This is a genomic window from Paenibacillus plantarum (assembly GCF_013141695.1).
In the GTDB taxonomy this organism is placed as follows: Bacteria; Bacillota; Bacilli; order Paenibacillales; family NBRC-103111; genus Paenibacillus_E; species Paenibacillus_E plantarum.
In genome coordinates this window covers 115,343-173,013 of sequence record NZ_WHNY01000075.1, presented here as the reverse complement: position 1 = coordinate 173,013, position 57,671 = coordinate 115,343, and the positions used below count along the sequence as shown (strand labels likewise).

40 protein-coding genes (2 of these 40 running past the window's edge) are annotated in these 57,671 nt (G+C 45.4%); 6 read left to right on the top strand and 34 right to left on the bottom strand.

All coding sequences use genetic code 11. The annotated features are described in order from the left end of the window. Positions 1 to 87, top strand: the 3' portion of a protein-coding gene (locus GC096_RS28715) for a LysR family transcriptional regulator (protein ID WP_171635102.1). Its footprint begins 801 nt before the window's first position; 87 of the gene's 888 nt are visible here — the last part of the coding sequence; its start codon lies beyond the left edge, outside the window; its stop codon occupies positions 85 to 87. Positions 88 to 382: 295 nt separating this feature from the next. Continuing rightward, on the top strand, positions 383 to 868 hold the full coding sequence (locus GC096_RS28710; protein ID WP_512699184.1) for a phage lytic cycle repressor MrpR family protein: 486 nt from the start codon (positions 383 to 385) through the stop codon (positions 866 to 868). A gap of 78 nt (positions 869 to 946) precedes the next feature. On the opposite strand, the gene GC096_RS28705 is transcribed toward GC096_RS28710, so the two are convergent. The 5 genes from GC096_RS28705 to GC096_RS28685 all read right to left on the bottom strand — a co-directional run bounded on the left by GC096_RS28705 (position 947) and on the right by GC096_RS28685 (position 12,341). Further along, entirely contained in the window at positions 947 to 1,867 is a 921-nt protein-coding gene (locus tag GC096_RS28705; RefSeq protein WP_171635098.1) for an EamA family transporter, read from the bottom strand. Further along, the gene (locus tag GC096_RS28700) at positions 1,864 to 3,033 is read right to left on the bottom strand and encodes an iron-containing alcohol dehydrogenase (RefSeq protein ID WP_171635097.1); all 1,170 of its coding nucleotides are present in this window, start codon (positions 3,031 to 3,033) and stop codon (positions 1,864 to 1,866) included. Before GC096_RS28700 ends, GC096_RS28705 begins: the two co-directional genes overlap by 4 nt. Positions 3,034 to 3,178: 145 nt before the next feature. Beyond that, the gene (locus GC096_RS28695; protein WP_171635095.1) at positions 3,179 to 8,368 is read right to left on the bottom strand and encodes an AAA family ATPase; all 5,190 of its coding nucleotides are present in this window, start codon (positions 8,366 to 8,368) and stop codon (positions 3,179 to 3,181) included. A gap of 28 nt (positions 8,369 to 8,396) precedes the next feature. Continuing rightward, positions 8,397 to 10,052 (bottom strand): hydroxysqualene dehydroxylase, encoded by a 1,656-nt coding sequence (locus GC096_RS28690; RefSeq protein WP_171635093.1) that lies wholly within the window; start codon positions 10,050 to 10,052, stop codon positions 8,397 to 8,399. 144 nt (positions 10,053 to 10,196) lie between these two features. Further along, entirely contained in the window at positions 10,197 to 12,341 is a 2,145-nt protein-coding gene (locus GC096_RS28685) for a methyl-accepting chemotaxis protein (protein ID WP_171635091.1), read from the bottom strand. Positions 12,342 to 12,578: 237 nt separating this feature from the next. Between GC096_RS28685 and GC096_RS28680 the strand changes: the two genes are divergently transcribed. Then, positions 12,579 to 13,766 (top strand): PASTA domain-containing protein, encoded by a 1,188-nt coding sequence (locus GC096_RS28680; protein WP_171635089.1) that lies wholly within the window; start codon positions 12,579 to 12,581, stop codon positions 13,764 to 13,766. A 306-nt stretch (positions 13,767 to 14,072) separates the two neighbouring features. On the opposite strand, the gene cysI is transcribed toward GC096_RS28680, so the two are convergent. From cysI to GC096_RS28625, 11 genes are all read right to left on the bottom strand, one after another. After that, positions 14,073 to 15,794, bottom strand: a complete 1,722-nt coding sequence (gene cysI / locus GC096_RS28675; protein WP_171635088.1) for an assimilatory sulfite reductase (NADPH) hemoprotein subunit — start codon at positions 15,792 to 15,794, stop codon at positions 14,073 to 14,075. 38 nt (positions 15,795 to 15,832) lie between these two features. Next, a complete protein-coding gene (locus GC096_RS28670; RefSeq protein ID WP_171635080.1) occupies positions 15,833 to 17,659 on the bottom strand; it encodes an assimilatory sulfite reductase (NADPH) flavoprotein subunit in 1,827 nt (608 codons plus the stop codon). Between the two features lie 209 nt (positions 17,660 to 17,868). Continuing rightward, entirely contained in the window at positions 17,869 to 18,711 is an 843-nt protein-coding gene (locus GC096_RS28665) for a carbohydrate ABC transporter permease (protein WP_171635079.1), read from the bottom strand. Between the two features lie 52 nt (positions 18,712 to 18,763). Beyond that, positions 18,764 to 19,642 carry a carbohydrate ABC transporter permease gene (locus GC096_RS28660; RefSeq protein WP_171635077.1) on the bottom strand — a complete coding sequence of 293 codons (879 nt, stop codon included), beginning with the start codon at positions 19,640 to 19,642 and terminating at the stop codon, positions 18,764 to 18,766. A gap of 82 nt (positions 19,643 to 19,724) precedes the next feature. Beyond that, positions 19,725 to 21,062: an ABC transporter substrate-binding protein gene (locus GC096_RS28655; protein WP_171635075.1), complete on the bottom strand. Its 1,338-nt coding sequence runs from the start codon at positions 21,060 to 21,062 to the stop codon at positions 19,725 to 19,727. A gap of 126 nt (positions 21,063 to 21,188) precedes the next feature. Next, positions 21,189 to 22,778, bottom strand: coding sequence for a response regulator (locus tag GC096_RS28650; RefSeq protein WP_171635073.1), 1,590 nt, complete (start codon positions 22,776 to 22,778; stop codon positions 21,189 to 21,191). Positions 22,779 to 22,784: 6 nt separating this feature from the next. Further along, complete coding sequence (locus GC096_RS28645) at positions 22,785 to 24,584, bottom strand: cache domain-containing sensor histidine kinase (protein WP_171635072.1); 1,800 nt, start codon at positions 24,582 to 24,584, stop codon at positions 22,785 to 22,787. Between the two features lie 118 nt (positions 24,585 to 24,702). Beyond that, positions 24,703 to 24,873 carry a sporulation histidine kinase inhibitor Sda gene (gene sda, locus GC096_RS28640; protein WP_171635070.1) on the bottom strand — a complete coding sequence of 57 codons (171 nt, stop codon included), beginning with the start codon at positions 24,871 to 24,873 and terminating at the stop codon, positions 24,703 to 24,705. Next, positions 24,866 to 25,033, bottom strand: coding sequence for a hypothetical protein (locus GC096_RS28635; protein WP_157256816.1), 168 nt, complete (start codon positions 25,031 to 25,033; stop codon positions 24,866 to 24,868). Before GC096_RS28635 ends, sda begins: the two co-directional genes overlap by 8 nt. A gap of 676 nt (positions 25,034 to 25,709) precedes the next feature. After that, a complete protein-coding gene (locus tag GC096_RS28630; RefSeq protein ID WP_171635068.1) occupies positions 25,710 to 25,979 on the bottom strand; it encodes a late competence development ComFB family protein in 270 nt (89 codons plus the stop codon). 51 nt (positions 25,980 to 26,030) lie between these two features. Beyond that, entirely contained in the window at positions 26,031 to 28,736 is a 2,706-nt protein-coding gene (locus GC096_RS28625; protein WP_171635066.1) for an alpha-L-rhamnosidase, read from the bottom strand. 227 nt (positions 28,737 to 28,963) lie between these two features. On the opposite strand from GC096_RS28625, the gene GC096_RS28620 reads away from it, so the two are divergent. Next, the gene (locus GC096_RS28620) at positions 28,964 to 29,485 is read left to right on the top strand and encodes a metal-dependent hydrolase (RefSeq protein ID WP_171635064.1); all 522 of its coding nucleotides are present in this window, start codon (positions 28,964 to 28,966) and stop codon (positions 29,483 to 29,485) included. A 54-nt stretch (positions 29,486 to 29,539) separates the two neighbouring features. Here GC096_RS28620 and GC096_RS28615 read toward each other — a convergent pair whose 3' ends face one another. After that, positions 29,540 to 31,291 (bottom strand): sensor histidine kinase, encoded by a 1,752-nt coding sequence (locus tag GC096_RS28615; RefSeq protein ID WP_171635063.1) that lies wholly within the window; start codon positions 31,289 to 31,291, stop codon positions 29,540 to 29,542. A 302-nt stretch (positions 31,292 to 31,593) separates the two neighbouring features. Here GC096_RS28615 and greA point away from each other — a divergent pair, with 302 nt between their 5' ends. Next, the gene (greA, locus tag GC096_RS28610) at positions 31,594 to 32,064 is read left to right on the top strand and encodes a transcription elongation factor GreA (RefSeq protein ID WP_171635061.1); all 471 of its coding nucleotides are present in this window, start codon (positions 31,594 to 31,596) and stop codon (positions 32,062 to 32,064) included. A gap of 56 nt (positions 32,065 to 32,120) precedes the next feature. Here the strand turns inward: greA and murI are convergent, their stop codons facing one another. The 15 genes from murI to GC096_RS28535 all read right to left on the bottom strand — a co-directional run bounded on the left by murI (position 32,121) and on the right by GC096_RS28535 (position 53,048). Then, positions 32,121 to 32,894 (bottom strand): glutamate racemase, encoded by a 774-nt coding sequence (gene murI / locus GC096_RS28605; RefSeq protein ID WP_171635059.1) that lies wholly within the window; start codon positions 32,892 to 32,894, stop codon positions 32,121 to 32,123. Positions 32,895 to 32,934: 40 nt separating this feature from the next. Further along, positions 32,935 to 33,705 (bottom strand): Cof-type HAD-IIB family hydrolase, encoded by a 771-nt coding sequence (locus tag GC096_RS28600; protein ID WP_171635058.1) that lies wholly within the window; start codon positions 33,703 to 33,705, stop codon positions 32,935 to 32,937. Positions 33,706 to 33,921: 216 nt separating this feature from the next. Beyond that, on the bottom strand, positions 33,922 to 34,452 hold the full coding sequence (locus GC096_RS28595) for an ATP-dependent Clp protease proteolytic subunit (protein ID WP_171635056.1): 531 nt from the start codon (positions 34,450 to 34,452) through the stop codon (positions 33,922 to 33,924). Positions 34,453 to 34,602: 150 nt separating this feature from the next. Then, a complete protein-coding gene (locus tag GC096_RS28590) occupies positions 34,603 to 38,280 on the bottom strand; it encodes a 3-keto-alpha-glucoside-1,2-lyase-like domain-containing protein (protein ID WP_171635054.1) in 3,678 nt (1,225 codons plus the stop codon). 92 nt (positions 38,281 to 38,372) lie between these two features. Further along, positions 38,373 to 40,319, bottom strand: coding sequence for an alginate lyase family protein (locus tag GC096_RS28585; RefSeq protein ID WP_171635053.1), 1,947 nt, complete (start codon positions 40,317 to 40,319; stop codon positions 38,373 to 38,375). Between the two features lie 20 nt (positions 40,320 to 40,339). Further along, entirely contained in the window at positions 40,340 to 41,239 is a 900-nt protein-coding gene (locus tag GC096_RS28580; protein ID WP_171635051.1) for a carbohydrate ABC transporter permease, read from the bottom strand. A 14-nt stretch (positions 41,240 to 41,253) separates the two neighbouring features. Then, a complete protein-coding gene (locus GC096_RS28575) occupies positions 41,254 to 42,156 on the bottom strand; it encodes a carbohydrate ABC transporter permease (protein WP_171635049.1) in 903 nt (300 codons plus the stop codon). Between the two features lie 86 nt (positions 42,157 to 42,242). Continuing rightward, positions 42,243 to 43,664, bottom strand: coding sequence for an ABC transporter substrate-binding protein (locus GC096_RS28570; RefSeq protein WP_171635048.1), 1,422 nt, complete (start codon positions 43,662 to 43,664; stop codon positions 42,243 to 42,245). Between the two features lie 112 nt (positions 43,665 to 43,776). Further along, positions 43,777 to 45,384 (bottom strand): response regulator, encoded by a 1,608-nt coding sequence (locus GC096_RS28565; protein ID WP_171635046.1) that lies wholly within the window; start codon positions 45,382 to 45,384, stop codon positions 43,777 to 43,779. A 1-nt stretch (position 45,385) separates the two neighbouring features. Beyond that, positions 45,386 to 47,137, bottom strand: coding sequence for a sensor histidine kinase (locus GC096_RS28560; RefSeq protein ID WP_171635044.1), 1,752 nt, complete (start codon positions 47,135 to 47,137; stop codon positions 45,386 to 45,388). Positions 47,138 to 47,729: 592 nt separating this feature from the next. Further along, the gene (locus tag GC096_RS28555; protein ID WP_171635043.1) at positions 47,730 to 48,374 is read right to left on the bottom strand and encodes a transcriptional regulator; all 645 of its coding nucleotides are present in this window, start codon (positions 48,372 to 48,374) and stop codon (positions 47,730 to 47,732) included. Positions 48,375 to 48,560: 186 nt separating this feature from the next. Next, positions 48,561 to 48,875, bottom strand: coding sequence for an MGMT family protein (locus GC096_RS28550; protein WP_171635041.1), 315 nt, complete (start codon positions 48,873 to 48,875; stop codon positions 48,561 to 48,563). After that, positions 48,872 to 49,960, bottom strand: a complete 1,089-nt coding sequence (locus GC096_RS28545) for a lactonase family protein (protein WP_312886364.1) — start codon at positions 49,958 to 49,960, stop codon at positions 48,872 to 48,874. The genes GC096_RS28550 and GC096_RS28545 overlap by 4 nt, the downstream gene beginning before the upstream one ends. 548 nt (positions 49,961 to 50,508) lie before the next feature. Next, a complete protein-coding gene (gene pruA, locus GC096_RS28540) occupies positions 50,509 to 52,080 on the bottom strand; it encodes an L-glutamate gamma-semialdehyde dehydrogenase (protein WP_171635039.1) in 1,572 nt (523 codons plus the stop codon). A 53-nt stretch (positions 52,081 to 52,133) separates the two neighbouring features. Beyond that, positions 52,134 to 53,048 carry a proline dehydrogenase family protein gene (locus GC096_RS28535; protein WP_171635037.1) on the bottom strand — a complete coding sequence of 305 codons (915 nt, stop codon included), beginning with the start codon at positions 53,046 to 53,048 and terminating at the stop codon, positions 52,134 to 52,136. 232 nt (positions 53,049 to 53,280) lie between these two features. Here GC096_RS28535 and GC096_RS28530 point away from each other — a divergent pair, with 232 nt between their 5' ends. Further along, positions 53,281 to 55,008: a sigma-54 interaction domain-containing protein gene (locus tag GC096_RS28530; RefSeq protein WP_171635035.1), complete on the top strand. Its 1,728-nt coding sequence runs from the start codon at positions 53,281 to 53,283 to the stop codon at positions 55,006 to 55,008. 63 nt (positions 55,009 to 55,071) lie between these two features. Here GC096_RS28530 and GC096_RS28525 read toward each other — a convergent pair whose 3' ends face one another. Next, positions 55,072 to 56,859, bottom strand: a complete 1,788-nt coding sequence (locus GC096_RS28525; RefSeq protein WP_171635034.1) for a thiamine pyrophosphate-binding protein — start codon at positions 56,857 to 56,859, stop codon at positions 55,072 to 55,074. A 14-nt stretch (positions 56,860 to 56,873) separates the two neighbouring features. After that, positions 56,874 to 57,671 carry the 3' portion of an NAD-dependent epimerase/dehydratase family protein gene (locus tag GC096_RS28520; protein WP_171635032.1) on the bottom strand. It continues 141 nt past the right edge of the window, so 798 of the gene's 939 nt are visible here — the last part of the coding sequence; the start codon falls outside the window, past its right edge; the stop codon is at positions 56,874 to 56,876.

Below are 57,671 nucleotides of genomic sequence, written 5' to 3'. Positions count from 1 at the left end.
CGAACCTTGCGCCTCAAGAGCCGACATCTTTCATTGCCTTGTAAAGAATTTACGAAGGAACTCAAAACCATTATTGCGGCAATGTGATATCCGTGGTCACAAATGTCACCCCACCGCTCTAATCCTTTCCCAATCAACGAAATCCCCCCTTTTCTCTAGCTCGAAATAATGTGTACGCGATGAATTTGTCGAATTTAGACTAACATTATTTAGGGCTTTTCCCTCATTGTTCCACCCTTCACTTTCAGCTATAGTTACCTCATAACAAAGTTTTAGGCATATTCAATTCGCACATCTCATATCATGTATAGTTGCTTATTTCTGAAAACCAAATGTAATTTGCAGAAAATTAAGTTGAAACTTGAAGGGATGTTGATTTCGTATTCTTACACTAGAGAAAATCCAATTTATCGAGACACAATGTATCAATCCGCAAGATGCTGTTATTATTCGCCTGCTCATCGAGGGTGTTGCCCCCCACGAAATTGTTTATTTGAAAAGTAATTCCTTAGATGAAAAAAAGCAAATACTTACTGTGTCTGATGCTATGGGCGGCAAAAGGTACATACCCGTTTCCAAAACCTGTGTCGAGCGATTTCAATCCGCTTTGAAGCAAACCAAATATGTGACTAACTTGGGTAACCCGCTTCAACCTAAGAAATTTACAGATTTAAGAAATAGTCCTTTTCTAATCAAAATGAGTATGACCGACTATATCGCAAATCGAGCGATGATTACCGAATTGGATTCTGTTATTCTACGAACGATTTACATGCGCCTTCGTCGATTAGCTGAGTTTTTCTCACTTCCTGAGCTTACTCATTTAACAACAGTTAAGCTTGAAGTGAAACAACTCGCGATTGTATAGCTTCCACGATAAAGGCCTATTGGCCTTTTTTTTGCGCAAAAAAAGTGGATCTCCTATTTACTCGGAGATCCACTTGTATCAATCGGTTTGAAGACGATGGGCACGTCGTCTTCGTTTCATTAACTCTGGCAGTGCTATGCCTAACATCGTTACAATTACACCTAACCATTGCAGTCCACTTACTGATTCGTGGAGAACGAGGAAGGACATAATGACAGCCGTCGGCAGCTCCGCTGCACTCATGATCGTGGCCATACCGCCGCCAATACGTGGTACACCAATAGCAAAGAACAACGGAGGTATAACAACACCGAACAAGGCCAGCAGCAAAGCCCAAGGTAAGAGTGATTCATGCAAGGATCCATTCCACAAGAAATGAGGTGGGAAGATCAGCATGATAATGATAAAGGAGCCCGTTTGCATCACAGCACCTCGCGTGATTGGCGCAATTTGCTTAGCTACCCTACCGCTCATGCCAATAAACAGTGCGTACGTCAAGGCAGATAGTAATCCTAATCCCACTCCAAGCCACGAGGGAGCTTCTACCATGCCTTTTAGATAACCACTTGCCATAATAATACCGATAAATAAGAAAATAAGTGCGATGAGTTTATCTCTGCCTGGACGTTTACGATCCAGAATAGCTTCTAAGACGATACCAATCCATGTAAATTGAAATAATAAAAGAATGGCAAATGATGCTGAAACATATTGCAAGGCAGCATAATAAAATATCCCGGTTAAGCCTGAGCTTGTTCCTACTAACATAAGCAGGAGAGCATTACGAGGTGAAACGCGAAACGTTTGGGCTTCTGCTGATCCTTGTTTAGCTGATTTGGCGGTTACGAAAGCCATGATCCACATCATGATGAGTCCGAAAAAGATTTGCGAGCCAACCACTTCACCCACATGAAAACCAGACTCATAGGCCTTCTTCACGAATGTTGACAACAATCCAAAGCTGCATGCGCCAGCTAATACATATACGTAGTATTTCATGCTAACGACCTGATTAAGATATCTCTGACAGAGTCCCTCGTCATGACTTTATATTGACCAATAGTAGATTTCATAAATGATTTGTGCACTAATTCTTCGATACGCTGATCATCAATGCCATAATAGCCAAGCTGATTCGGCGCTCCGAGAGAATCCCAGAATTGACGCAAAGCGTGAATTCCTTCTAAAGCCACTTCGTGATCCGTTTTTCCTGTCTCGTCGATCCCGAAAACCGATACGGCCAACTTCTTCATCCGCGAAGGATCATCTTCTGCACAATGACTCATCCAATTCGGGAATACAATAGCGAGTCCGCCTCCGTGAGGGATATCGTAAACCGCTGATAAACCATGCTCAATTTGATGAGACGCCCAATCGCCTCCATCTGTCCCACAAGAGAGCAAACCATTGAAGGCGGTAGTTCCAGCGTACATAATCGTCGCACGATGCTCGATATCTTCCAGGTTCGCTAATAGCTTCGGCGCAGCCTCCATAACAGTCAGCAAGACGGCTTCCATGAAGCGATCCATCATCGGGGTATGTTCCGTGCGGTGAAAATATTGTTCAAGCACATGCGACATCATATCTACAATCCCATAGACCGTCTGATCTAACGGAACGGATGTGGTATAGGCAGGGTCCAAAACCGAAAAAGTCGGATAAGCTAACGGACTGCTCCAGCCGCGCTTCTCATTGCGATCCCAATTCGTAATGACAGAAATGTTATTCATCTCCGAGCCTGTCGCGGCTAGCGTTAACACAGTCCCCAGCGGCAGTGCCTCCTGCGGTTCGACTTTCTTTGTAATGATGTCCCAAACATCCCCGTCGTAATAAACGCCTATCGAAATGGCTTTGGCACAATCAATAACACTCCCCCCACCAACAGCAAGGATGAGATCGATTTGATTTACTCGGCATAGCTCAATACCTTTCTTCACTGTAGTCAACCTAGGGTTAGGTTCTACACCCGACATCTCGACTACAATGGCTTGCCTATCTAGCAGCTGCTTCATCACAGCATCGTATACACCATTATTCCGGATGCTGCCTCCACCATAAACTAGCAGGACGCGTTTCCCGGTATTTCCTAGCTCTTGTTGCAATTGCTTGATCTGACCTTCGCCAAACCATAAACGTGTAGGATTAAACTGAATAAATGATTGCATATGTGTGTAAACTCCTTCGATGACTAATATCTACAGAAGTATATCACAAGTCGAATTCAATAGCATTGGAAACACCTTTGGTATAGACACTCCTTCCTATGAAAAAAACCGCACACCTCTTAGTAAGATGTACGGTTCGGAGCACTTATATGCGATGTAATGGAAGTGAAAACGAAATGCTGCAGCCCTGACCTAGCCGGCTTTCCGCCCAAATTTGCCCACCATGATATTGCACGATTTCCTTGGCTATGGCGAGCCCTAAGCCGCTTCCGCCCGAGTTGCTTCTTGATTTGGATACTTTATAGAACCGTTCGAAAATATGAGGTAAATCCTCTTCACTAATCCCCACACCAGTGTCGGACACCCGAATTACAAGTTCACGTGGATGGTCCTTTATCTGAGCTTGAACCTGAATGGAACAGCCCCTGGTTGAAAATTTAATCGCATTGTAAATAATATTGGCATACACCTGCTCAATTCGATCCACATCCACCGTCAGCATGTCCTGCCCATTCATCTGCGCCATGTTTAACGTGTAGGCAATTCCAGCATTTTGTGCATCCAATTCATATTTGGCGAAAAGCTGACGAATCATCGTCACACAAGACGTTGAGGCAAGTTGGAAATGAAACTGCTTCGTTTCAAGTCGGCTCAGTTGATACAAATCCGTAATTAAACGCTGAATACCAACGATGCGCATATGGACTACGCTCAAATATTTCTTCTGTTCTTCTGGGTCCTGAATAACATCATCCAGAATCGCTTCAACATAACCTTGGATCGACGTGAGTGGTGTCCCTAGATCGTGGGAGATGTTCGATAAAAGATCGCGCCGCGACGTCTCCATCAAGATTAACTCATTGGTACGTTCCTTTACCTTGGACTCCAAATCATTGTATAATCTAGCATTTTCAATGGATATCGCAGCTTGAGCTGATAGTAACTTGATCACATCCAAGCGATCTGATGTAAAGGCGTTCCGAATTAAATTATTTTCCAAATAAAAAACGCCGATTAGATTACCTTGATGGAGAATCGGTTCGCAGAAGATGGATTTACTTTCCGCTTGTCTTATGTAAGGATCGTTTGAGAAAAGTGTTGATTTCTCCGCATCATCTAACACGATCCCCTCTTTCATGCGCGCAACATACTGGATCACGGATTGCGGAACATTATCGCGTGTTTCGATCAAAACAGAGCTCACCATACAGGAATCCTTCCCTGCGCTCGCAAGCATCTCTGCTTCGACATACAAACTATCCTTATCTTTCAGAACAAGGATACTTCGCTCTGCACCGGAAGAATACGTAACAATCTCCATCAATCGTTTGATCAGCTGCTCTAGATTCACTTCACTTGAGAGGGAACGTGACGTATTCATAATTGTTTTGAAATCAATGGCTTGCAGGGAATAATCACTGATTTTGGTTGTTGCCCAATCAGGAGACTCGGCTCGACTTGTGAAGTAAGCTGGATATCTCAGCCTTAGATCATCCGCCTTCGCTTTTGCCCCCCAGTTGACATAACCAAAATAAGCATCAACGAAATACGTTTTAGCGAATTTTTCGCGGCCAATTTGCTTATAGTATTTCCCCGCTATCTCGCAAGCCATGGCTTCATGTTGAATAAATCCTTGCTCACGCGCTTGTCGAATAGCCAATTCATATCCCTGCTCTGCTAATTGCCCAAACCCCCTCACTCGATGCCATTCTGCATGCATGAGGAATGTTAAGTGCGAATAGTTCTCAGGACAATTAGCAGCCCACTTATCCATCTTTCTGAGCATTTTCTTAACTCGCCTAGCAAGCCATTTCTGTTCATCACTTGGGAGCTCAGGAAATGCCGCCGCAATGGAGAGGACATAATAGAAGTAATTTTCAGGTATATGAAATAAACCAAAAGAGGCAGCTTGATGTAACTCTGTCGATTTCCCTGTCTTTACCGCATCTTCAAAATAACCGAACAAATAGTACAGCATCATTTTTTTTACCGAGTATACATGGATAATAACCTGATTCGGGTGAAATTTAAGCTTACTAACAAATTGTTCTTCCTCTTCCTGATGATTGCCGAAAAGGATCGGATTCACAGACATCCCTTCCAAATTTAAGGTCAACATTCGCAGCATCTCAAGCATAAGCAGGGTATCATGATGATTCGTCTGTTCCAAAATGCGATAATTTTTGGCCAAATCTTCTTTCACTTCTGCGAGTACAGCTCCTTGAAAATCCTTCATAAGCATCTGATAGGTTAGCGCATACCCGGCAAACACAAGGTCGCCATCTTCGATGCCGCATCGAAATGACTCTTTCAAGTGCTCCAAGCAGATTCGTAACGATTTCACCCAAGGGCTAATGAACAAACCCAAAGAAAAGTAACTTTTACTACGATATTGATGAGATTGAAACCTTGCGTTCATTCGCTCACCAAGTTGCCCATATTGATAGCCCCGCTGGTAATCTCCAAATCCGGACCCAAGGATCAAGCCATACGCGCCATACACATAGGCCATAGAAGGTGTGTTCCCATACTTCAAAGCAAGCTTCGTCATAATCAACATAAAAGGCACGAATAGATTTGTATTTACGAAATAGGCAGATACCGCTACACTCATCATTAAATCAATCAATTTCATCCGAAACGTATCTTCCATAATCGGTAAATCATACAGCTCCAGCGTACTTCTTCGCCCTATCAACCCTCTCACATTAATATATGTCATGACGATATACATATTGGAAGGTGCAACAGACAATCGGATACCATGCTCTGCTAAAGCCTTTAAGCCAACCTTGATACTCTGATGATGTTTGCCAATATTCGTATGCAAGACAACTTGCAGATTATATACTTCAAGCTTCTGCTCGTTGGATAATGGCCCTTGCAGCAATTGCTCATATAGAGTCTCTGCCTCGTCCGCTTGACCACTCAAGTAGAGGCATTCCGACTTCTCCAAGCGAATCGCAAAACCTAATTCTTTCTGCTCAAATCCCTCAATCTGATCCATCACTTCTAGTGCTTTATTAAAATATTGGATAGCCGAACGGTACGCATTCGAGGATTTCGCTTTGCGTCCTGCGTTATAGTTAAATTCGAGTAATTGGATTAATTCACGATCCATTTCGAGCAGTGCTGAACCTAAATTCATATGATTAACAATTTCAAGCAGACGCTTCTCAATCTCATCATTCGCCAGTTCCTTCAGCAGCATTCGAGCGATGCTCAGATGCATTCCAGGCAGCTTCAATTCCTCAATGGAGCCATATACAGCTTCTTGAATGGAATCATGGACAAACATAAACCGAATATCTCTCGCAGCCGCTTCCCCTTGTGCATCGTTGTAGAATTTATAATCCGTTCCTACAGGGATAATCAAACCATTCTGTATCGTCAGTTCCAGCTCTTGCAAAGCGTCGACGAAGGATTTCCCCATGCTGATACCCAATGCTTCCAAGTCAAAAGATACGCCCAAACAAGCAGCTAAGCGCAAGATATTTTGCGTATTCGGTGGCATGCGATCTAATTTCTCAGCCAGAAGAAACATCAGATTGTCTGTAATTCGCAGTTTTTGAATCTCGTTCATATCCCAGATCCAACGATTTTCCTTATAATTAAACGAAAGCAAATCCTGCTCATGCAAAGCCGTCAGAAACTGCTTGACGAAAAATGGATTGCCACCGGTCTTCTGCAAAATAAGCACAGCCAGCTCCGTAACGTGCTTCTCGTCCGAAATCAAGGACTCCGCTACCAAGGTTTGAACATCCGCAAGCTTCAAAGCCTTTAACACGATTCGATCCAACACAAGGTGCTGCGGCAGCTTATCGAGTAGTTGAACATGCATAGAAGACAACCAATTCGTATCATATTCACCACGATATGAACCAATAAACAAGAAATATTTCATTTGTGTATTGTTCAAAAGCAGATCCAAAAATTGTAAGGACGCCGTATCTGCCCACTGCAGATCATCTAAAAATAGAACGATCGGACGATCCTTCCCCGAGAAAATCAACAAAAATTGTTGCAGCAAATAATGAAGGCGATTCTGTGTTTCTTTTTGTGGAAGCTGCTTCGCATTCGGCTGTTCGCCTATCAGTAAAGCTAACTCAGGCACAAGATCAATAATGACTTTGCCACTTGTTCCTAAGACACTAAGCAGCCGATCACGGTACTCTTCGATTTGCCCATTCTTACCTGTCAGCAGTTGTCTTACTAACTCTCTCATCGCTTGCGAGAGCGCGTGATAGGATACGTGCTGCTTATTCGGCTCAAATCGCCCTGAAAGAAACCACCCACGATCCTTCATAATCATTTTCATCGTCTCAGCAATTAGGAAGGTCTTACCAAATCCAGACTCCCCTGTTACCCACACAGCTTCCAATGAGCCATGAATGGCTTGTTCATACACATGCAGAAGTTTATCGATCTCTTTATCTCGCCCATATAAGCCTTGTGGAATCTGAAATCGATCCGTCATATCGTACATCCCTACTGTAAATTCCCCAATATCCTCTCCAGCGTTGATTTTCGCTAAGCAATATTCGAGATCCTGTAGGATGCCATACGCACTTTGATAGCGATCCTCGGCATTCTTGGAAAGCAGCTTCAAGATCATATCCGAAATTGGTTTAGGAATTCCGCTCTCTATTTGATCAGGCGGTGGAGGGGAAACAGCTAAATGCCCATGAATTAATTCCACCGGATCTTCCGTTTGAAAGGGTAATTTCCCCGTCAACATTTCATAGAACGTAACGCCTAACGAATAGTAATCCGTCCGATAATCGATGATCCGATTCATTCGCCCGGTTTGTTCTGGGGACATATATTGAAGCGTTCCCTCTAGCATTAAAGGATCCAGCATCTCTTGCCGCTCTCTAGTAAAAGATGAGATGCTGAAATCACCCAGTTTCATGATTTGCTTGTCCCAATTCACAAAAATATTGCTTGGATTGATATCTTTATGTATGACATACCTTTTGTGAATATCCCCAACCATCCTGACGATTTGAATGGCAGCTATTAAGAAATCCTGAATGGACTTTCTGAACACTGGGAATAAATTGGCTAATGCTTCGCCATCAAAGTCTTCTAAAATCAAAGCGAAATTATTCTGGAATTTTGGAAGGGATAAAGGTTTAAGCACGCAGGGAATATCCAGCATCTTCCCAATCTCATACTCGCGCTTAAGTCTGGCAATATCCGAGGAAATCGGAAAATCAGAACGAAGTGTCTTAATCATTACTTTCTCCATTGACTGCTTATGAACCGCACGATGTAGGACAGTCCGTTCATCCTGATGGACGGGTCTGATGAACTCAAAATCCGGAAAAATCAACCCTAATACCCCCTCACAAAATTACCTGTCAGAACTTAAAATTAAGGACTTTGCCATTCCACGGAAGTCCCTTGTCAAAACGTTTCTTGTCCCTCTGTCGAAAAACTTTTAACACATCGATATTACCCATCTCGAATTTATACATGTCCCATATTTCACAAGGTTTCTCTGTCGATTCATCTTGTTTCAGCAAGGCATTAACCGCTCGTCTCGCCGCTTCATTAGCCCCTTCCATCGTCGCTAGATTCGTGTTTGTACGCACGTAATCAGACGCTAAGAAGAGATTCGGAATGCCCGTGTACGCTTCAGGCCGATCTCCCCAAGTACCGACACGATTAATAAACAGAAGAGCTGCATTCGTGCAAAATTGTGCCACTTCATCATATTGAATGTCACTATCCAAAAACCAGGAATGAAGAATCTCGTCCCTCAAAATAACCGCACCATCTACATTCAGACTTTGTTTCATCTGAGCCCAGACTTCTTCCTTAATTTCTTCCGGTGTACAATGGGTTGCCGGTTTACCGTATAGAATGCCTGGCGCATCCCAATCCGAAATATCAATGGAAAGCACTCCTTTGACACTGCCATCACCATACTCACTTAGATTCACATCTGGCCAAAATTGTTTCTGAGAAACGGAAGTCAATGACCAAGGTGCATCCAAGAAAATCACATGCCCATGCGTTACAGGAACGTCTTCTTTCAAATAATATTGAATGCCGTTCATCCAAGCGACTGATTCCACGAGCCTCTGAACCCCTCGGAGAGACGGATCCGCGTCGAGCATAGCCTCTGTAATGAGAGGTCCCATCACCTCAACAGGGAACGCAGCAATATAGTAATCCGCTTCAATATGGATCGTTTCCCCGTTCTCCGTAATCTCCGCACTGCGGATAACTCCGTCAACACAATGGATACGCTCAACTTTGGCATTTAAATGATAGTCCACGCCTCGCCCCTGAAGGAACGTCAACCATGGGTATATCCATTTGTCATTCGTTGGCCCATTCAAGAGACGCACGAAGCTCGTCCCAGGCGTAGACAGATTAAGCGTCATCTGAGCGGCTACAGGCCCTACTGTTTGCGTACTGGCGACTTTGGATTGACAGGCAACCAACGTTTTGGTGAAACCTGCAAATATATTCTGGAATGCAGGAGATTGCTTCTCCGCCTCTATGAAATCCCACCAATCAATCGTTTCATATTCCTCGCGTATACGCTCTTCACAGCTCGTCATAGCTTGCCAAAGCTTCCGACCATATTGTTCTAAATCTTCTTTTGTAAGGCCCAGCTTATGATTGATCAATTCCTTCGCTAAAGCTATATTATTTTTGTTGACTACGATTTTGGCAGGGAGAGGCTGCAGTGGCGCTGTATTGGTAGCGATATCTAATCGCGTTACTTCCATTAAGTTATCGTAAACGGTTTTATTTTCGTAAGGAATTCGTTTCAACGTATCTATGACATGTCGATAAAAGCGAGGGAATAAACGAAAGCCGTGTTCACCCGGCAAATCCCTTCGTCCACCTTTTCCACTACCAACATAAGGCATACTTCTTGCTTTTCCGCCTGGAATACTCTTAAACTCGTATACAGACACATCATATCCTCGTACGATCAGCTCATGAGCAGCACTCAATCCAGCAACACCGCCACCCAAAATTGCGACCTTTTTCAACATATTCCCTCCTCATTTTGGTTTAATTTGTAAAAACATGATTGCTCTATCATATCATTTAGATCCGCTTCCGCATAGAATAATCCTAGTAAAATAAAACCTTTCATCACTGTGGTAGTCAGCAATGAAAGGTTTATGACATACGTATTAATCAAGTTGAAAATGGGTTAATGTTTGAAGAAGCTCCTCGGAGATGTGATTCAATGTTGTTGAGGAGCGCTCGACTTCCATGGTCGAGGCTGCTTGTTTTTGTAGTGACAAGGTAACATCTTGTGTATATGAAGTTGCTTTCCGTGAAATCTGAACACTATCCTCCATCGAGGCGGATACTTGCTGTGTACTCGCGGATATTTGCTCAGAAGCCGCTGAAACCTCCTGAATTTGCTCCGCTACTTGATCAACAGCTTGCAAGATGGATTCAAATACGATGCCTACCTTTGCGATCAGCAAGCTCCCCTTCTCTACTTCAGCAATCTCCAATTGCGCTTTCTCTACGACGGATTTGGAGCTGTTCTTCACCTTCGCAATCAACTGAACAATGTTCTTGGCAGATTCACTCGATTGATCAGCTAACTTCCTTACCTCTGTAGCAACCACCTGAAACCCCCTACCATGATCGCCCGCTCTTGCCGCTTCAATGGAAGCATTCAATGCTAGCAGTCGAGTTTGCTCAGAAATATCTGTGATCACGTCAAACATTCGATCAATCTGCGTAGATAATTCAACAAGCTCTGAGATCGTTGCTGCCGTTTCAGATACTTTCATTTTGATTGAAGACATTTGGTGTACGGCTTGGCTCATGTCTTCAAATCCTTGTCTTGCTTCGATCGCTGCTTCGTTGGCAGCTTCAGCGACGAATGAGGATGTTTCTGCAATGCGCTGAACCCCTGTAGCCACCTCGTTCATGGCATATGAGGTTTCCTCTGAACCTTTCATCAAGACTTCCGAACCTTGCGCCATATTCGTCATGATGAACTGAATAGCCCTCGAATCAGCGGAGGTTTCCTTCACGTTCGATTGAAGCTGCTTCGACGAGTCGAAAGCTCGCTGAACCACAAGTCGACTCTGGCGAATCACACCTGTGAAGCTATCTGCGATGTGATTAAAGGCGTTTACTACGCTACTAAATTCATCCCTAGAGTGAGATTGGGCACGGACCGTCATATCTCCATTTACGAGAAGCTGTGAAGCTCGAGCAAGCTCGTCAATCCCCTTTTTCACAGCTATATAAAAAGCCATAAATAAATACGCAGCTAGCAGCAGTATACCCAGCACAATAAGTGCGTCGATCACTAAACTATTCGTGTAAGCATCCACACGCTGTTGTAGTAAGTCCGATAACAAACTAATCTGGTGCGTATACAGAGCAATCGCTGCCTCTTTGGATGAACGTGATGTAGCCGCGAATTCATTCGCTGTAATTTGAATAACACCCGTGTTGACTAGCTTCTCATTCAATACTTCGATTGTCGCAAGCGCAGACGATACGCTCTTTTCATGCAACGCAAGACTCGTGGAGGCAGTCCCAGCATTTAGCTTATGCAGTTGTTCCCCAAACGATTGAATCTCTGTTAAAATAGACTGTCCTTCACCACTTAGATGGATTAATTCCTCTTGTTCCTCCGGGTTTTTGATCGACCGACGAGCAGCAACTTCAATCCCTTTTCGCTCAATTTTCTCAAGATTATTCCAAAATGCAGGAAAAAGATGTACAGTAAAGTCTATGAGGGCACTCGTGCCTTCTTCAGGATCCAAATCCAGCTTCGCCTTCTGCTCTACGATATGTATGAGTTGAATCACTTGTTGTTCCATTTGCTCATGTTGAAGTTCATAGTACTTCTGACTTAACCCATCTACACTCGAAGCAATCGATTGCCACTGCTCCAAGATACCTGAAACAAATTTCTCTTCCAGCAACGGTGTCTTGGCATGCTCCACTTCCGCTTTCAACCACGACATGGTACGATCAATGTGTACTTGCACTTGTTTCAAATCTGCCTTATCAGGTGGTTGGACACCGTCCGTCGAAGGTAAACTTTGTCCGAATTGATCCAATCGGATCAACAATTCACCCAATTCACGTTGAACAGATATCCCTGACATTTCGAGTTTAGCTCCACGCATATTTTGCGTTGTCCCAGCTAATAATTGTTCGGCTAACAGCGTAATCGGAATTACGAATACACAACCTATAAGGAAAAATTTATGCGGGTACCTAAGTTTATTCAATAGGTAAATCGCAGGCTTAAACAACGTTGAAGTCAAGTTTTTATCCATACGGTTATCATTCATCCTGATCCACGCCTCCATTTGCGTCAACAATCCTGACACAAAACTTAATTTATGGACCCATCTTACAACGAATCCTATCAAAATACAGGCAATTCGAACTATTTTGATAAAATTCCACAAATTTTTCACTTAATTATGTGATTTTTTATAACGAGTACTCCTAAATTCCTATCTGCCTTCGAATCCTTTATAATAAAGAGTAAACCAATCATACACGCCAGAGAGGATGGTTATTCCATGCCCGATCGAATAGGTACACGATACGTGCCAAGTACACAAATCGTCTCTTTCCCTCATGGAACTCTCCATTATGGTGATGATGTATTTCTGACTCGCAAAGTATTACTGTATCGTAAAGCGCTTCGTCACAATCAACTTGGTGTCGATTACATAAGCTCACTTCAGGATAAAGCCGCGTTTATTCACGATGGATTTCATCACATGTTGGATACATCTATCGCTCAGGATGCCGTCACCATTATTTTACAAGCAAAAAGTGGTTCGCTGTTTGCCCATACCATGTTCAAACGCAAATGGACCTATGCCGCTGTTGTCGCTATTATTAGCGACTTAGGAGTTTCCTTGCTAGATGCTATGGAAGAAAAGATTACAGGCTTTTCTGTACGTCCAGATAATTTATGGTTAACCGATCAGAATAAACTTTCCGTCATCAACTATTGGGAAGAAGATGAACCTCAAGAGCAGGGAGCCGTTGGGCTTTGCCGATTAATGATTCAGCTGCTTACGGGGAGCGAAACCATCTCCGATACATTCGAGGTTATGCATACGAGTCTGGAGCGCGCTTCGATTCCAAGTGCGACGACCGAGCAAAAATTAGCTTTGATTCGCCTCATCAAATTTATTTGTCATGGGCAGTCCTCGTTATCGTCGCTCGTTTTCGGATTGCGGAGTTTACCTCCTTCTGTCCCGAGCAACAAAAGTATTCAGCATGATGAGCCGATCCCTGAGGAATCGACTGAAGTACTGCCAACTGTTCAATATGAGAGCCACACGCGTTCTAATCGTTCCGCTAAATTAATTGCGCTAGGCTCGGTTTCAGCTCTCGTGATAGGGATAATCTCCGTGTGGTATCTTTGGCCAGAGCCAAAGGTAGTAGAAACTGTCGTGATCCTATCTCCGACACCAACAAGTACACCAATTGCTACCGCCAGTCCCAGCGCCACTGCCACTGCTAAACTAACGAGCTTGAAAGAAGAGGGTGAGAGCACCGTCGTACCTAATCTTATAGGCCAGACACAAGCGGATGCGGAACAATTGGCACTAGCAGCTGGACTCCATTACAACTTCTTAATCGAAACAAGCACGCTTGCTAAAGGTACAGTCACGAAACAAGATCCAAAAGCTGGAACGAATGGCTTGGTCGGGGATAATGTGACGTTTTGGGTGAGCAAGGGGGCACAGTGAGGAGATAAGTGAGGGAATGAGTTACTGAGAGCGGGGATAGGGAAACTTCCAATCTCCAGGCTTAGCTGGAAAATATACAGCTAATTTCATGTAAATCAGCCGTATTCTACATTTAGATGGAAAAACTCCAGCTAATTTTGGTATTTCTGTTAGTATCGCAGAAAATGACCGAAAATAGCTGGAGTTTTTCCAGTTATTTTCCTTTTCGAAGAAAAATCGAAGGAATTAGATGGAGATTTTCCATCTGTATCGCATTTTAAAAAAAAGCAGCTCAAGTCGCGAACGACTCGAACTGCTCTTTCCATTTTATGCGTGGAAATCTTGACCCGAACGAACTTCCTTCACGTAGCCAGCGCGGATGACGAAGTCACCGAAGTGTTCATCATTTTGACGCTCTTTGGCATAATGAGGAATGATCGTTTGCAAGGAATCCAGAATCTCGGATTCACCGATGTTTTCTTTGTACAATTTATTCAAGCGGTTTCCTGCGAATCCGCCACCAAGGTACATGTTGTACTTGCCTGCAGCCTTACCGATGAACGCAAGTTCAGCCAGCATAGGTCGTGCGCAACCATTAGGGCAACCTGTCATCCGAATCGTAATTTCTTGCTCACGAAGACCTACACCTTCAAGAATGGACTCTACTTTCGTAATCAAAGAAGGTAGGTAACGCTCCGATTCCGCCATCGCGAGTCCGCAAGTCGGGAACGCAACACACGCCATCGAGTTTCTACGCAATGCGGAGTAGTGTAGACCATCCGTAATGCCGTGATCTTTGATCAACTCTTCGATTTTCTTCTTTTTCTGAGCACTCACGTTGCCGATGATCAAGTTCTGATTCGACGTAAGTCGGAAATCACCACTATGGATCTTAGCAATTTCACGAAGACCTGTCATCAGACGGTAGTCTCCATCATCCATCACGCGGCCGTTCTGAATGAACATTGTGAAATGCCATTTGCCATTGCTACCCTTCACCCAACCATAACGATCTCCGTTGGATTCGAAATGGAAGGCGCGAGCTGGCTCAAGGTTCCAACCTAGACGCGTTTGTAATTCATTCACGAACCACTCAATACCACGATCGTCGATTGTGTATTTGAAACGAGCATGTTTACGAACGGAACGATCACCGTAATCGCGTTGGATCATGACGGTTTTCTCAGCTAGATCAACAGCCTGCTCCGGCTTAATGAAGCCGATCACTTGACCAACTTGCGGATACGTTTTGACATCACCATGAGACATCCCCATACCGCCACCGACGGATACGTTAAAGCCCACCAAACGACCATCTTCAATAACCGCGATGTAACCAAGATCCTGCGAATATACATCTACATCGTTGGATGGTGGGACTGCGATACCGATCTTGAACTTACGAGGCAAATACACATGTCCGTAAATTGGTTCTTGCTCTTCATCGTCGCGGCTATCGACGATTTTCTCGCCGTCTAACCAAATCTCATGATACGCTCTCGTACGTGGGTCCAAGTGGTTCGAGATGCGATTCGCCCACTCATATACCTCGCCGTGAATTTCGGATTGGTAAGGGTTAGGGTTACACATCACGTTACGATTCACGTCACCACAAGCAGCAAGCGTACTTAGCATGGATGCATTAACTTCTTGAATCGTTTTCTTCATGTTCCATTTGATTACACCATGCAGCTGAAAGGATTGACGCGTTGTAAGACGAATGGTGCCATTCGCATACTTCTGAGCTACACGATCCATCATCAACCATTGGTCAGCCGTTACGATACCGCCAGCCGCACGTACACGCAGCATGAACTGGTAGGCAGGTTCAAGCTTCTGCTTCGCACGTTCGTTACGCAAGTCACGATCGTCTTGCATGTAGCTGCCGTGGAATTTCATCAAACGGTTGTCATCCTCGGGGATGGAACCGGTGATGCGATTTTCAAGCGTTTCTTCTAGACTTCCGCGCAAATAATTACTGCGGATTTTAATTTGTTCAACATCACTATGCGGCGCACTATTCTTCGATAGTAAATTATTTTCTGACATCTTGAGCTTTCTCCTCTCGCGATCGCGGGGATCCCGTTTTAATAAACATCCCGTTGATAACGTTTTTGCTGTTGCATATTAGCCAAATATTGCACGGCCTCTTCGTTATTTAATCCGCCCTCTTGCTCAAGAATCGTGAGCAGCGCAGCATTCACATCATGTGCCATCTTCTTCTCGTCACCGCAAATATAGACAACAGCGCCTTCTTGCAGCCATTGATACAGCTCGCGGCTTTTCTCTAACATACGGTTCTGTACATATACTTTTTGATCCGTATCACGGGAGAAAGCTACGTCTAGTTTCGTTAGAACGCCGTCTTTCAACCAACGCTGCCATTCAACTTGGTACAAGAAGTCTGTAGCGAAGTGTTGATCTCCATAGAATAACCACGTTTTACCATCTGCACCCGTCTCTTCTCTCTCTGCAAGGAAAGAACGGAATGGCGCTACGCCGGTACCAGGTCCAATCATAATAATTGGCGTTTCCGGGTTCTCAGGAAGCTTGAAATTCGGGTTGTTCTGAATGTAAACCGGCAACGCTGCACCTGACTGTGCACGCTCTGCCAAGTGAACGGAACAAACACCGTAACGATTACGTCCATTTGCTTCATAGCGAACCGCACGTACAGTGATGTGCACTTCATCTGGTGAAGCTTTGGATGAACTAGCAATGGAATACAAGCGAGCAGGCAGTTTACGAAGCACGGCTACGAATTGACTAGCAGACACACCTTGTAAGGAGAAGTCTTGCACTAAATCTAATAAATCGCGGCCAGCGATGTACGATTTCAACTCAGCTTCATTGCCAGCAGCAACAAGCGCTTGAAGCTTCTCGTTTGAAGAAAGCTTTGCAACTTGCTCTAACAAAGGCTTCGTCAACGTAGTGATTTCGTAGTAACGAGTAAGCGCTTCTTGCAAAGGTCGTTCTTCCCCATTTTTGTTTACTGCAACTGGCGTACTTGCATTCCAGTCCATGGCTTGAATCAATTCAGTAACTAGACGCGGATGATTCTCTGGGAATACACCCAAGCTGTCACCTGGTTCATATTGCAGATTGGAACCCTCTAAGGAGATTTCCACATGGCGCGTTTCACGATCGGAGCCGCGGCCATTTAAGTTCAAGTTCTCAAGTACTTCCGCTTGGAACGGGTTCGTTCTGGAGTATTCCGACTCCGTGGAAGCCGCACTTCCAGCCGCAGCAGTTGAACCACCAACAACAACACTAGCCGATGAAGCGCTTAGAGCACCCAACACGCCTGTAACCCAAGCCGCAGCCGGCTCATCAAAGTCAACATCACAATCAACACGCTCAGTTAATGATTTGGCACCAAGCTCTTGCAAACGCTTGTCAAAATCTTTACCTGTTTGACAGAAGAACTCATACGACGTATCACCCAAGGAAAGAACGGAATAACGAAGTTCTTCTAATTGAGGTGCTCTTTTGCTATGAAGGAATTCGTAGAATGAGATCGCATTATCCGGTGGATCGCCTTCGCCATGCGTACTAACGATCATGAGAAGGTTTTGAACCTTTTTCAAATTGTTCGGTTTGAAGTCGCTCATAGAGGAAAGCGTAACTTGGAACGACTGCTCTTCTAGCTTCTTCGCTAGCTTTTTAGCTAATCCATGAGAATTACCTGTTTGGGATCCGAATAAGACAGTTACTTCCTTGGAAATGACAGGTTGACTAGCTACAGCCGTTGGTACGGTAGTCGCAGGTGCTGCCACAGAATTTGTCGAACCTTGTTGAGCTGTTAGATAGCCACTCAGCCAAATACGTTGAGTATCCGTTAACGTTGGTAGGACGCGGTTGAGCAATTCAACTTGCTCTTGGTTAAAAGGACTGTTTAAGACTTGAAGTTCCAACAAAATCCACCTCATCAGCATGTATTGATAAGCTTTGCTATTTTTCGCACTATTTTTACTCTCCATTGAAAACTAACATAGTGCGCTCCATAGGTCAATTAGAATCATCTTATGAGACTTATAAGGGTTATTGATATATGGTTAAATGAGCACTTTTCATGCAAAAAATGACCCCAATTTGGGGTCATTTCAACTTTTCAGCCAATAATTTAACCTTTCACAGCGGACCCTACGGTCATCGCCTTCTCAACTTGTTCACTGAAGAGGATATAAACCAAGACGGTTGGCAAGCTGGCAATCGTCATCGCTGCCCCCATTGCACCCCAGTTCGTTGTAAATTGGCCTTGGAAGAACAGTAATCCGAGAGGTAAGGTTTTCAGTGATTCTTTGGTAATTAAAATAAGTGCCATCGTGAATTCATTCCAAGAGGATAAGAAGACGAAAATGACCATCGTCGCCATTGCCGGCTTGATAATAGGCAAAATAATGGTGTAAAACGTCCGATAGATGCTCGCCCCATCCATGCAGGCAGATTCTTCAAGCTCAACCGGAATTGAACGAAAGAAGCCGTAAAACACCATACTGGAGAACGAAATATTAAAGGCAATATAAGGAACAATGAGTGCACCATACGTGTTAGCTAAATGGAAATCACGAACAAGAATAGCCAAAGGGATCATGATAACTTGTACCGGAATGAACATCCCGATGACTACATAGATTCTTGCTACTTCCTTGAAACGCCACTGCATGCGAGCTACTGCATAGGAAAACGTTACAGAGAGCACAATCGTTCCTACAACCGTACAGGCAGCCACGAGCAAGCTGTTGCTGAAGTACTGCGGTACATTAAATTTGGACCACGCGTCCACATAATTTTCGAAGCGAAAATGCGTTGGAATTCCGAAAGGATTCGTTACGAAAATTTCATTGTTATTTTTCAGCGAATAGAAAATCATCCACAATAACGGATACACCGACAACCCCGCATACACCCATAAAAGGATGCCAAGGAGCGGATTTTTTTTGCGAAATCTCATGATACCATTCATTTGTCATCCTCCTTAAAGTTTTCGTAAGAAAACTGGCATCGTAAGCATTAGCTTAGTAGGTAATACGCTCACGTGCAATAAGCTTGTTAATCGCTAACGTTACGATCAAACATTCAATAACAAGGAACGCTGCAGCCGCACTGCCATAGCCAAATTCGCCAACACGGAAAGCAGAACGGTACATCAAGTACGTCAACGTGTAGGTGGAGTTACCTGGCCCGCCGCCTGTCATGATAAACATGTTAGCAAAAGCGTTCAACCCACCTGTAATCGCGAGGACTAGGCAAAATTTGTACGTCTCAGCCAGCATCGGAATCGTAATTTTCATATGTGCTTTGAATTTGGAAGCGCCATCGATACGAGCAGCCTCTAAGTACTGTTCTGGCACGGACTTCACTGCCGCAAGAAGCAGCGCAAACTGGTACCCCATGTACTGCCAAGCATTTACAAAAGCAATTGCAAAGATCGCTGTTTTGCTATTCGTAAGCCAGTCTTGACGGTACGAGATTCCTAATGCTTCGAATACTTTGTTAATCAAACCATACTCACTGTTATACATCGCCAACCAGAGCTGACAGACGACAGTAATGGAAAGTACGACCGGAATGAAGTAGGAAATGCGTAGAAGTTTACTCCCTTTGAAGCCCTCTGCTACGGCAAAAGCAAGCACAGAACCGATCCCAATCTGCACAACGGCTAGGATGCCTGCAAACACGAGTCCATTATAGAGGGACGTGTAGAAAATACTATCTTGAAACAAACGTGTGTAGTTATCCAGAAAAATAAACGTGCCTTCGCTCAAGCCATCCCATTCGAAGGTACTGCGGTAAAAGGTTTGTAAAATCGGATAAAACACGATCACTGTATACAAAAGGAGAGCCGGCAGCGTGAACAGCATAATGGCTGCTTTATTTCCCATGAATTTGCGCATGTCATCACTTCCCTTGTAGAGTAAAAGACTCACTCTGGGGTGGAGCGTTCCAGGGTGAGTCTCCCATGTCATAGCATCACATTTATTTCGCTGTTACTGCTGCTTTATTCAAATCTTTGACGAATTGATCGGACGTGTAGTTACCTGTCATTAGGTTTTGTGTTGCATCTTCAAGCGCTGCCTTGAATTTCGGATTGGACAAGCCCCATGAGAAAGCGGTTGTGCTTGTGATTTTCGGAATATCCTTGGAAAGTTGATCCATCATTGGAGGGAACTGCTTCACAATCGGCTTATCCACCTTGGTAGCTACGATCGGGTTGCTGCGGTTCGTGAACTTGTATTCGGCATATTTCAAGGAAATGAACGATGCCACTTTCGCTGCTAGCTCTTTATCTTTCGTGTTTGCAGATACAGCATATCCACCTGGACCACCGCTGCCGCTGAATGCTGTTTTACCTTTTTCATAGGCGGCTGCATCAGCTGCAGGCAAGTACATGTAGCCGGCATTGTCGCCAAGTGCCTTGGTTGCTGCTTCAATTTCCCATTGACCGTTAATGAACATTGCTGCTTTACCTTCATGGTAAAGTGCCGCTGCCTGGTCATAGTTCAAGTTGGTTGCGCCTTTTGGCAGCATGCCCGCTTTCACAAGCTCGATAATTTTGTCAGCAGCTGATTTGTAAGCCGCGTCGTCTGCTTTCGCCGTACCTTTATCCAATTTGTTAATACCGCCTGGTTCCGCACGTGTAACGAACATGTCATACAGCGCTACGCAAGGCCATTTCTCTTTGGCAAAAATGGAAAGCGGTGTCACACCTTTCGCATTGAATGCTTTAACAGCCGTCATCATTTCATCGTAGGTTGTAGGAACTTTCACGCCGTTTTGTTGGAACAAATCTTTGTTGTAGTACAACAGGGCTACTTCGTTCCCTGCATACGGGAATGCATATGTGTGACCATCATCTGTCACCAATGTGTTCATTGCGCTCGGCTGCATTTTCTCCTTGAAGCCAAACTTCGTTACATACTCATCCAATATCAGAATGTTATTTGATTTTTTGAACGTGTCGATAATGTCTAGACCTGCTTGGAAAATGTCAGGAAGGTTCCCCGTCGCTGCATATGTCTTTAACTTCTGTCCATCATCTTGTGCTTGGATATCCAACTCAAGCTCTACGTTAGGCATTTCCTTTTTCAATTCAGCTACCGCATAGTCATAAGGTGTTTTCGTATCTTCATCTGCATATTGGGCATAAATTCTAAGTTTGACTGGTTTCGCTTCTGCCTTAGCCGGTGCTGGTGTTGCTGCAGCTGTTGCCGCCGGGGCCGCGCTGGTTGTTTCCTTCGGTGTTTCTGTGGAACCGCAAGCTGCTAGGCTAGTCGCCGCGAGTAAGCTTACGAGAGTAACTGCCATCTTTTTCATGTGTAGACCTCCCAATAATTCTTGTGCGTTTCTCCTCTTTACATCCTCAGTATAGAGGCAAAAACCCACAGTGATAATGGAATAACTGAGGGCTTCTGGTAAAATCCGCACATTCGTGTGCAGTCGTTATATGCGATTATTCTCATACTCACTTGGCGAATAGCCGAAGAATTTCTTGAAGCTTTTGCTAAAATAACTAGGGTCATTAACCCCAATCTGCTCCGCAATATCTGCCAAACGAATGTTGCCTTTGCCTAGTAATTCCTTCGCTTTATGCATACGTACATGGGTCACATAATCCGTTACCGTCATGCCGATTTCCTTCTTAAATATCGCCCGCAAGTAGCTTGGGTTAATGAACACCTGCTGGGCAATCTGATCCAATTGGAGCTCCGAATCCATATATTGACCCTCGATATACTCTTTGGCTGATTGGGCAATTTTCGAGGATCTCGTCTTCTTGTGCTTGTTCGTATATTGAATCGCCTTAGCGAAAAGCTCCTTGATCCAAGTCGATGTGCTCTCTATGGAACCCAACCGCTTGATTTCACTATAGGGGTAAAAGGCTTCGCCAAAGCAGTCCTCGATGGGATGCCCCATCTCTGTGATATAAGACAGACAAACGGAAATTAGCCCCATGGAAATCACATAGGTATACTCCAAAGATAATCGTTGCTCACGAATAGACTGGAAAACTTCTTCCAGTTTATCTTCTACCTTCTCCGAATTATGCATGCGCAAGAGTACGAGCAGCTCCTCGTTGATCTCCGTCGGGTAGAGCGCCTGCTTGCCAGAATCAAGCACACTAGAGCCATAGGCGATTACACGGTCGTTTCCTAATACGAACTTGTTCTGAAGGGCTTCCAGCGCCTCCAAATAGGAGGTGCGAATGCCTATGTAGCCAGACTGACTGCGACCGACGCCAATGGTGATCGTGAATTTCAGGTATTTTTTGATCAAAAAAATAAGCTTCTCATATCCCTCTAACGCAGGAACCTCGAGATCGTTCCCCCCTTGGTGCTCGACCAGACAAATAATCCGTCCTTCTGGCCCGTTGAAAATAAGGTGATGTCCAGTCTCCTCCATCGCTTCGTTCAAAATGTTCGTCACGGCATATTTCCACAGTAAGCGTTCGCTCACTTGATTCCATTTGACATCCATATGGTCAATTTCAATACACGCAACAACGAACAAGGAAGAGGCGAAAGACTCCCCGAGTTGCTGGAGCTTCTGCGTCGTTTCCTCAGGAGAATGGTGATAGTCACTGCTAAGCAAATGGTTCAAGTAACTTTCTTTCATCATTTGCTGATTCTCTTTGAGCGTGGATCTTTCTTCCCGTGCTTTTTCGTGTTCTTTCTGCAGCTTAAGCAACGTTAGGATGAGTTCATCCTTGGAAAAGGGCTTGAGGATATAATCCTCCACGCCCAGCTTTAACGCTTTGCGCGCATAGTCAAATTCATTATGTCCTGTGATGAGGACCACACTCGTTGCTGGATAGTGCTCTTTCAATTGCTCCGTAAGGGTCAAACCATCCATGAAAGGCATTGTTATATCGACAAGCGCTATATCAGGCTGATGTAATTGAACTTGCTCGAGGGCTTCAATTCCGTTCTTCGCTTCGGCACAAAGTTCAAAGCCATAAGCCTCCCAATCTAATGCTGAACGCAAATATTCTCGGAAAATCGATTCATCATCGACGATTACTATTTTCTGCATGCGCATCTACTCCTCATCCCACCTAAAAGGCAACCATAGCGTAACTTCCGTGCCTTGTCCTAGTTCACTTGTAATTTGTAAGCCATATTCATCTCCATAGTACAATTGGATACGGTCGTTCACATTCTTGAAGCCATATCCGACAGCCTCCTGAGGAGATTCCGTCTTTTTCACAATGGCCTTGAGCCGCTCCGAATCCATGCCCACGCCATCATCCGCGACGATGATTTTTATTTTGGAATCGACAATTTCGCCTGTTACCTTGAGAAGTCCAAGACTTCCTTTCGTTTTGAGCCCATGATATATGGCATTTTCGATAAGCGGCTGTATAGTCAGTTTCGGAATTTGACCGCTTAACACATCGTTATGAATATCAAATTCATAGGTAAACACATCGGAATAGCGAATTCGCTGGATAGATAAATAATCTTTTACATTGCGAATTTCTTCTTCAATCGTGATGGTTTCGCGGCCTTTACTAAGCGCAGCGCGATAGAAATCGGCCAATGCTTTCGTTGTCCGCTGCACATCGCGGGTTCGTCCCATTTCTGACAGCGTATAGATGACATCCAACGTATTATAGAGGAAGTGCGGCTTAATTTGCGCTTGAATCAGGGCAAGCTCGTATTCCCGCTTCTTCTTTTGCTCCCAATTAATGTTGGTCAAAAGTTCTTGAATCCGCCGAATCATCGCATTAAAGCCAGAAGACAGCATCCCGATTTCATCTTCTGAATTTACTTGGAATTCGATGTCTAAGCTGCCTTCCTTGACCTTCTTCATGTATTTCGTGAGCCCCATAATGGGCTTAGCGATCAATTGGGAGAGCATGCCTGCGCCAAGAAGGGCAAAAAAGAGGCAGACAATACCCAGCAATACGATGAGTAACGTTATTTTGCGCGTATCTGCCGTCAATGAAGCAAGAGGTGCCATCGAAATCAATTTCCAACCAAAGCTAGGGACATCGGAGCTCACGACTAGAGTTTTCTCATATTCGAAAGAAGTCGGTTCGGTAACATGCTTGCTAGAGGTGATCCAGCCCTTCATCTCGGGATTGGCCACTTCTTGGAGCACATCCTCTGGATGCTGCGAAGAGGTAACAACACCTTCATCATCCACGATAAAATAACTGCCATCTTGGATAGAACCGATTTTCTGATAAATCGCGGATAAGGAGCTTTCTTTGATATTGAGTACAAGCAGGCCTAATTTCTGTCCGGTGTATATATTTACGATCCGCTTCCCTAACGTCATCACGGTTTCTTGCGAACCGTTGGTTAAATAATCTCTGCGCTGCATCGGGAACCAAATGTTATTGCCGCTCGACGAATCAATTTGCTTTAACAAGGGACTCGTGGCAATCCACTCGCGATTCCGTTCCATTAATACATGTGAGCCATAGATCCGATTATTCGTATCAATGAATGCAGCTGATTGCACATCGGGGAAAACGAGCAAGGCAAAGCTCAGCTGATTCGTGATCTGCGTGTACATTTGGAGGCTAGTTTCTGGTGCTGCTAAGGATTGTGGGTCTTCTACGATCACTTTATTGAGATTAATCGTTAACATATTCGCACAGCTTTCCACGTTCGTTAACATGCCTGTGATGCGGGTAATGATGAGGGAGGAGTTGTCCGACACGTTTTTGATCGTTTTTTTGACGATAGCGTTCGTGTACACTTGGTTCGAAACGAAACCCAGCACAAATAAGGGCACGAAGATCAGTGGAAAATAAATGAGAATAATTTTATATCGAATGCGTTGATTTCGAAACCAATTCGTGGGTATCAATTTCTGAAGTATGTACATGAATGCCCTCCCTTTAGCGCAAACAAAAAATCCCCTACCATGCAACGTCAGGAGTTTCCTGTCGGTTACATTGTAAAGGATTCACACTTTTTTTTAAACTCTCTATATGGAGTACACATTAGCTGGTGCTTTCCAAACTATTTTCTCGGAATAAACTAATTTGTCTAGCTTGAATTTCTAAAAGTAAAAACAAGAGAAATTCCTTACTCAGCTTCATCCGGCTTGCATTTATATAGGCATCAACAAGTGTGTCATTGGAGATGGCTTTCAAGTTTTCGCGATCATTCATTGTGCAACAACCATTTCGGGTTTTCTTCTAACATCGACATCATTTTTTTCATCGATTGTTGGATTTGTTCATCGGAGGGCAAGCATATATTGCCATAAGATTGTTGTACAACATCCGTTAACACCGAATCAAAAATGCCATTAAACTGCTCTGATTTCACATGAACCCCTCCTGATTTTCATTTATTTGGAAATTCCTACTTCTATCTTAGCTTGAAGTGCGTGAAAAAACAGCGCATTTATTTTTGCATCTCTTACATCTTTTTTTTCTATATTATGTAATTTTGTTTGCATTCAGGGAGACGTGACAAATGGGTTAGTAGCGCGGGTTTGCGCAAGATAGTACGTAAGAACTATGTAGGGATAGTGCGCAAGTCGCGCGTGAGAAAGTGCAGGAGTAATGCATTGGTAAATGCGTGTGAGATAGTCGAAATAATCGACTTACAGCACTCCAATATGCCTTGCAGCGTCGCCATATGATTTCCCGACATGCTCGAGTTCGGGTTCCTCCACTGGCACCATTTAGTCCGAAATTGCCGATTTAATCTCACTGTCCGCATCATAAAATCTTATTTAGTCCTAATACGCCCACCTAAATCGACCAAAACAACCCTCCCAGAAGGAATACGGGTAAATAGTTCGGCATAATCGGACTATCGGGCTTTTTTTCACAAGCAATCTTCGTTTTAATTTGGAAATATCGGACTAAATCAACTTTAGGCGAAAAGCACACGTGTTCAGATGGGGTATAGGGACAGTTCGCTGCGCATCCGCCCACAATCAAAAACGCCGCCACCTCCGTCTGAACGGAGATAGCGGCGTATACCTATCTTGCATTTACTCACGATGATGTTGATGATGCTCAACAATGCTCGATGCTTCCATTAATTCTCGCATGACATCTGAACGCAATTGTTGATTCGTAAATTCACCTTTTACAAATAGATGTCCCTTCTCACTGGAAGTATAACGTGGCGGAAGCTTGTTCAGCGCGATTGCCAATATATCTTCTTGACACGTTCCACAATCACACTTCAATTCATAGTTCTTCCGGAATTCTTCGAACAACTGCTTAACCACGGTTTCCATTGCGTTGATGACAGCCATCTGTAACTCTCCCTCTAAGAACCTTCGTTAAGTCTATTATACTCGATAAACTTAGAATGACAAAGATAAGGAGTTTGTACGCTGTACTTGAAATTGATAGATTCCTGAGCCAAGCTCAATCCTTACATCGCCTTCAACTTCCCGAACACTTTGAATGCCTGGAACTGTATCTATTTTTTGACCATGACATGTCAATTCCGAAAGAGTCGATTTAGTTAAAATGACCTCTCCGCTAGTGTTTGGCGGGAGCTGGAACGTATACCTGATAACACCGTCCTCTTCGATAGTCCATTCACTTCGAACCTCCCCGTAATTCGTGATGAGAGATGCTTTGGCATACGATAGGCCAGAATCTGGCCGAGGTCGGAAGCTCATGCGTTTGTAACCTGGCTGCGAGTCATCAGAATCCAAGCCTGCTACTCTGCGATATAACCAGTCGCCAATGGATCCATAAGCATAATGATTATAGGAATTCATATTATCGCTCCAGAAACTACCATCTGGTTTGATGCCATCCCAGTGCTCCCAAATCGTGGTAGCCCCTTGATGAATCGGGTACAGCCAAGACGGATAGTCCTCTTGCATAACAAGCTTGACGGCCACATCATGATAGCCATTTTCCGAGAGCACATGACATAAATACGGTGTGCCGACAAAGCCCGTCGTCAGATGATATTTTTGCTCTTTGACATACTCGACAAGGGTCGCTGCTAAGCGTTCCCGAACGCTTCCCTTCACAAGACCGAACATTAGCGGAAGCACATGAGCAGTTTGCGTATGTGCTGCTAGTCTTCCGCTTGGTGTCACAAACTCCGCAGTGAAAGCATCCACAATGCGCTCATAGAGCGCTGTGAATTCAGCGACATCCGCTTCGCGTCCCAGAACTTCCGCTGTTTTGACAAAAAGCGAAGTCGAATACGCATAGAAGCAAGTTGCGATTAGATCTTTGGGTGTTGCCCCGACATAACTGCCCTCTTTGGCGTCGAGTCCAAGCCAATCACCGAAGTGGAAGCCGGTTTGCCACAAGTATTCATTCTCACCCTGCTGGCGGATATAAGTAATCCAACCTTTCATACTGTCATACTGCTCTTCTAGCACACGCTGGTCCCCATATACCTGATAGAGCGTCCACGGGCAGATCACCGCCGCATCTCCCCAAGCTGAAGAAGAATGCTCGTTTTCTCTCAGGACTTGCGGAATCACGAATGGCACGCCTCCATCCTCACGCTGATCTGCTTTCAAATCACGCAGCCACTTACTGAAGAAGAGGGCCACATCATAGTTGAAGGCTGCTGTGCGAATAAACACCTGCGCATCCCCTGTCCAGCCCAGCCTCTCATCACGCTGCGGACAATCCGTCGGCACATCAAGGAAATTCCCCCGTTGACCCCACACAATATTTCGCTGCAGTTGATTGAGAAGTTCGTGAGAACATTCAAATGTCCCCTTCGCTACCATGTCGGTGTGAATAACCAGCCCCGTAAAACTGGCAGCATCGAATGCAACGTCCTGTGGCCATCCCATAACTTTGACATAACGGAAGCCTTGGAAAGAGAAATGCGGCGCATACGACTCTTCGCCCTGTCCACTGCACACGTAGGTAACCAATTGCTTCGCCGATCTCAGATTGCCAATATAGAAATTGCCTTGTGCATCAAGCACTTCTGCGTGCAGCAGTTCGATGCGTGTACCCGCGGGCAGCGTAAATCGCATCTCTATTTTCCCTACCATATTTTGACCATAATCAAGCACAGTCTCCCCTAACGGGGTCTCAATGACAGCGATTGGCTTCAGCTGTTCCGTCACGCGAGAGGGTTCATTCTCTTGCATAACCAAAGTTTCCTTACCATAGCCGAGTTCAATACTTGGAGCCCAATCTTGGTCATTATAACTCGGCAGACTCCAACCCGTAAGCTCCAAACCAGCATCGAAGGTTTCACCGTGATAAAGCTCTGACATACGGACGGGTCCAAGTGACGTTCGCCAAGAGGAATCGCTGACCACGATCTCTTCTGTTCCATCCTCATAAACTATATGCATCTGCATGAGCAGCGCCCTTACGCTTCCAAAAACATTCCGCTGATGCGTCCAGGCCAAATTTCCTTTGAACCAACCGTTCGCCAATACCGCGCCAACGGTGTGCTCCGTCCCTGACATCAGACTGTTCGTGACATCGTAACTCTGAACCTGCAAACGATGGTTATAGCTGGTCCAGCCTGGCGTCAACTCCCAATCACCAACCCGCGAACCATTGAGTTCTAGTTCATACACCCCATGACTTGTCGCATAAATCGTCGCCTTGCGAATCTCTCCACTTACACGGAAGGTTTTCCGAAGGTAGTAGGCTTCTTCTGCATCGGCGTCAATATGTGTAGGATCTGGCGTAATCCATTCCGCTTGCCAATCCGTTGCTTGAAGCTGTCCCATCTCCCAGAAAGCGATTTCACTCCATGGCGAAGCCAAACCGGATTGATTCCATATCTTCACGCGATAGAAATATCGAGTCCGCGGCTGCAGCTCAAGTCCTGCATAGGCAACAAGCACAGATTGCTCTGAAGCGATACGATCCGTATCCCATACCAAGCTCGCTGGTTCGAAATCATCTGGATGCGTACTTACCTGAATCTGATAGGCTGATTGCACAGTAGCGTTAGTGTCAGCTTCGAGCTGCCAAGTAAAGCGTGGCCCAGCAGTATCCAATCCGATTGGATTAACTTGATATTCACAAAACAAAGCTGAAATACGAATGGAACTCATGTGTTTTTCCTCCTAGATACACGGGCAGCGTGTTAGATGTACTTCCTTATTTATTGCACCTTTACGACTTATTGTAGAGCATCCCTCATCTTGTTTATAAGGTGTATCCAGACATTTATATAGGTGAAACACGACAATATCTATTTTGTATTGCGATACCCTTAATTTCCATGTATAAATCGAATAGTATAAAGTTATATGAACTCATGAATAGGAAGGCGCTTATTATGCTACAAAAAACACACAGTGTCGCTGGAATGATTGCAGCCGAAATTGTACTCATTCAAGGCGACATCAGTTTCTTCACATGGGATGCTGCAGGTTCTTTATTACTCGGTTGTTTGGCGGGCACCTTAGCCGATGTAGATAAACCAGGTTCCACCATGGCCAAGGTTCTCTTCCCTTTATCTGCCTTGCTTCATGTTTTGAAAATCAAACATCGAACATTGACGCATTCTCTACTTTTCATGGCGCTGCTCGCGATGATATGCTTACCTCTGCCGCCATTATATTTCTGGGTATTCATCCTTTCGTATGCTTCACATCCCTTAATCGACCTACTTAATGATCGTGGTGTCCAGCTTTTCTGGCCAATAACGTTCAGAATCCGACTGCTCCCCAAATGGATTGCAATCGACACCGGCTCCGCGAGTGAAACGGTATTCCGTTGGGTTTTACTCGTTGTCTGTCTAGTACTTCCATTTTGGAACTATGTATTGCCTTATCTGCCTTATTCATTTACAAAATGAGACCAAAAAAAATCGCTGATTTGGCTGACCAAATCGCGATTTTTCTCATTTCTGCTATTGCATGGGAATCGATAGTTGAAAACAAATAAAGCCTTCTTCCACTTTAACTTCAATCGTTCCCCGATAATACTCAACACGTTCCTTAACCACTGGCAAGCCGAGCCCTTGATGTCCACCTTCTAACTTGGTGCTATAGCCGATCGCGAACAAATCCGTGTCGTCTTCCAGATGAAACGATGGATTCACCCGATTCTTCACAGAAATCTTCACATCGTTCAATTCCTTCCACCCTTTCACAGACACCTCTCGCTCTTCTGCTGGGAATTTATTCGCTTCATCAAAGGCATTATCAATGAGATTCCCGATAATTTTCACGAGATCGACCGATTTCACACCAAGAGATAACCCATCCAGACCTGTAAATTCATAGCTAAAAGAGACTTTGGTTCGCATCGCTAGCGTTATTTTCGATTGAATCAATGCAGCGATAGCTGGCTGCCCAATTCGAATAATATCATTGACTTCATTAATTTCCTCAATCAATTCCTCCATGTAACGCAGTTGATCCTCTTTTTTTCCATTGGCCAATAAGGCGTATAGGGTTTGTACATGATTCAGGAAATCATGTCGTTGACTGCGAATCGTCGCAAACATGAGGTCTACATTTTGAATATACATTTCTTGTGTGGACTGAACGGCTGTTTCACGCGACTTCGTATTGAATCGGAATACGAGGAATACAAGAATACAACTGAACAAGGTAAACAAAACAATGATCAGAGCAACACGAATAAGTTGGTCATTCAACGTCTTCTGTATGGACTGGTAGTCCGAAACAATGGTGATCACATAAGGTATTTCTCGCTGAACATCTGTTATTCTCTCTTTAATTGGCACATACACAAATGTCTTCAGAATCGGTTTTCCCTCATAGCTTTCAACCACACTTACTGGCTTTTCGTCCTGGATAGCACGTTTGAAATTCGTGAAATCATTCACATGAATGATATTCTGTGTACCAAATAGCAGAGGACGGTCATACATGGAAACATACATAATGCCATTCGGTCTCGTATATTCCTTCGGCTTCGTACCGAATGTGATCCCGTTTAATCCGGAAATTTCTATAATATCCGGATTGGATGTCAGTGTTTTTTTGACAATCGTATCCGCACCAATAATATCCTTGAACTTCTTAATCTTATCAGCATTCACAAACACACAAATGATATAATTCGTTTCCCCATCGTAATAATAGCCAAATTTACTAACATCGCTCGTGCCTGAAGCAGGTACTTCATAAATCCCCGCCCAGAAATTAGGGAGCTTTTGTCCCTCTGGAATCGTTACATTGTGGTTTTTCAGCAGCTGGTCAAAAGCGGTAAACCAATATCCAAATGAACTTGTGCTTGTAAGTGTTAGTTCTTTGGGGTCGGACGATTTACCAACCATGATATCATCGCCAATGCCAGTTCGCTTCATGAGTGAAAACCCGTCCACATCAGCCTTTTCAGCAAGGGGAACAAGTTCTTCGTTCGTTACCTTGTCGATATCGGGATTCAGCTTCGTTTTGGCAAAGATAGCGGCAGTTCGCAATTGTTCCCCGATCATATCTTCCACGAAGAAGGCTCCCGCTTCCGACTGCTCAATCGACGTTCGAATTTGATTCGCTGTCGTTGCCATTTGTTCTGACATTTCCTGCTTTAATATGGATTTCGCATACCAATAATAGGAGCTATTGTTCGTAATTAATAACAAAATAACAATAATAAAAGTGATATAAATAACTCTTCTGTTTATTCTCATGAAGTTGTCACACTTTCTCAATTTGTATGCTATACATTACAATTCTGCGCAAAAAAATTGTGATGCAATTTCGACAATTAGCGCAGAAATCACTGCCACATTATGTTAGTATAGTAGCTGAAGAATTCGTTGTCTATCAATTAATAGGTATTCACACCTTATTTGGGTATATTATAAAATTGCGGGAGGAATAAATCGTCCTAATTGAGATCATCACAAATAATTCCTTATGCCGATTGCTTTACTTGTCTCATAGACTTTAGTAGTATAGCTAATATCGAATGAAACGAGGTGCTTTACTTTTGTCCAATGATGAAATCATTTTGACCCCTGAGGGTTTACGCAGTTTAGAGCTTGAACTTGAAGATCTGAAAACAGTGAAGCGTAAGGAATTAGCAGAACGTATCAAATTGGCTATCTCCTACGGTGACCTCAAGGAAAATAGCGAATATCATTCTGCCAAGAACGACCAGTCATTCATGGAAACACGTGTCCTTACGATTGAACGGATGCTCAAAAAAGCAAAAGTCGTGAAGAATACTGGCACTTCCAAAGTACAAGTCGGTTCTACTGTTGTATTGAATGACGTGGAATTCGCCGAAAAAATCGAGTACAAGATTGTTGGTTCGCAAGAAGCCAATGTCAACGAAAATAAAATTTCGTATGAAAGTCCGCTTGGCATCTCCCTCATGAATAAGTCGGTAGGCGATGTCATTAGTGTGAATGCACCCATGGGCATTATAAGCTACGAGCTTCTAGAGATTCGCATATAGCTCCTAATAAGAAAAGCAGTTCGTAACTAGAAATTCTAGTTATGAACTGCTTCTTTTTATTTACACGTTTGAAGGAAGGCAAGCGCCTTTTCCATCTTCTGTAAGTAGGCGTCATCTAAGCTGGAACACATCCATTTCACATGCCCATTCCCCGCACCCTGCAGTTGGTCGCTGTCCTGCAACACTTGCATTAAGTGATTCACAGTCCCTCTACTTCCATCTACAATTTGAATGTGGTTCGGTAAGATTTGACTCAAAACCTCACGATAAAAAGGATAATGTGTACACCCGAGTACAACCGTTCCAAACGTACTTAGATCAAATGGAGCTAATTTGGTCTTAAAATAATCTACGATCTGCGGACCATCCATCATGAGATTTTCACAAAATTGGACCAACTCCGGTAGCGGTACGGAATCTACCATTCCCATATCATCGATGCGGGATACGAGCTCTCTGTATTTCGCCTCTTGAAGAGTAAGCTTTGTGGCGAATACGAGCACTCTTTTGCCTGATGAACGATTCATCTCTACGGCTGGCTTCACAGCTGGCTCCATCCCAATGATAGGGATCTGATGGATTCTCCGCAACTCTGCAATTGCGATACTTGTTGCTGTATTACAGGCGATGACAAGCGCCTTAATTTCTTCTTGAATAATGGTATCAACGGATTGCTTGACGAAGGTTAGAACCTCATCTTTCGATTTCATACCATAGGGAACATGCGCGGTATCAGCAAAATAAACAAAATCTTCCTGAGGCATTCGCTTCATGGCTTCGTTCAGAACTGTGATTCCACCTAAACCTGAATCAAAAAAAGCAATTTTCATCCTATTCACCCTATTTATTAGCGTTCTGTCTTACAATGTCTTAAAGTAGTCCTGCTGTGACAAGACCGTTCCGTACGCCTTCTTCATCCACATGTGTAGTCACATGATCAGCGTATGGCAATAAATCCTTGTGCGAATTGCCCATTGCGATGCCGAATCCGACATAGGAAAGCATCTCCATATCATTCAAACCGTCACCGAATGCTACCGCATCTTCCGGTTTCAAGCCGACCAACTCTAGCATCGCCGCTATGCCTTGGGCCTTGGAACCACCAGCAGGCAACACATCCATCGCATGTTCGTGCCAACGAATGAGCTTAAACTCTGAAAGCAGGCCCTCGTACAAATGCTCATCCTTGGCTTCACAGTGCAGGAAAATTTGATAAATATCGTTCGATTTCCAGAAATGCGGATCATAACTTGGTAAATCAACTTTTAACGAGGATACAGAGCTATGTACAAATGGATGATCCTGCGCATCCGTTGCAAATGCATGCTGTCCCTCGAATACGAGCGAATGCTGATGCGTAGCAGCCAGCTCAACTAGAGCTTCGATCGCGCTCTTAGCGATTACGCGGTGGTAGAGAGGCTCACCTTTGTAGACGGCATATCCGCCATTCAAGCATACATAAGAATCAATGCCAAGCAACTCTGCTAGTGGCTTAATGAAATATGGTGCTCGTCCAGTTGCAATAACAGGTTCGATCCCGCTCTTTTTCAGATCGTGAATCGCCTTAACGGTGCTTTCTGGCACCTGCTTGTCCTCATTAATTAACGTGCCATCAATATCAAAAAATACAATTTTGTACACAGTAGGTTCTCCTTTGCATTCGAAGCAGTTGTTGCCGCCCCATGTCTCTTTCTCTCAATTAAACACCAAATGCCCAGAAAAAACAAACACAATAAACGGCTTCTCCGTCCATTTAGGACGGGAGCGTTTATCTAGAAATACAGCCAATTTGCTATGAGAAACATGAAAATACTAGATTTGAAAAAGAGAATCCCTTGGGCTTCTCTCCTACTTTGCCTAAACGATCGTATCAATGATGCCATAGGTTAACGCCTCTTCTGGACTCATGTACCAATTCCGTTGATGCTCCTTCACACGAGCCAACTCCTCAGCTTGCAGATTCGTTTTGGACAAAATACATTCATCATAGATGTTCTGCAGCCTCTGCGTTTCATCCACACGATTCTTCAAATGCTCCAAATGACCATCAATATGTGTGGAAACGGAGTGGTACATGAAGGTACTCAGTCGTCCTGCGTGCCTTTTGTGCCCGCTAACTGCGATCAGCAAACTCATGCTTGCCGCTAGTCCGTACACATACGTGTGAACGGGTGTTTTACTGTTCTCGATCACATTAATAAGACCAAAGCCATCGTATACACTGCCGCCGTTACTATTAATGATCAGGTCGATCGGCAGGCGTTTATAATCCTTTTCCTTCTTATCTTTGTCGTCATCCCATTGATTAATTTTGATAATTTGTTCAACAATTAGTTTTACTGAGGTCTTATTGATGCCATCGAATAGATAAAGGGTTCTGTCACTCATAACATGCCTCCTGTCCGTATGGCCTTGTATTACAGTAGTCTATTCTCGGTTTGGAAACTTTGTAACTCTTTCCGTGCTGTTTTCAGATTTTTGGGCGAAAAAAGAGCCCCTCCACCTCCATACGGAGTGAAGCGACTCTCCTAGCTACCCTTAGTACATACTCACATTATCAAAGTTGCTGCTCGCCCGATGCGAGTATAGACCTATTTGTCCCGCGGTGAAACTCGTATCCGTCGTCGTTAGCTGTTTCGTTCCGTTCACCCAGAACTCTAGCGTGCTGCCATTCGCCACAGCTTTGAAGTCGTACCAGGTTCCCAAGGTGAACGTGAATGGCACCGTGACGAGGTCGGTAGGCGTACCGCCGACGACTTTAAGGATCTTCAAACTATTCGTAGACTTATAGTACATAAATGTATAATAATTATTCGCATCCACGCGACGTGCGACGAGACCGACACCCGCTAGATTGCCGGCATCGAAGCTGTCAGCTTTGACTTTTGCCGCAACCGCATAGTTCTGCCAAGTGCTCAAGCCCGAATATGCGCTGACGTTAGCCGTTGTATTATTCGACTGGTTATACACCTTCGTTCCGTCTGTAACAACGCTCCATATGCCACCTGTCGTTGCCCAGCTCGAGGCCGAACTCGACTCAAAATCATCGCCGAAAATAGGTGCCACGTTCACACTATCAAATTTGGCATTTGCCCGATGTGCGTACATTCCAATTTTTCCTGATGTAAGCGTCGTGTCCGTGCCCGTTAACTGCTTCGTCCCATTCACCCACAGCTCCAATGTGGATCCGTTCGCAACAGCTTTGAAGTCATACCAAGTGCCTGTGTTGAATGTAAAAGGTGTCGTAATCACATCCGAAGCAACACCGGCGGAGATCTTGGTGATTTTCAACATATTCGTCAGCTTATAGTACATGAATGCGTAATAATTACTACTATCCACATACCGTGCCACGACGCCAACCCCAGCGTAATTCCCCGCATCGAATGCGTCCACTTTAAGCTTCGTAGAGACAGTATAATGCTGCCATGTACTGTCACCGATAAAAGCAGTAGCTCCGCCAATCGTCGTATTCGACTGGTTATATACCTTCGTTCCATCTGTGATAACGCTCCACGTCCCACTTGTCGTCGACCACCCTGCCGCTGATCCAGACTCGAAATCATCACTCAGAAGCGCGATCGAAGTGGTGCTCGTCGTGCCCGGATTACCATCCGTTTGGAAACTAATCGTAACCGTATCCGACGAACCACCTGCTTCACTGAACGTTAGGGTCTTGGAGTAACTCGAATTTGGTGCCAAACCTACCGTATTAATCGTAAAATAGATCTCCCGCTCCCCACGCAAATTCCCTGAGGATTGTGTAAGCGCAAGCCAATCGCCTTGACCACTAACGGTCCAATTCGTGCTCAAACCGCCGCCTTTATTGACGATCTTCAATTTGTGCTTTTGCGAGCTGTTAATTACGTTTTTCGTCCCGACGTTGATACTGGCTGGCACGTCAATTTTGGCTGCTGGGATACTTCCCAATGCGCCAAGCTGATTCGTTTCTTGAAACTTCGTTATCGTTCCCTTCTTGGCTGTTAATTTCAATTGCAGCCATTGAGCCGAAACACCTGAAGGTGGCGTAAAGGTAATCGCTTGCTCCACTTTGTTGCCATACGGAACCGAGACATTAAATGTACCCGTTTGGAAACTCGTGTAAGTGCCATTCACGGGATTCAAATATCCCGCTTCCCAATTCACATCCACGCTCGTTCCGTCTTGCTGTTCATCGTTATAGACAATAAGGGTCCGATTCGCAGCCGTACCGCCTGTAAATACGATAGGTGCAACTCCGATCAAATTATTCTTATCGCCATCCTTGTCAAAAGCAGCAACAGGTGAATACGTATTGCGAGTGTACTCATACGAGTCCGACTTGATAAAAGCAGGTTTCGCTGGATCATACGCGTTAAACACAGGCCGACTAATCGCTACCGGCTTCAATCCAGGTGCCGTCATATCCGACCACGTTGGATACAACGTATCCTCTGTCACCTCATAGGCATAGATCCAATTCGCATAATAGCGAATATCCGCAAAACCCGCATACCGCATCGCTCTCGTCATCCGATCAGCCGCACGGTGCCATACGGCTTGTGAAACGATATTATCGTTCAAAATATCTTTAGCCAATGTTGCGTTATAACTCCCATTCGCATTGAGGGTCGGCCATCCACCCGAAGGAGTGTACGCTTCCCCTTCGCCTTTTGGCTTCGTACTATTATTCGTGTACAGCCCATACATCGTGCTATTGTTCAACCAGCCGATTTGATAGCCGCCCGTATAGTGATGATTCTCTTGATCTGTTGTTGTAAAATCATCCTGAATAATCGGCTTCGAGGTATCAATCGATAGAATCGCTGCTTCAATGGTTGGATGCAAAATGGTCGTATTATTGCTCGTTGAACTCCAATTTTCATTTCCACCGCTCCAGATCACAATACTTGCATGATTCTTCCTCGCATTGACCCATTGTTTAACCCATTTCGTAATGTGATCCATCGCATCCGTCGTATAACTATGCACACTGTGATACTGCCAGTAAGGCGTCTCATCAATGAGAAGTAGGCCGATTTCATCCGCATAGTCGTAGACTTGCTTAATCCCACCGTGAATGTGCGTCCGAGCAACGTTGTAGGTGGTCTTCCATTCATCCATGGTTAGTTTGACCTCAGCAATGCTCGCATTCGCATACGATTGCGATGAGCTATATGCTGCGCCATGCCCGCTACCCGTTGCCCAGTTGAACTGCAGCGCGTCTCCGCGGAGGTTCGTTTTGATGCCATTCAGTTGATAGTAATTCGTATAAACATCAAACTGTCTAAATCCAAACCGCGTTGCCAAGCTGTCGATCGTGACTGCGCCTTGAGTAAGACTCGAATTCAAATTATAAAGCTTCGGATCGTGCGTCCACCAATACTTCGCATTCGTCCAGGCAACAGATGACCACGTCACCGTTTGTGAACTATTGGCTGCCACAGTCACCGTCTGGTCTGAGAACGTCTTCTCAGTTCCTCCACCAACAAGTTGCGCACTATTCTTCACTGTGACAGTCTGACTGATCGCTGTTGCATTCGTCACCGTCGTTTTCACCGTAATTTCATCGTCGGTAGGTGAGGTGTTATTTTTCAAATCGGTGATCACGAAGGTATCTGAAATAAATACTTTGGGATAAGCCACCAAGGCTACATCATCATTAATGCCTCGCCCTTGCCCCCAACTCTGATTATCCACACCAATGGGATATAGCGATTTTCCACTCGCATCCTTGGCATCGGCTGGCAGCGCATAGTAACCCCACACGCGTACTTCTAACGTATTCGTCCCTCCAACAATAGCCAGAGGTGTGATATCCAGCTTATATGGCAACCTCGTCATCAAGTATCCGTCCGTTTCTGTTGCTAATTGCGTGCCGTTAACGAATACTTTGGAGAGCGGACCGATATTCTCGAGGTCAAGGAAGATCTCCTTCCCTGTCATGGATGAAGGCACCGTGAAATTTCGTTTATATACGCCATAATTCAGTGTATTCCAAGATGTTGGGTACCCAAAACCAGCAGATGTATCCCAATAGGAAGGAACCGTAATATCGTAGCGGGTCGTTCCGCCATTCGGGTAAAAGTCCCACACCCCATTCAATGAAACCTGCTCCCGACTCGTTTCCGCATGTGCGTTGTTTGACAGGGCAAAACATGTACTTATCAGTAACGAAGTGAATAAGAACAAGACGATTCTAAGATTCATTTTGCCTATACCCCACGGTATTCGCATTTAACGTCCTCCTTCTAATGAGTGCTCGATCAGCAATAGTAAACGCTTACATAACCTAGTTCTATTAATCCCCTCCTCTCATTGGCAGTTCCTTATTTCTCATTAGCTTTGATAGTCACAGCTTGCTCACCCACCGTTATTGCCACCTGACATTCACCGGATTGGGTTAACAGCATCTGAATCTCCACATGACCATCTACCTCATTCACCTTCAAAAACTCCAACTGCCACGCCTCACTTTCATTCGCCTCACCATCAGGCAAACATAACGTAGTGATAAACGCTCTTTGTGTAAAAGATTGACGGTACGCCAGCACGGGGATCGCTTGCTTCGTCCCATACTGATCAGATCTCCAGCCTTCTTTAGTCGTCAGAGACGCGCTAACACAAGCACTTCCGGCCCAGTACATCCGACAACTCGATGTCTTGCCACGCTCCTCCTCGTATGAAATCTCAGCTTCTATAACCTCATCACCCCGACGATTGCAAACCGTCACCCTAGCAGAATCGGATAAATGGAACAACTGCTGCATATCATGCATGCCTACGCCATCCAACCCATCCACAATAAGGAGGAACGGGAGCTCTTTCCCCATCAACAGCCATCTCCGATGAACGACTGGATCGCTTAATCGCGCGTAGCCTTGATGCGAGGCATCAATGAAATCATAAGACTCGCATGACACCCAGCGATGAACCGCAACTGTCGCTTCCGGCTCTCCCCATTGCTGCGTCGAGACGTACGGCTTCTGATCCTGATCATCGACCGTGATCGTATTGTGCGATGAAGTCCCTTTGAAATACCTCCGCCATTCGCCCTCTTGGTACGTGTATCGGCCTGAATCGCCAAAAATCAAACGCCCTCTATGCATCCATTCAACATGCAATGCATCCGCATGACCATGTGCCCCGCCTAACGGTGCTGCGTCAAAGAACACATACTGCTGCGCATCTTGCATCACATAATAACCCGAATCAGGGAAGGCAATCGTTGACGGAATTCCTTTCTCCTTAGATCCCATCCGCTCCAGCCAATAGGCAAACTTCTCGCGCCCTAACAGCCAGAGCAATTCCTCACTGATCTCGCCTTGCAGACAGATCGCTTCATTCTCGCAAATCGCGCCAATGAAGCCGATTTTCGCTCGCACATCCTCTCCGCTATCCGAGTCAGATAGCGCAACAGCCTTGCCATCTGGCCGAATCGTAGCTACGCTAAAGGCCACCATCGATTTCAGCTTTTCCAAATAGCTGTTGGGAAAAGGGCGGCCTGTCTGCTTCGCCAGTAGAAACGGCGTTCCAAACATATCTAAGCTGGCTGTATGATAATGCGGTGTCAGCTCATTTTGAATGCCATCTGCACGAATCTGATCGTGCAGGCAAAGCGTAAGCCGCTCTTGCGCAAGCTGGCGCCAATACGGCGCCTCCACATGATCGGCGAGGAACGTACCAACCATGAACAACCCTTGCATGTGCATGGTTGCATGATTGATCGAGGTTTCCCCGAGATACCTCGATAGAAACGTAGCCTGCTCAACAAGGCTGTCACGCCACCTCTTTTCAAAATCATCATCCAGCAACGCACTATGGCTCATCAACATGTAGCCCCAAACCCAGGATTGCACACGCAATCCCACTTCGAGTAACCGCCACGGACCAGGTCGCTGGAAGTACACCATTTGCTCGTAAGTTAGCGAGGTTGGCTTTGGATTCTGCTCAATCCAACTCGAGATATGCCGCTTATATGCTTCCACATACCGTTCATCACCTGTTAACAAATAAGCAATCCCCAAGTCGCGCAGATGCCAATGTCGATTGAGAATCCATGTATACTCCAAGTCTTCTGTAGGATTGTACAGCCAATCAGGCTGAATACCGTGATCGATCCATACCTCGGCCGCCATCGTATAAGGAAGCTTAAACTTACCCTCACAGGCATGTTCAGCTTTCTCCACAATTTGTTCCACACGTAGAGAGAAATACACTTTAAACGTCCCAGCCGCTTCACGGAGCTCCGCATTGGTCACATAAAATTGCATCATGTTCTCCTTTTCCTCTTGTACTATCCTTTGACCGAACCTGCTGTGACGCTGATAAACGATTTATTCGCAAGGATATACACGACGAGTATTGGCAAAATGGACATACACGCGCCAGCGAGCATAATGTGCGTCTCAGCAGCTGCCGAGGTGCCGTATCGTAAACTTGCTAAACCTACGGTCAGTGTTTGAAGTGCTGGCTTCGTCATCGTGAACACTAACGGTAGAATGTATTCATTCCACGCATTCCGGAACACGAACAGTCCTGCAACGCCAAGCCCAGGTGCAAGCAACGGCAGGATAATCCGCCAGTAAATGCCATACACACTGCAGCCGTCAATCTTCGCCGCCTCATCTAGATCTCGCGGGATGCCTTTGAAGAAACCAATCAACGTAAAGAACGTAGCTGCATGACCACTGATCAGAATGATCACAACGCCCCATAAAGACTTGTGCAGGTTCAAATGCACCATCAACTCGAATTGCGGGCGCAGTACAACAGCGCCTATCGAAATGAACATCGTGGACGCGAGCAGCGCCACGTAGACTTTTTTACCCGTAAACTCCTGTCGATCCACCGCATAAGCAGCTAATGAAGCGACAAGTAAACTTCCTATTGTAGTTGCGATGCTGACGAACAAGCTATTCATCGTAAAATGAGCGAAATTCGCTCCCTTCCAAGCCTTCACGTAATTGGAGAACTGCCAGATAGATGGCCAGAACGTGGCCCCTGTGGTTACTTCTGCATTCGTTTTGAAAGAACCAAGGACAGCCATGATGACCGGAAATAAAGTGAACACCACGATCAGAAGCAGGAATACCCAGAGAATGAGCTTACCCGCCAGCTTCGCTATGAATAGTGAGACATAGGAGGGCAGCGATGATGTTTTGCTATTCGTTATACGAGATGGAACCGTCTGCATATATGCCTCTCCTCCTATTCGTTAATCTGATTCAAGCGTTTGGATAGATAAAAGTAACCTAACGTCACGACCCCTACTATCAAAGCGGAAACGAATCCAACTGCACTGCCGTATCCGATTTGCTGCTGAACAGCACCGCCTGCCGACGAAACCGGGAAGAAGAGCTTATACACATAGAGATACATGACCTCGGTTTTGCCAATCGGCCCGCCTTCGGTCAATACCATGATACTCTCATAGCCTTTCAAGGCTGCTGTTATGGCGAGTAGAACGATCATTTGCAGCACGGGTCCTAACATTGGGACCGTGATGTAAATAAATTTCTTCCAACCATTTGCCCCGTCAATAGCGGCACTTTCGTAGACGTCCTGCGGTATATTTTGCAATCCGGCGAGAAACAGCAGCATATAGTTCCCGATGGCACCCCAAACGGCGATGATGATCATCGTGAGCATGGCAAACTTCGTTCCCAGCCAATCAATGTTCGAATGGATAATGCCGTATTTCACTAAATATTGATTGAGAATCCCATTATACGAATTGAAAATAACGTAGAAGACGACAGACATAACAGCTGTACTAATGACCGTTGGTAGAAAATAAATCGCACGAAACAGATGACGTCCACGCAGTGCCCCATTCAGAATCACGGCGAGCACTAAGGCGATGGGTAAAGTTAGAATGATTTTGCCCCCAGCATAGACCAAGGTATTGATAACGGATTGCCAATACGTGTCATCTTCATAGAGTCGTCTGAAATTATCTAAGCCATTAAAAGTCTTCTCACCATAGCCAGGATAGCTGTAAAACATATAGTGCATGGCCCACCCTAACGGGTAAATACTAAGCACCAAGGTTAGAAAAAGACTCGGAAATGTGAGGATATAAGGGGCAAGCGCATGCTTTCGCTTCATCATTGCAAAGCTCCTTTCAGCTTGAGAAAAAAAGCTATCCGCTTTCAAACACTCGGATTCAGCGGATAGCCTCCTCTCCTAGCGTGATCTTATTTCACTAAACTGCCTTGCAGATTTTTCGCATCAAAGTCAGGCATTGGTTGATTCTTCGTCGTGCCCGCTGTTCTAGCTTTATCCAATGCAGCGTTATAGCGCGTCGACAAATCTGTCGTTATTTTATTCACATCGCCGCCCTCTAAGATGTATCTCAACGCTTCATCACCCAAATTCTTACCCTCTGGTGTTACTGCTGGGACAACTGGGAACAGAGCGTCGTATTTGTTAGGCAGGAATAAGTCCATATTGGCGAAACCTGGTTTCTTCGCAACGGCCAGAACGTCTGGAACAGCGGAGATCCCTACGCTATCTTCTTGGTATGTTTTCAACACTTCCGGACCGTACATCGTTTCGATGAATTTCCACGCTTTCGCTTTATTCGCCGATTTCGCACTCATGGCGAGCCATACCGTCGCATTGGAGAAAGGCGAAGCGCCATTAATGGTGCCATCGACCGTTGGAATTGGCGCTGCACTCCATTTGATTTTCGCAGGGAATTGGTTCTTGAATACACCTGGTTCACTCGCATGGTTGATGTACATACCGATTTTACCTTCAGCAAACTGTGCACGGAGCGGATCGATATCCAGTAGCTCGAAACCTGGAATCATGCTGCCATCTTGCTTCATTTTGCGCAGAGCCTCGAGCATTGGGATTTGACTGGAGAAATCGAACTTACCCGTCTTGAAGTTAAAGCCATCTAGGATCCCTGTGCTCAGCGCGACAACTGGTGAAGCGGAACGGCCAAAACCGCCGTTGTTTTTGAAGTTGCCTGCGAAGCCATAAGCACCAATATCCTTGCCTGCAACGGTCAGTTTCTTAGCTGTTTCAACCAGTTCATTAATGGTTTTCGGCGGTGCTGCAATGCCAGCCTTTTGGAAGAGATCTACGTTATAAATAAGGCGCCACGTGATACCGTAATTCGGTAAGGAGTAGATTTTATTGTCCACACGATTTCCGTCGTCGATGATGAGGTTTTTAAAACGATTTTTGAATTCAGGGGTCATGTAGGTATCTAATGGTTCTAGGTAGCCTTTCTTGATGAACGGAGCGAAATTTGAGCCTGATGTTTTGATAATGTCTGGTGCTTGATTACTAGCGAATGCAACATCCAAGGACTGTTCATAGTTGTCAGCCATGATCGTAACTTCCACTTCGATATTGTCCTTATTCTCGGCGTTATACTTCGCGATTTCCGCTTTGATATGATCCGATGCCCCACGGTCGTTCGTCCAGTACGTTAGCTTTGTTTTGGGGCCGGCGGTTGCTGCTGGCGCTGCGGAACTTGCCGCTGCTGTTGCTGCAGCTGTCGCTGCAGGGCTTGCAGAGGTATCCGCTGAATTGCTGCTCCCGCAAGCAGATAAGGTGACTAGCAGAGCTGCGGATGCAGCGAGATGAAACGGTTTAGTACGCATAAATGGTTGGCCTCCCTTTTCTTTTCCCATGTGTTTACTTCTAAAGTGTAAGCGAATTCACTCTAGCTGTGAGGAGGGTAAAACCACTTTCCGATAGGAAAATATGATGGTATTAAGACGGTTTATAGCCTTGTTTGAACTCCGTCGGTGTCATCCCGACATGCTTTTTGAACACGTCTGTAAAGTAGGAACGATCTTCGTAACCGAGATGAATCGCCACTTCTTGCACCTGTTTATCGTCAAGGAGCATCTCTTTCGCCTTCTCGATACGCAGTCCGGTCATATAGTTGATGAGCGTCGTCCCTGTCACCTTTTTGAACAGATTCGCAAAATAACTGCCGCTCAAATACACATGCTTCGCTAAATCAGTGACCGTTACGTTCTTGTCCAAATTCTCCCGCATATAGTGAATGGCTTGGGCGATGACCGAGTCTGCTTCCAGCTCACGTTGCTTCTGCATAGCATCGCAACCCGCCGAAACCAATTGACCAAGCAGTTCATTTAACTCCCGAAGCGTCAAGCGCTCCCCCTTTTTCAGAAGATCCAGCTTCATTGTCAGCTCGTCCATCCCACTTGGTTCCGTAATTTTCTCAGCAAAAATGCGATACATAAGCAGCCCTAGCTCATAGCACACATTCATCACATCGCTAGGTTGTAAACCCGAATAGCCATGGACAATGCTCTGCAGAAGAGGCAGTGCTCTCTCTTGATTGCCCATACGCAAGTAATTGAACAGCTCTTTCTCTTGCTCAGCACTATGTCTAGAAACGGTAGCGGCGTGATGCTGAATGTCTTCGTAGTAGAAAACACTATTCCCGCCCGTGTAGAAATTGTGGGACAAGGCTTCCGTTGCCTGCTGATAGGACTGCGGCAGTTCGTGAATCGTTCTCGCCTCAAGCCCGACACCTATGGAAATCGAATAGCGGGAGTAGTTCAGCATATGCTCGCGACACTGCTCAGCCAGTGTAACGATGTCCATCTGAGTTGGCACATTCAGCACACATATGAAGCCGCTCAATTGCTCCCGGAATACAATGGATTTCGTCGCAGAAGCGAGTGTTTCTTCGAGGATGTTTTTGACCGCAAAACGGGCCAATTCAACGTCATGAATGCCATGCGTATCTACTTGCTTCGCAAAGCCATCGATTTCAATACACATAATGATGAGCCGCTCCCGATTCAGATCGAGCTTCAAATAGTCCCAACGTTCCTTCAGCCTGACTTCATTGGCGTTGTAACGCAACAACAGATGCAAATATTCTTGACGCAGCAGCGGCATGCTTTCTTTAATTTGACGTTCCATTTCGCTTTGTTTGGCAAAATGAACCCGATCCAGCTCAATTTGTTCTTTCGCTTTCTGCACTACGGCTTCTATCGCCGTTTTCAGGAACGGCTTTGCAATAAAATCGAACGCACCCAGACGCAGCGCTTGTTGCGCATATTCAAAATCAGTGTAGCCGCTGAGCATGATCACTTTGCAATTGGGCATCACCGCCGTGATCGCTTTGGTCATCTCCAAGCCATCCATACGCGGCATCCGAATATCGGTTAGCACGATGTCTGGCCTCAGCTCCAACACCATTTGCAAACCGTCTTCTCCATTGCCTGCTGTCCCTACTACCTGCACACCATGTGTGTCGAATTGGATCAAATCGGCAATCCCGCGAACGACACTTTTAATATCATCAATGACACAAAGTGTGATATCAGCTTTATTCATACTAGACTTCCCCCTTAATCGGAATCGTTATAAATACCCTTGTCGCTTCAAATGACTCACTTGAAAGAACCATTGTTGCCTCGCCGCCATAATACAGCTGCAATCGGTTATAGACATTGCGGAGCGCGTAGCCTTTTTTCTCTATCCCGGGATAATTCAGGCTCAGTTGCAGTTTGTCTGCATCCATGCCGGAACCGTTATCTTCAACAACGATTTGGAGATGGTTATTATGGGATGTAAGTTCTATACGAATTTTTCCACCGGATTCCATATGTTCAAACCCGTGAAGCAAACTATTCTCAACCAAGGGTTGCAGCATGATTTTCATAATCGGAAGTGTCCGAATTTCGTCATCGCTGACCACAATGTCGAAGTCAAAAAGCTCTTCGTAACACAACTGCTGAATCGTCAAATATTGCTGAACATGCAGGAGTTCTTTCTCGACTGTCGTCCATTCTTCGCCATGATTAAGGCCCAATTGAAAGAGCTGAGATAAGGCGATAACCATCGACTTCGAGTTGTCTAACTCACCGGTTTCCATTTTCCAAATAATCGTATTGAGCGTGTTATATAAAAAATGCGGGGAAATCTGCGCTTGCAACGCCTTCGCTTCGGACTTTCGTTTCTCTCGTTCAGCGTCCTTCACTTCGTCGATGAGTTCATTGATTTCCAGCAGCATGCTGTTGAATTTGTGTCCTACCTGACTGACCTCGTCTTGATAATGGCTCTGGAAACGAACGGTCAGATCATTACGCCCTACCTTACTCATTAGCATTTGAAGATGATACAACGGCTTCAACAAGATAGCCGAAAGCACGTTGGATACAAGAACCGCCATGATAATGCAAACGAGCATAATAATGCCGGTCGCCCATTGAATCCAGCTCAAATCCTTGAGCAGATCTGATCTCGATTGTACGCTGAGCAGCAGCCAGTCCGGATTGAATTGCAAAGTCGCGTAATTAATTAGATCATATTGCTCTGTGATACCTACCTCGAAATGCCCCCTCAAGCTCGTCCCAATATGTTTCTCCAGGAAAGCTTTGTCATAGCTCTTGGGCAGGTTCGGCTGATTCATGAGCACACTTGCACCGTTCCGATTCACAAGAAATAAATTCTGATCTTCCTGCTCTGTGTGCCGGTCGGACAGCATGCTTTGGATCGCCTTCTCATTCAGATTCACAACGAAATACATGTTCGGGCTATCACTAATGGATTTCATAACTAACGAAATAACGCGATCTTTTCCTTGAAAAAGAAGATCTTCATGCCCTTCGACCCAGAAGGGCTCTTTGGTCAATTGCGCCTTCTCGTACAGCGGCGAATCGTAGAACGAGTAGCCTTGATTCCGATAGTAGCTGGCGGAATAAAACTCCCCAATCGGCGTCGCGATAAAAATCGACTCGATCGACGGCTCCGCCAGCTTCGCTTGCGTGAACGCCGAGTTCATCGCCGTCATGTGCCCGTAGTAGCCGTCCTTCTTGCCTGCGGCGGAATCCTTCGACATTTGGACAAACGGCTGGGAAATCATAATATTCAGCACCGAAACGAGAATCTGCTTCGCTTTCTCATCCAGCACACGTGCCGATGTGTTCAGATTATCCTGACTCAACTGAAATGTGTTCCGCTCGATGACGCGCGCGCTAATATAGTAAGACAAGCCCCCCGTCGCCGCGATCGAGATGGCAATCAGCAGGACGAACGACACCCACATTCGCTTCTTTAGCGTAAGTTTGTACAGCATGGTCTTCATCAACGTCCACCCCCATGCACACATTGTATCGCAAACGCTTACACGGGGCATCCTGAATTTTCCTTGGGTGTTGATGCGGGGAGTAACTGCGAGGGATCTAGGATGCGCTAATTTTAGATTTCGCGACATTTTCTGAGTTGAGGGGAACCAGAGTGCGCTATTTCTACATTATCGTCTGAATTTGACCACGTTCAATTAGAATAGAGCATCTACGTTCCCCTTGGCATCGCAATTCGCGGCTAATGCATCAAATAGAGCATCTACGTTCCCTTCATCCTTCTGTAATTTCACCCAACCTGCCTACTCCCCCACTTTGCTAATCACGAGGCACTTAACTAGCTACTCTCTATACACCTCTGACTTCCGCACTCCCACCCAACCTGCCTACTCCCCCACTCTCTGAAAGGGAAGTAGGATGCGCTAATTGATCAATTTACACTAATTTCTGGCGTTAGAGGAATGAGAATGCGCTATTTCAGCTTTTTCGTCTGAATTTGAGCAAGTTCGATTAGAATAAGGCATCCTCGTTCCCCTTCTCCTAGCAATTAGCCGCTAAATCCTCCAATAGAGCCCTTACGTTCCCCCAATTAAACTACAGGAGAAGTTTGTAGCTACGTGCGCGTTCATTGCCGCTCGCTACAACCAAAAGCTGCTTATCGCACAATTCATGTAACAGAGTCCTTGCATGTCTTTTGCTTACTTTCAGATGTAAGGATAATTCTGGAGCTGTAAATGGACGTAGTGTTCTGCGAGCAAAACGAATGATTTCACTTTCCAGCCAAGAGAGTGCCAAAGGGACGTCGGTGGCGACAAATTTACCAATAAGCGAAAGAATGAGTTGTTGGCACTGTTTAGGTGCTTCGACAATCGAAGGGTAGGCAATGGGAAGAACTAGCCAACCATCTAGTGCTAGATAGGCGTGTCGGACGCACAAGTCCTTGAACCGCCTTAGCTCCAGATCTCGCGCGTGCGAACTGTATCCTTGGATTTCGATTGCTGCCTTTGCGTCTCCCGGCATGTAGGCGAAATCTAAGTAGCGATAGCTATTCAAGAAGTCACGAACCTCCCATTCAGGATACAGATCATTGAAATTCCCGACCTTTGGATACCAAATGGACCGAAGAAATTCCATCTCCGCATGTCCCAAACCTCGTTCTAAGCGTTCCCTTCTGCGCGGGTTTGTCTCATCTGCAATTTGTTTTGCCATAAATGCCTCAAAAACTTGTTCAAATTTCATCGAATTTTGCTCTCCTTCTGTGGACACAAAACAAAACGCCGCTCTCACCACAATAACTGAAAGGAGTAACTCCTCAGATACCATGATAAAAACGGCGTGTGCTTCACGACCAATTTCATATTATTTGTTTATAAGTATACTAGAATGGGACTGGATCATGCCACACAAACATGTTGTGTTTAAACTTTATTCCTCTTCCGAGTGAACTTGATATTCCGCAAGGGAAACTGTCAGCTCATCCGTAACATGGACTCCCTCAGATACTAACAAAAACTGCTGCAACTGTGCACCCTCATCATCTTGGATCGCAATTTCACCTCGAATGTTGAGTACTCTATGCCAGGGGAGTTTGTGCTTCTTACTCATCGTATGCAAAATTCGCACAACTTGCCGTGCAGCTCTTGGACTCCCTGCTTGCCGAGCAACCTGACCATAGGTCATGACTTTACCTTCAGGAATCGATCGAATGACTTGGAGTACCCGCTCTGTAAAAGGAGTCATTGTACCTGAAGGAACTTGATGCATACTGGCTGTGACATTTCAAGTACACTACCTGTCGGAACAAGCTTCCCGGTAGCCTCATCACGTGCAAAACTTACGATATTGTCAGAGTCTTTATTCGCTACTAAGACAAATCTACCATCAGGTGAAATCCCGAAGTTACGCGGATGCTTTCCTAGGGTAGGCGCATGTTCTACAAGTGAGAGGTGGCCTGTTAGTTCATCAATGGCATAGACAACTAAGCTATCGTGTCCACGATTGGAACCATACAGGAAACGCCCGTCTGGAGAGATGTGGATATCTGCGCAAGCATTTTCACCCTCGAAGGAGACTGGCAAGGTTGAAATGTTTTGAAATTCAGTAAGTTGTCCTAGCTCCTCGTCATAGCCAAACGCCGTCACCGTAGACCCGAGCTCGTTAATGACATAACCAAACTCAAAGGATGGGTGGAATGCAAAATGGCGTGGTCCCGACCCAGGTTTAATCGAGACTTCATGATGTGGAATGAGACGTTTCGCTGTGAGATCTAATCTATATAAAATAATTTTATCAAGCCCTAAATCACAAGCACCGATGAATCGATTCGCACGATCTACGAAAACGGAATGAGCACGCGGTCGATCCTGAACCGGAAGTAAACTTGCACCGTGATGCTGTCGAATATCAGCGGAAGTTCCTAATTGACCGTCAGATTGAATCGGAGATAACCCAACCATACCACCATGATAACTAGTCACCATCACCACTTGGTTCGTGTTGTCCAACTGAATGTGACAAGTTGTGGCTGGCAGGGTGTTTACATGATTGAGAAGGGATAGTTCACCAGATTCGAGATTAATGGTGTACGCACTAGCTGCCCCGCATTTCTGTCCCTCTGCACCTATACCTTCACCAAGTGCGTACAATCTCGAGTTTACATCATCGATCGCAAGAAACGTTGGGTTTTGAAGTCCAGATACGTTATGAGTAAGCGTTAAGCTACCCGTTTCTGCGTCAAATTGTGCCGTATACACCCCCGGATTCTTCGCATCGGCGTAGGAGCCGATAAAAACTAATGTTTGCTTCGTCTGTTGCTGCTTAACCACGGATGTCACTCCCATTCATCTATTTTTCTCTATGAGCATTATCTCAAATCCGTATCATTCGGGCAACTGTTTGGTGGACTGGGGCTTGAAACAGCACAATTATGATGGAAAACGATATTTGGTGGGGTTACTCCAACCGGTGCATTTCAAGTGATTAGCTTGTTAAGTGACTAGTGGTGTTAGGATGACATTGGAGGCTAACGCTAGTTTGGCGAGGAACGTGGATGCTTGGATCGACTTAAATCCCTATAATTCAGGATTCAAAGGGAACGTAGATGTCCTATTAGTTCCATTATCGGCTTAAGTGAGAGTAAGGGGGAACGAGGATGCCTTATTCTTATCAAATAAGGCTAAATAGTTGTTAAGAAGCCGAATTAGCGCACCCTCGTTCCCCTTGAGTCTGAAATTAACCAAATACGAAGAAATAGAGCATCCTCGTTCCCTTTGGGCTGAGGTTGCTGAAACTCGCCAACATCCTACACCAAAAACCCCACTTCATCCGAAGTGGGGCTCTCCATGGAAGGCTTGCTCGCAAGCCTTCCAATCTCTTACACCTTACGCGAAGTCAACTTCGCTTGCGTCAGCAACATCAAGTAGTCGTAGCCGCCTGCTTTGGAATCCGTACCCGACATGTTGAACCCGCCGAACGGGTGAACGCCGACAAGCGCTCCTGTACATTTGCGGTTAATGTACAAGTTACCGCAATGAACGGTCTCCAACGCTTCTGCGATGCGATCTTCGTCCGTGGAGAAGTACGACCCCGTCAACCCGAACTCCGTATCGTTGTACATCGCAATTGCTTCCTTCCAGTCCTTTGCTTTCGCAATCGCGAGTACAGGCCCGAAGATCTCCTCCTGCATCAAGCGCGCCTTGCCGCTCACATTACCAAACACAGTTGGCTGAATGTAATAGCCATTACCTTCGGCTTTGCCGCCGCCAATTAGCACCGTGCCTTCGCTTTTGCCAACTTCGATGTAGTCCAAAATCCGCTCATACGATGCTTTATCAATTACCGGACCTGCCGCGAAGTTTAACTCCGGCAGACCGCTTTGTAGTCTGTTCGTGTAAGCGACAACCTTCTCGACCACTTCATCGTAAACCGACTCTACGATGATGGCGCGGGAACCCGCGGAACATTTCTGCCCTTGGAAGCCAAAAGCCGAAGCTACAATCGCAACTGCAGCTGCTTCCAGATCCGCCGTTTCGTCAACGACGATGCCGTCTTTTCCACCCATTTCAGCGATGACTCGCTTAATCCATATTTGTCCCGGGGCTACATCAGCAGCCAGTCGATTAATCCGTAAGCCAATTTCTTTCGACCCCGTGAAAGAGATAAATCGTGTTTTCGGATGCGTCGTCAGATAGTCGCCAACCTCAGCACCACTGCCTGGAATGAAGTTGATCACGCCCGCTGGGAGGCCCACTTCTTCCATCAAAGCGACGAATTTATGTGCGATAACAGGAGTCGTAGATGCTGGCTTCAACAGTACCGTATTCCCCGAAACAACAGCAGATACCGTCATACCTACACATATTGCAAGCGGGAAATTCCAAGGCGGAATCACAACGCCAACGCCAAGCGGGATGTAGGAAATCTGGTTGTTCTCACCGGGAATTCGCACCAAAGGTTGTGTCTCATTGATCCCGCTCAACCGGATCATTTCACGCGCATAGAACTCGATGAAATCAATCGCTTCCGCGGTATCGACATCGGCTTCTACGTAGTTTTTGCCGGACTCCAGGATCATTAGAGCTGAGAATTCATGCTTGCGTTCACGCATAAGAGCAGCCGCTTTAAACAAGTATTCCGCGCGCTCTCTTGCGGGAACCCGTTTCCAAGACTCGAACGTTTCGAGTGCGGTGTTCATTGCTTTTTCTGCCAAAGCCTGATCCGCCTTACTCACGTACCCGATCACTTCATCCACATTGCCTGGATTGATCGATGTAATCTTCGCTTCCGTCATGACTTTCTCAGCACCAATATATAGCGGGTACTCACGTCCAAGCTCGCCTTTCACCTTCGCGATCGCCGCTTGCATCGCCTTCACATTGTCCTCTAGTGCAAAATTCGTAAACGGTTCATTCGCGTATGGAATTACCTTCGTTGATAATGTAGTCATGTATAATGGCTCCTCTCCGAATAGAAAGCTATTTTAAATGTATTTACCCGTGTTTATTTGAACATATTTTTAAGCACAAACCAGACATTGGCTGGCCGCTCTGCTAACCTTCTCATGAAATATCCAAACCAATCCACACCATACGGCACATAAATGCGAACGCGGTAGCCCTCTTTCACTAGTTGCTTTTGCAAATCTTCACAGATCCCATAAAGCATTTGGAACTCAAACTGATCTTTCCCGATGTTATTCTCACTCACGAACTGCTTTGTAAAATTAATCATCGCCTCATCATGACTAGCGACAGCTGTATAATGTCCGTTCGATAGATGCTTCTGAATAATCACTTTGTAATTCTCATCGACAGCACTTTTCTCTGGAAACGCAACCTCAGGAGACTCTTTATAAGCTCCCTTCACCAATCGCAAATTCGCGCCAAGCGCATGCAAATCATCGATATCCTGCTGGGTGCGGAATAGATAAGCCTGAATCACAATCCCGACATTGTTGTATTCTTCACGCAGCTCACGATAAATATCTAACGAAACCTGACAATGCGCATAATCCTCCATATCAATCCGGACAAAATTCCCATGCATCCGCGCACGATCCAGAATCCGTTTCATGCTGCTTACGCAAAGTTCTCGGCTAATATCAAGCCCTAAGGATGTCATTTTCAGCGATAAATTGGAGCGAACTCCCGAATCCGCTATCGCGTCGAGGGTTTGGATACACATCTCAGCCGATTCTAACGCTTCTTCCTCGCTAAAAACAAACTCGCCCAAATGGTCCAACGTCGCCACGCGGCCATCTTGATTCAAACCACGCACAGCGTTGATCGATTGCTGAATCGTCTCACCTGCTACAAAGCGCGCAGCGCCAAATCGGAGTCCATATTTCTTCGCTAAGCGATTGGCTGCACGACTTTTGCCAAGGGATTGAAACATATTACGCATCATGAGTTCCATCTGCGGTTGCCTCCAAGAATAATTTGTACACTTATGTTTAATTTATAATCGAATTATACAACTTATTTTCAATTTTGAACACTATTTGTTCAATAATATTTTTTAACTTGTACAAAAACCCTTAAAACCCATCCATATCTGTACAATATTCACCCAAGGTCCAAGATGTGTTGAATCGCCTACCTTTTCATGGTAAATTAAAACCAAATATGGCGGCTAAAAGAGGGTTAACATGTTCATGCCTGAACACTTTCCATTAAACACACAAATTCAAACACTTCCATTAGACACGAAACTTACTGAAGTTAGTACGGTTATGCACAGTGGCACTGCCGTACTCGTTCATCATAATCACACGGTTGCGCTATTTACACCTGAGGATGCTGAACTTATGCATGCCTTCACCGCTGTCAATGTGGCTGAGTTACTACTAATTACATCTTTTTTCAATACACAGCAGCATCCTCTAACAAAACTAACCACACCAACACAAGAGCTAGAGCTTTCACAAGGAACGAACAGACACATCCTATGCACGGATGAAACAGGCACGATCGCAGGCTATATCACCTTACATGCGTATGCAAATTATGCTATGAAAGAGCGGCAGAAGTGGCACGCTTACTTTACTGCGCTTGCAGATACAGTGACAGATGCCGTCACCGTCGTTGATCGGGAAGGTGCCGTGATTTGCTGGAACCCAGTCGCAGAAGAACTCTACGGATTGCCGCGGGCTGACATTGTTGGCAAGCGGATCGGGGAACATTTTGACGTGGAAACCTTGATGGTTCTGAAAATGTTAGATGAGGGCCGGCTCATCCGCAATACGTATCACCGTCCGAGGCCAGAAACACATGTCCTCATTAATGCTTCCCCGATCAAAGATGCCGCGGGTACGATCATTGGTGGCATTGCAACGGAACAAGATATTACACAATTGGTGCGATTGAATGAACAATTAACAACAGTCGAGTCCGTAGGGTTCCCTTTTGAAGCGTCGCAGGAAGATCCGTTTGCCCTTATCAAAGGAAAAGGACCTGCAATCGGCAAGGTCATCCAATGGGCCAAAAAAGTCGCCGCAACCGAAACTCCCGTCCTGCTGATTGGTGAATCGGGGGTTGGTAAAGAGCAGTTGGCGCAAATCATTCATCATTCCAGCTCGCGCTCGGCGCATTCTTTTGTAACCGTACATTGTGGTGTTGTGCCTGCGGGGATTCTGGAAACCGAACTATTCGGTTATCAAGGCGGGGCTTTCAGTGGAAGTGAAAGTGGTCAGCCCGGTAAATTAGAATTGGCCAAAGAGGGTACACTGTTTATTAACGATATTGAGAAAATGTCCCTCGAGCTCCAAGCCAAGCTTTATCGCTACATCACCCAGCAAACGCTTGTCCGCTCTGGCGGAAACCAGCCCATTAATGTAAGGACGCGCATCATTATTGCAACGACACAAGATTTGGCCAGCAAACTTGCTTCTCATGAATTTCGAACTGATCTCTATTACGCTTTGAATGTCGTGTCCATTCGAATTCCGCCTCTTCGCGAGCGTGTCGAGGATATTCCAGCAATGGTTCATATGTATCTCAAACAGTTTTCGATGCATTATCAGAAACCAGCTCCTACATTAGCGCCAGAAGTCATTCTGGCATTGACGCAATACGATTGGCCGGGAAATATCCAGGAATTGAAAAATGTGATTGAGCGCAGCATTATTTTGAATGAAGATGATGTTATTACAATAGATCAGCTGCCTCCCGTTCTCCAGGAACAACAGCCTAGTTTAGTTCAGGACACTGAATTATCTACGATGACGTTAAAAGAAACCGTTAGCGAGAGTGATGAAATTACTTTGATTGAAGAGGCATTGGCCAAAACCGCTGGGAATAAGAGTGCTGCAGCCAAGCTGCTTGGGATTTCGCGTGGAACACTTTATAATAAAATGAAAGAATTCGAGATGGAGTAATCTATTAACGGGAAAGAGGGCTTACCCATTGAGGTAGCCCTTTTTATTCTATAGACGCCTCTGTTACTCTACCCCATCCTCACTTTCTTCCAACAATTCAATGACCATTCTCTGCTTTAGTTCTTCTCGATCCAGCAATGGCGACATATCCTCGATCGGACGATTGACGACAAGTTTGGGATTCACGAGCGTACCCTGATGCAACTTCACCTCAACAAGCGCAGAACCGTCTTGTGCCAGTACATGTTGCATGACCTCTTCCGCGCCAGCAGCTTGATCAATTAAGTAAGCGGGAATGCCATACGCCTCAGCAATGCGGACAAAGTTCGGACAACTGTATCCCGTTACCGTAGATTGCCTACGTCCATTGAAATAAACATCTTGAAACTGTCTAACCATGCCAAGCGCGTTATTGTTCATCACCACAATTTTGATCGGCAGCTTCAAATGAAAGATCGTCTCCAGTTCCTGAATATTCACTTGAAAACCGCCATCCCCCGCGATCACGATCACCCTTTTGCCCGGTTCAGCCATGGATGCGCCGATTGCGACTGGAAGTCCGAAGCCCATTGCTCCCATCCCCCCTGCGTTCAGCAACCGCTGTCCCTTCTTTAATCGGAACGATTGGCTCGCCCACATTTGGTGCTGTCCAACATCGAGACATATGATGTCATCTTCCTTACACAAATCAGATAATTTCTCCATGAACAAATTCGGATCAATTCCCCCTAGTTCAATAGGAGGACTTAAGGTCGGGTAACTCTTCTGGTATGACTCCAAATTGTGTATCCAGGCAGAGATATCTTTCTTCTCCCAGCCTTCCAAACGTTTGTTCATTTCTATTAAGAAAGGCTTCACCCCGCACGATAATGCGACATCTGCTTTGACCTTATGATTCAGCTCGACGGACTCGATATCAACATGTACTTTGCGTGCTCCACGAGCAAATGTATCAGGGCGCGTTCCTGTCTGTCTCGTATCGAGCCGGGACCCAAGAATCAGCACGAGATCGCAATTGGCAAGAGCCAGATTGCTGTATCGATTGCCATAAGAACCGATTAAGCCGAAACTGGCTGGATGAACAGCAGGTAGAGCATCGAGTCCCATTAGAGAGTTAACGACAGGAATGCCTGTTGCCTCCACGAAGGTAAGTAATTCCTCTGCAGCTCCGCCCGCTCGTACGCCGCCACCTACTAGAACAAGCGGTCTTGATGACTGAGCCATCAGCTCCATGACCTCATTCAACTGGATTAGATCGCAAGTTGTTCCTTCATTAATCTGTAAGCTTCGGTATTCCTCGCTGTCCCAAAAACTCTCCAGCTGATCAGGATCAATTTCCGCCCGTTGAATATTCATCGGAATATCCAGTAAGACGGGTCCCGGTCTGCCAGACTGTGCCATATAAATCGCCTTCTCAAGGCAATACCGCATTTTATCCGCAGTCGTCACTAGTTCTGCGTATTTCACAAGCGGCTTTACCACGCTAACGATGTCCGTTTCTTGAAATCCAATCTGCCTAACTGGTTTATCAAATTTATATTCATAGGTATTTACCTGACCTGTGATGAAAAGGCACGGGACCGAATCGAAGTAGCAACTGCCGATGCCTGTCAGCATGTTCAATGCGCCGGGTCCGCTGGTCGCCATAGAGACGCCAATCCTACCATTTATCCGCGCATAACCTTCTGCTGCAAAAGCAGCCGCTTGTTCATGATGCATAGAAACACATTGCACATCCTCGCGCGAATGAATCGAATCGAGCAAATGTGCAATAGCGCCTCCGATCATTTCGAAGACGTGTGAAGCCCCCTGTTTCTGGATAAAATCAATCACATAATCCGAACACTTCATCGGTGTAACCCCCTTCAATTACCGGTATCCCCTCGCATATGTTCCTTATTCCATTCCACCGTCCGGATGAGCCCCTCTCTCAAAGTGACAATAGGATCCCAACCCCATAACTGTTTGGATTTTCCAATATCAGCAGACCAAATTGTCGGTTCTATCTTCTTACGAACGTTCTTTCCCCACTGAGGCTCGAATTCCATGCCTATTATTTCTGTCAACATGCCTGCGACCTCGCCAATGGACACTTGGCTACCAGATCCGACGTTGATAATCTCCCCGGTACACGGAGTTCCTTGCATAGCGCGAACACATGCTTCAACCGCATCATCGATATAGATATAATCGCGGACTGAAGTAGGAACGCTCACTTGCGGACGCTGCCTGCTGAGCATCGAACGAATGACATAAGGAATATACCGTTTGGGGTCATCCCAAGGTCCATAAGGAGAAAATAGCCGCAGCGTTACAACCGGAAACTGTTGTTCAACTGCCCGAGTACGGCAATATAACGTCGCTGCTGCCTTGGAGACAGCATAATCGCCAATGGGTTCAAGCAGATCGGTTTCTCGCATTGGAGCTGATTTCATACCGTATTCTGACGAACTGCCCAAATTGATAAAAGCTGCGAACCCCGCTCGTTCACATGCCGACAACAGCTGAATAGTTCCCTGAACATTCATCGCATAGATGGATGCAGCATCATTTTGAAACGAAAATCCTCCGTACACCGCTGCATGAAAGATAACCTCGGGCCGAATGGCCGATACCCGTTCACGAATGCGGTCTGGATCCCGCAAATCCACGTCATGCTCAGT

Excerpts from the sequence above, each read along its gene's own strand:
- GC096_RS28705 (WP_171635098.1), bottom strand. The coding sequence starts at position 1,867 with ATGAAATACTACGTATATGTATTAGCTGGCGCATGCAGCTTTGGATTG.
- GC096_RS28700 (WP_171635097.1), bottom strand. The coding sequence starts at position 3,033 with ATGCAATCATTTATTCAGTTTAATCCTACACGTTTATGGTTTGGCGAA.
- GC096_RS28690 (WP_171635093.1), bottom strand. The coding sequence starts at position 10,052 with ATGTTGAAAAAGGTCGCAATTTTGGGTGGCGGTGTTGCTGGATTGAGT.
- GC096_RS28685 (WP_171635091.1), bottom strand. The coding sequence starts at position 12,341 with ATGAATGATAACCGTATGGATAAAAACTTGACTTCAACGTTGTTTAAG.
- GC096_RS28680 (WP_171635089.1), top strand. The coding sequence starts at position 12,579 with ATGCCCGATCGAATAGGTACACGATACGTGCCAAGTACACAAATCGTC.
- cysI (WP_171635088.1), bottom strand. The coding sequence starts at position 15,794 with ATGTCAGAAAATAATTTACTATCGAAGAATAGTGCGCCGCATAGTGAT.
- GC096_RS28665 (WP_171635079.1), bottom strand. The coding sequence starts at position 18,711 with ATGAATGGTATCATGAGATTTCGCAAAAAAAATCCGCTCCTTGGCATC.
- GC096_RS28660 (WP_171635077.1), bottom strand. The coding sequence starts at position 19,642 with ATGCGCAAATTCATGGGAAATAAAGCAGCCATTATGCTGTTCACGCTG.
- GC096_RS28655 (WP_171635075.1), bottom strand. The coding sequence starts at position 21,062 with ATGAAAAAGATGGCAGTTACTCTCGTAAGCTTACTCGCGGCGACTAGC.
- GC096_RS28650 (WP_171635073.1), bottom strand. The coding sequence starts at position 22,778 with ATGCAGAAAATAGTAATCGTCGATGATGAATCGATTTTCCGAGAATAT.
- GC096_RS28645 (WP_171635072.1), bottom strand. The coding sequence starts at position 24,584 with ATGTACATACTTCAGAAATTGATACCCACGAATTGGTTTCGAAATCAA.
- sda (WP_171635070.1), bottom strand. The coding sequence starts at position 24,873 with ATGAATGATCGCGAAAACTTGAAAGCCATCTCCAATGACACACTTGTT.
- GC096_RS28630 (WP_171635068.1), bottom strand. The coding sequence starts at position 25,979 with ATGGCTGTCATCAACGCAATGGAAACCGTGGTTAAGCAGTTGTTCGAA.
- GC096_RS28625 (WP_171635066.1), bottom strand. The coding sequence starts at position 28,736 with ATGAGTTCCATTCGTATTTCAGCTTTGTTTTGTGAATATCAAGTTAAT.
- GC096_RS28620 (WP_171635064.1), top strand. The coding sequence starts at position 28,964 with ATGCTACAAAAAACACACAGTGTCGCTGGAATGATTGCAGCCGAAATT.
- GC096_RS28615 (WP_171635063.1), bottom strand. The coding sequence starts at position 31,291 with ATGAGAATAAACAGAAGAGTTATTTATATCACTTTTATTATTGTTATT.
- murI (WP_171635059.1), bottom strand. The coding sequence starts at position 32,894 with ATGAAAATTGCTTTTTTTGATTCAGGTTTAGGTGGAATCACAGTTCTG.
- GC096_RS28595 (WP_171635056.1), bottom strand. The coding sequence starts at position 34,452 with ATGAGTGACAGAACCCTTTATCTATTCGATGGCATCAATAAGACCTCA.
- GC096_RS28590 (WP_171635054.1), bottom strand. The coding sequence starts at position 38,280 with ATGCGAATACCGTGGGGTATAGGCAAAATGAATCTTAGAATCGTCTTG.
- GC096_RS28585 (WP_171635053.1), bottom strand. The coding sequence starts at position 40,319 with ATGATGCAATTTTATGTGACCAATGCGGAGCTCCGTGAAGCGGCTGGG.
- GC096_RS28580 (WP_171635051.1), bottom strand. The coding sequence starts at position 41,239 with ATGCAGACGGTTCCATCTCGTATAACGAATAGCAAAACATCATCGCTG.
- GC096_RS28575 (WP_171635049.1), bottom strand. The coding sequence starts at position 42,156 with ATGATGAAGCGAAAGCATGCGCTTGCCCCTTATATCCTCACATTTCCG.
- GC096_RS28570 (WP_171635048.1), bottom strand. The coding sequence starts at position 43,664 with ATGCGTACTAAACCGTTTCATCTCGCTGCATCCGCAGCTCTGCTAGTC.
- GC096_RS28565 (WP_171635046.1), bottom strand. The coding sequence starts at position 45,384 with ATGAATAAAGCTGATATCACACTTTGTGTCATTGATGATATTAAAAGT.
- GC096_RS28560 (WP_171635044.1), bottom strand. The coding sequence starts at position 47,137 with ATGAAGACCATGCTGTACAAACTTACGCTAAAGAAGCGAATGTGGGTG.
- GC096_RS28555 (WP_171635043.1), bottom strand. The coding sequence starts at position 48,374 with ATGAAATTTGAACAAGTTTTTGAGGCATTTATGGCAAAACAAATTGCA.
- GC096_RS28550 (WP_171635041.1), bottom strand. The coding sequence starts at position 48,875 with ATGACTCCTTTTACAGAGCGGGTACTCCAAGTCATTCGATCGATTCCT.
- pruA (WP_171635039.1), bottom strand. The coding sequence starts at position 52,080 with ATGACTACATTATCAACGAAGGTAATTCCATACGCGAATGAACCGTTT.
- GC096_RS28535 (WP_171635037.1), bottom strand. The coding sequence starts at position 53,048 with ATGGAACTCATGATGCGTAATATGTTTCAATCCCTTGGCAAAAGTCGT.
- GC096_RS28530 (WP_171635035.1), top strand. The coding sequence starts at position 53,281 with ATGTTCATGCCTGAACACTTTCCATTAAACACACAAATTCAAACACTT.
- GC096_RS28525 (WP_171635034.1), bottom strand. The coding sequence starts at position 56,859 with ATGAAGTGTTCGGATTATGTGATTGATTTTATCCAGAAACAGGGGGCT.